The sequence below is a fragment of the Streptomyces sp. NPDC006691 genome, from assembly GCF_042869955.1.
In the GTDB taxonomy this organism is placed as follows: domain Bacteria; phylum Actinomycetota; class Actinomycetes; order Streptomycetales; family Streptomycetaceae; genus Streptomyces.
In genome coordinates this window covers 113613-170158 of sequence record NZ_JBIAGW010000014.1, presented here as the reverse complement: position 1 = coordinate 170158, position 56546 = coordinate 113613, and the positions used below count along the sequence as shown (strand labels likewise).

At 71.4% G+C, this 56546-nt stretch carries 50 protein-coding genes, 1 pseudogene and 1 riboswitch (1 of these 52 only partly in view); of the genes and pseudogenes, 15 read left to right on the top strand and 36 right to left on the bottom strand.

Translation table 11 applies throughout. The features are described from left to right. Positions 1-70: 70 nt before the first annotated feature. Both ACFYNP_RS27540 and ACFYNP_RS27535 read left to right on the top strand, forming a co-directional pair. Entirely contained in the window at positions 71-1084 is a 1014-nt protein-coding gene (locus ACFYNP_RS27540) for an aldo/keto reductase (protein WP_388412019.1), read from the top strand. Between the two features lie 140 nt (positions 1085-1224). Continuing rightward, complete coding sequence (locus ACFYNP_RS27535; RefSeq protein WP_388789038.1) at positions 1225-2382, top strand: PQQ-dependent sugar dehydrogenase; 1158 nt, start codon at positions 1225-1227, stop codon at positions 2380-2382. Between the two features lie 90 nt (positions 2383-2472). On the opposite strand, the gene ACFYNP_RS27530 is transcribed toward ACFYNP_RS27535, so the two are convergent. The 9 genes from ACFYNP_RS27530 to gatC form a co-directional block, all read right to left on the bottom strand. Then, a complete protein-coding gene (locus ACFYNP_RS27530) occupies positions 2473-5535 on the bottom strand; it encodes an AAA family ATPase (RefSeq protein ID WP_388789073.1) in 3063 nt (1020 codons plus the stop codon). A gap of 148 nt (positions 5536-5683) precedes the next feature. After that, positions 5684-5872, bottom strand: coding sequence for a hypothetical protein (locus ACFYNP_RS27525; protein WP_388412015.1), 189 nt, complete (start codon positions 5870-5872; stop codon positions 5684-5686). A 211-nt stretch (positions 5873-6083) separates the two neighbouring features. After that, positions 6084-6713 carry a hypothetical protein gene (locus ACFYNP_RS27520; protein ID WP_388789036.1) on the bottom strand — a complete coding sequence of 210 codons (630 nt, stop codon included), beginning with the start codon at positions 6711-6713 and terminating at the stop codon, positions 6084-6086. Between the two features lie 77 nt (positions 6714-6790). Continuing rightward, a complete protein-coding gene (locus tag ACFYNP_RS27515; protein WP_388789033.1) occupies positions 6791-7351 on the bottom strand; it encodes a GNAT family N-acetyltransferase in 561 nt (186 codons plus the stop codon). Positions 7352-7490: 139 nt separating this feature from the next. Further along, positions 7491-9587, bottom strand: coding sequence for a phosphocholine-specific phospholipase C (locus tag ACFYNP_RS27510; protein WP_388789071.1), 2097 nt, complete (start codon positions 9585-9587; stop codon positions 7491-7493). A gap of 696 nt (positions 9588-10283) precedes the next feature. Continuing rightward, entirely contained in the window at positions 10284-11792 is a 1509-nt protein-coding gene (gene gatB, locus ACFYNP_RS27505; RefSeq protein WP_388412010.1) for an Asp-tRNA(Asn)/Glu-tRNA(Gln) amidotransferase subunit GatB, read from the bottom strand. Positions 11793-11809: 17 nt separating this feature from the next. Further along, positions 11810-12049 (bottom strand): hypothetical protein, encoded by a 240-nt coding sequence (locus tag ACFYNP_RS27500; protein WP_100577574.1) that lies wholly within the window; start codon positions 12047-12049, stop codon positions 11810-11812. Continuing rightward, a complete protein-coding gene (gene gatA / locus ACFYNP_RS27495; RefSeq protein WP_388412009.1) occupies positions 12046-13539 on the bottom strand; it encodes an Asp-tRNA(Asn)/Glu-tRNA(Gln) amidotransferase subunit GatA in 1494 nt (497 codons plus the stop codon). Before gatA ends, ACFYNP_RS27500 begins: the two co-directional genes overlap by 4 nt. Positions 13540-13544: 5 nt before the next feature. Beyond that, positions 13545-13841 (bottom strand): Asp-tRNA(Asn)/Glu-tRNA(Gln) amidotransferase subunit GatC, encoded by a 297-nt coding sequence (gene gatC, locus ACFYNP_RS27490; protein WP_003966094.1) that lies wholly within the window; start codon positions 13839-13841, stop codon positions 13545-13547. Between the two features lie 271 nt (positions 13842-14112). Between gatC and ACFYNP_RS27485 the strand changes: the two genes are divergently transcribed. Both ACFYNP_RS27485 and ACFYNP_RS27480 read left to right on the top strand, forming a co-directional pair. Further along, on the top strand, positions 14113-15510 hold the full coding sequence (locus ACFYNP_RS27485) for an endonuclease/exonuclease/phosphatase family protein (protein WP_388789030.1): 1398 nt from the start codon (positions 14113-14115) through the stop codon (positions 15508-15510). 89 nt (positions 15511-15599) lie between these two features. Further along, positions 15600-17549, top strand: a complete 1950-nt coding sequence (locus ACFYNP_RS27480; protein ID WP_388789028.1) for a phosphocholine-specific phospholipase C — start codon at positions 15600-15602, stop codon at positions 17547-17549. Positions 17550-17689: 140 nt separating this feature from the next. On the opposite strand, the gene ACFYNP_RS27475 is transcribed toward ACFYNP_RS27480, so the two are convergent. The 5 genes from ACFYNP_RS27475 to ACFYNP_RS27455 all read right to left on the bottom strand — a co-directional run bounded on the left by ACFYNP_RS27475 (position 17690) and on the right by ACFYNP_RS27455 (position 24633). Beyond that, positions 17690-19807, bottom strand: a complete 2118-nt coding sequence (locus ACFYNP_RS27475; protein WP_388412004.1) for a putative bifunctional diguanylate cyclase/phosphodiesterase — start codon at positions 19805-19807, stop codon at positions 17690-17692. A gap of 275 nt (positions 19808-20082) precedes the next feature. Beyond that, positions 20083-22284 (bottom strand): NAD-dependent DNA ligase LigA, encoded by a 2202-nt coding sequence (ligA, locus tag ACFYNP_RS27470; protein ID WP_388789026.1) that lies wholly within the window; start codon positions 22282-22284, stop codon positions 20083-20085. Positions 22285-22309: 25 nt separating this feature from the next. Next, positions 22310-23335 (bottom strand): methionine synthase, encoded by a 1026-nt coding sequence (locus ACFYNP_RS27465; protein WP_388412000.1) that lies wholly within the window; start codon positions 23333-23335, stop codon positions 22310-22312. 40 nt (positions 23336-23375) lie between these two features. Continuing rightward, on the bottom strand, positions 23376-24065 hold the full coding sequence (locus ACFYNP_RS27460; protein ID WP_100577568.1) for an SDR family oxidoreductase: 690 nt from the start codon (positions 24063-24065) through the stop codon (positions 23376-23378). A 28-nt stretch (positions 24066-24093) separates the two neighbouring features. Beyond that, complete coding sequence (locus tag ACFYNP_RS27455; protein ID WP_388789023.1) at positions 24094-24633, bottom strand: TIGR00730 family Rossman fold protein; 540 nt, start codon at positions 24631-24633, stop codon at positions 24094-24096. 52 nt (positions 24634-24685) lie between these two features. Here ACFYNP_RS27455 and ACFYNP_RS27450 point away from each other — a divergent pair, with 52 nt between their 5' ends. Then, positions 24686-25015: a DUF427 domain-containing protein gene (locus ACFYNP_RS27450; RefSeq protein ID WP_388411996.1), complete on the top strand. Its 330-nt coding sequence runs from the start codon at positions 24686-24688 to the stop codon at positions 25013-25015. On the opposite strand, the gene ACFYNP_RS27445 is transcribed toward ACFYNP_RS27450, so the two are convergent. After that, positions 24988-26016 carry a GlxA family transcriptional regulator gene (locus ACFYNP_RS27445; RefSeq protein WP_388411994.1) on the bottom strand — a complete coding sequence of 343 codons (1029 nt, stop codon included), beginning with the start codon at positions 26014-26016 and terminating at the stop codon, positions 24988-24990. The genes ACFYNP_RS27450 and ACFYNP_RS27445 overlap by 28 nt on opposite strands. A 115-nt stretch (positions 26017-26131) precedes the next feature. Between ACFYNP_RS27445 and ACFYNP_RS27440 the strand changes: the two genes are divergently transcribed. After that, positions 26132-27082: an NADP-dependent oxidoreductase gene (locus ACFYNP_RS27440; protein ID WP_388789020.1), complete on the top strand. Its 951-nt coding sequence runs from the start codon at positions 26132-26134 to the stop codon at positions 27080-27082. A 17-nt stretch (positions 27083-27099) separates the two neighbouring features. On the opposite strand, the gene mnmA is transcribed toward ACFYNP_RS27440, so the two are convergent. Next, complete coding sequence (mnmA, locus tag ACFYNP_RS27435) at positions 27100-28245, bottom strand: tRNA 2-thiouridine(34) synthase MnmA (RefSeq protein ID WP_388411989.1); 1146 nt, start codon at positions 28243-28245, stop codon at positions 27100-27102. Between the two features lie 161 nt (positions 28246-28406). Here mnmA and ACFYNP_RS27430 point away from each other — a divergent pair, with 161 nt between their 5' ends. After that, entirely contained in the window at positions 28407-29030 is a 624-nt protein-coding gene (locus ACFYNP_RS27430) for an N-acetylmuramoyl-L-alanine amidase (protein ID WP_388411987.1), read from the top strand. 91 nt (positions 29031-29121) lie between these two features. Here ACFYNP_RS27430 and ACFYNP_RS27425 read toward each other — a convergent pair whose 3' ends face one another. The 3 genes from ACFYNP_RS27425 to ACFYNP_RS27415 all read right to left on the bottom strand — a co-directional run bounded on the left by ACFYNP_RS27425 (position 29122) and on the right by ACFYNP_RS27415 (position 30788). Then, positions 29122-30291 carry a cysteine desulfurase family protein gene (locus ACFYNP_RS27425; protein WP_388789017.1) on the bottom strand — a complete coding sequence of 390 codons (1170 nt, stop codon included), beginning with the start codon at positions 30289-30291 and terminating at the stop codon, positions 29122-29124. A gap of 69 nt (positions 30292-30360) precedes the next feature. After that, positions 30361-30630 (bottom strand): DUF4190 domain-containing protein, encoded by a 270-nt coding sequence (locus ACFYNP_RS27420; protein ID WP_388411983.1) that lies wholly within the window; start codon positions 30628-30630, stop codon positions 30361-30363. Positions 30631-30632: 2 nt separating this feature from the next. After that, positions 30633-30788: a hypothetical protein gene (locus tag ACFYNP_RS27415; protein WP_162952519.1), complete on the bottom strand. Its 156-nt coding sequence runs from the start codon at positions 30786-30788 to the stop codon at positions 30633-30635. 151 nt (positions 30789-30939) lie between these two features. Between ACFYNP_RS27415 and ACFYNP_RS27410 the strand changes: the two genes are divergently transcribed. Next, positions 30940-31557, top strand: coding sequence for a TetR family transcriptional regulator (locus ACFYNP_RS27410; protein ID WP_388411980.1), 618 nt, complete (start codon positions 30940-30942; stop codon positions 31555-31557). A 314-nt stretch (positions 31558-31871) separates the two neighbouring features. On the opposite strand, the gene ACFYNP_RS27405 is transcribed toward ACFYNP_RS27410, so the two are convergent. The 11 genes from ACFYNP_RS27405 to ACFYNP_RS27355 all read right to left on the bottom strand — a co-directional run bounded on the left by ACFYNP_RS27405 (position 31872) and on the right by ACFYNP_RS27355 (position 44442). After that, entirely contained in the window at positions 31872-32741 is an 870-nt protein-coding gene (locus ACFYNP_RS27405; RefSeq protein WP_388411978.1) for a thioesterase family protein, read from the bottom strand. Positions 32742-32811: 70 nt separating this feature from the next. Further along, the gene (locus ACFYNP_RS27400; protein WP_388411976.1) at positions 32812-33471 is read right to left on the bottom strand and encodes a trimeric intracellular cation channel family protein; all 660 of its coding nucleotides are present in this window, start codon (positions 33469-33471) and stop codon (positions 32812-32814) included. Between the two features lie 46 nt (positions 33472-33517). Next, the gene (locus tag ACFYNP_RS27395) at positions 33518-34921 is read right to left on the bottom strand and encodes a M1 family metallopeptidase (protein WP_388411974.1); all 1404 of its coding nucleotides are present in this window, start codon (positions 34919-34921) and stop codon (positions 33518-33520) included. Positions 34922-35018: 97 nt separating this feature from the next. Continuing rightward, positions 35019-36431: an ABC transporter ATP-binding protein gene (locus ACFYNP_RS27390; protein WP_388789069.1), complete on the bottom strand. Its 1413-nt coding sequence runs from the start codon at positions 36429-36431 to the stop codon at positions 35019-35021. Between the two features lie 29 nt (positions 36432-36460). Further along, positions 36461-37558 carry an ABC transporter ATP-binding protein gene (locus ACFYNP_RS27385; RefSeq protein ID WP_388411972.1) on the bottom strand — a complete coding sequence of 366 codons (1098 nt, stop codon included), beginning with the start codon at positions 37556-37558 and terminating at the stop codon, positions 36461-36463. Further along, positions 37555-38553, bottom strand: a complete 999-nt coding sequence (locus ACFYNP_RS27380; RefSeq protein WP_388411970.1) for an ABC transporter permease — start codon at positions 38551-38553, stop codon at positions 37555-37557. The genes ACFYNP_RS27385 and ACFYNP_RS27380 overlap by 4 nt, the downstream gene beginning before the upstream one ends. A gap of 123 nt (positions 38554-38676) precedes the next feature. Further along, entirely contained in the window at positions 38677-40452 is a 1776-nt protein-coding gene (locus ACFYNP_RS27375; RefSeq protein WP_388411968.1) for an ABC transporter substrate-binding protein, read from the bottom strand. Between the two features lie 80 nt (positions 40453-40532). After that, positions 40533-41537: an ABC transporter permease gene (locus ACFYNP_RS27370; protein ID WP_388411966.1), complete on the bottom strand. Its 1005-nt coding sequence runs from the start codon at positions 41535-41537 to the stop codon at positions 40533-40535. A gap of 400 nt (positions 41538-41937) precedes the next feature. Continuing rightward, positions 41938-42735 carry an enhanced serine sensitivity protein SseB C-terminal domain-containing protein gene (locus ACFYNP_RS27365; RefSeq protein WP_388789014.1) on the bottom strand — a complete coding sequence of 266 codons (798 nt, stop codon included), beginning with the start codon at positions 42733-42735 and terminating at the stop codon, positions 41938-41940. A gap of 167 nt (positions 42736-42902) precedes the next feature. Continuing rightward, a complete protein-coding gene (locus tag ACFYNP_RS27360) occupies positions 42903-43676 on the bottom strand; it encodes an enhanced serine sensitivity protein SseB (RefSeq protein WP_388789011.1) in 774 nt (257 codons plus the stop codon). Between the two features lie 106 nt (positions 43677-43782). Next, positions 43783-44442, bottom strand: coding sequence for an AAA family ATPase (locus ACFYNP_RS27355; protein ID WP_388411961.1), 660 nt, complete (start codon positions 44440-44442; stop codon positions 43783-43785). Between the two features lie 129 nt (positions 44443-44571). Continuing rightward, a riboswitch (glycine riboswitch) is annotated at positions 44572-44669 on the top strand. A gap of 152 nt (positions 44670-44821) precedes the next feature. On the opposite strand from ACFYNP_RS27355, the gene gcvT reads away from it, so the two are divergent. The 4 genes from gcvT (at position 44822) to ACFYNP_RS27335 (ending at position 49243) form a co-directional block, all read left to right on the top strand. Next, a complete protein-coding gene (gcvT, locus tag ACFYNP_RS27350; protein ID WP_388789008.1) occupies positions 44822-45937 on the top strand; it encodes a glycine cleavage system aminomethyltransferase GcvT in 1116 nt (371 codons plus the stop codon). Between the two features lie 100 nt (positions 45938-46037). Beyond that, on the top strand, positions 46038-46412 hold the full coding sequence (gene gcvH / locus ACFYNP_RS27345) for a glycine cleavage system protein GcvH (RefSeq protein WP_388789005.1): 375 nt from the start codon (positions 46038-46040) through the stop codon (positions 46410-46412). A 31-nt stretch (positions 46413-46443) separates the two neighbouring features. Further along, on the top strand, positions 46444-47703 hold the full coding sequence (gene glyA, locus ACFYNP_RS27340; protein WP_388789002.1) for a serine hydroxymethyltransferase: 1260 nt from the start codon (positions 46444-46446) through the stop codon (positions 47701-47703). Between the two features lie 157 nt (positions 47704-47860). Beyond that, complete coding sequence (locus tag ACFYNP_RS27335) at positions 47861-49243, top strand: L-serine ammonia-lyase (protein ID WP_388411953.1); 1383 nt, start codon at positions 47861-47863, stop codon at positions 49241-49243. A 19-nt stretch (positions 49244-49262) separates the two neighbouring features. Here ACFYNP_RS27335 and ACFYNP_RS27330 read toward each other — a convergent pair whose 3' ends face one another. Continuing rightward, on the bottom strand, positions 49263-49985 hold the full coding sequence (locus ACFYNP_RS27330) for an NADPH-dependent F420 reductase (protein ID WP_388789066.1): 723 nt from the start codon (positions 49983-49985) through the stop codon (positions 49263-49265). 61 nt (positions 49986-50046) lie between these two features. After that, a complete protein-coding gene (locus ACFYNP_RS27325) occupies positions 50047-50259 on the bottom strand; it encodes an EF-hand domain-containing protein (protein WP_161251968.1) in 213 nt (70 codons plus the stop codon). A 132-nt stretch (positions 50260-50391) separates the two neighbouring features. On the opposite strand from ACFYNP_RS27325, the pseudogene ACFYNP_RS27320 reads away from it, so the two are divergent. The 3 genes and pseudogenes from ACFYNP_RS27320 to ACFYNP_RS27310 all read left to right on the top strand — a co-directional run. Further along, a pseudogene (locus tag ACFYNP_RS27320) lies at positions 50392-50598 on the top strand (GNAT family N-acetyltransferase); the annotation flags it as partial. Between the two features lie 201 nt (positions 50599-50799). After that, positions 50800-51495 carry a tRNA-dependent cyclodipeptide synthase gene (locus tag ACFYNP_RS27315; RefSeq protein WP_388789000.1) on the top strand — a complete coding sequence of 232 codons (696 nt, stop codon included), beginning with the start codon at positions 50800-50802 and terminating at the stop codon, positions 51493-51495. Next, entirely contained in the window at positions 51492-52682 is a 1191-nt protein-coding gene (locus ACFYNP_RS27310; protein ID WP_388788997.1) for a cytochrome P450, read from the top strand. The genes ACFYNP_RS27315 and ACFYNP_RS27310 overlap by 4 nt, the downstream gene beginning before the upstream one ends. A gap of 109 nt (positions 52683-52791) precedes the next feature. Here ACFYNP_RS27310 and ACFYNP_RS27305 read toward each other — a convergent pair whose 3' ends face one another. The 4 genes from ACFYNP_RS27305 to ACFYNP_RS27290 all read right to left on the bottom strand — a co-directional run. Further along, positions 52792-53973 (bottom strand): YncE family protein, encoded by a 1182-nt coding sequence (locus ACFYNP_RS27305; protein ID WP_388411947.1) that lies wholly within the window; start codon positions 53971-53973, stop codon positions 52792-52794. Continuing rightward, a complete protein-coding gene (locus ACFYNP_RS27300) occupies positions 53973-54785 on the bottom strand; it encodes a polysaccharide deacetylase family protein (RefSeq protein ID WP_388412379.1) in 813 nt (270 codons plus the stop codon). Before ACFYNP_RS27300 ends, ACFYNP_RS27305 begins: the two co-directional genes overlap by 1 nt. A gap of 435 nt (positions 54786-55220) precedes the next feature. Continuing rightward, entirely contained in the window at positions 55221-55724 is a 504-nt protein-coding gene (locus tag ACFYNP_RS27295; protein ID WP_388411945.1) for an ATP-binding protein, read from the bottom strand. A 286-nt stretch (positions 55725-56010) separates the two neighbouring features. Further along, positions 56011-56546 carry the 3' portion of an enoyl-CoA hydratase/isomerase family protein gene (locus tag ACFYNP_RS27290; RefSeq protein ID WP_100577536.1) on the bottom strand. The gene runs 232 nt beyond the window's last position, so only the last 536 of its 768 coding nucleotides appear in the window; its start codon lies off the right edge, out of view; it ends in the stop codon at positions 56011-56013.

The window sequence follows — 56546 nt, the reverse complement described above, 5'->3', positions numbered from 1 at the left end:
AGGAGGCTATGCGAAGGCCTGCGGAGGCCAGAGGTTAGTTTGGGGAGCGACGAGGGAGGGATCCGGCCAGGTGGAGCGCAGGACAATCGGGGCGGGGGCCCTGCGGGCGGGTGCGATCGGACTCGGCTGCATGCCGATGAGCTGGGGCTACAGCCGCTCGCAGCAGGACCTGGAGCGCTCGCTGCGCGCCGTGCACGCCGCCTTGGACACCGGCTCGAACCTGCTCGACACCGCCGACATGTACGGCCCGTTCACCAACGAGCTGCTGATCGGCCGGGTGCTGCGCGAGCGCCGCGAGGAGGCCTTCGTCGCCACCAAGTGCGGACTGCTCGTCGGCGTCGACCAGCACGTGGTCGCCAACGGCCGCCCCGGGTACGTGCGCCGGGCCTGCGACGCCTCGCTGCGCCGGCTCGGTACCGAGGTCATCGACCTGTATCTGCTGCACCGCGCCGACCCCGAGGTCCCGGTCGAGGAGACCTGGGGGGCGATGGCGGAGCTGGTGACGGCCGGCAAGGTGCGGGCCCTCGGGCTCAGCGCGATGGGCGCGCGGGCGGTGCGCCGGACCGCGCCGGTGGCCGGGGTGCACGGGCTGCACGTGGGCCGGTACGAGGAGACGGTGCGGCTGCTCGACCGCGTCCAGCAGGTGTTCCCGGTCGCCGCGGTGCAGGCCGAGCTGTCCCTCTGGTCGCGCGAGGCGCTGCGCACGCTGCTGCCGTGGTGCACGGTCCGGGGTGTGAGCCTGCTGGCCGCGATGCCGCTGGGCAACGGTTTCCTGACCGGCACGCTCACCCCCGGGCAGGGCTTCGAACCGGACGACATCCGGGCCCGCCACCCCCGCTTCACCGCGGAGATGATGGCCGCGAACCAGCCGGTGGTGGCGGGTCTGCGCCGGGTCGCCGAGCGGCACGCGGCGACCCCGGCACAGGTGGCCCTCGCCTGGCTGCTGCGGCTCGGGCAGCAGGTGGTCCCGGTGCCGGGGGCCAAGCGGGAGGAGTGGGTGCGCGAGAACGCCCTGGCGGCGGGCCTCTGCCTGAGCCCCCTCGACCTGGCGGAACTGGCCGCGCTGCCGCCCGCCCGGGACTGAGCGGGACGCCCGCAGATTCGCCGGGGCGGGCGGGCGGCGCGCAGGAACCGCGCCCGGCACGGCAGTTGGAACGGCCGGGCGCCGGGGTGAGACCCCAGAATGGGCCCAGCGCATCGACCCCGGCGAAGGGAACCCCAACCGTGCGACGTACCAGCGTGGCAACCGCCCTGGCCGCAGCCGTGCTCGTGCTCGCGGCCGGCTGCTCCTCGGGGCCCGCGCAGCCGCGGGGACAGGGCGCCACCTCCGCCGGCCAGGCGCCCTCGACCACCTCGACAGCCTCTCCGAAGGCCCAACTCCCGCCCGCCAAGGGGTCGGTGAGGGTGGCCAGGACCGTCACCGACAGGCTGAAGTCGCCCTGGGGCGTCGCGGCACTCCCCGAGGGCGCGCTCCTCGTCGGCTCGCGCGACGACGGCTCGGTCGTGCGCGTCGACACCGCGACCGGCAGGAAGACCTCCGTGGGCAGCGTGCCCGGCATCGCCCACCAGGGCGAGGGGGGCCTGCTCGGGCTGGCCCTGTCGCCCACGTACGCCTCGGACCATCTCCTGTACGCGTACTTCACCACCGAGTCCGACAACCGCATCGCCCGGATGATCTACGACCCGCAGCGGCCCGAGGGCCAGCAGCTGGGGGCGCCGGACACGATCCTGCGGTCGATCCCCAAGGGCAGCGTCCACAACGGCGGGCGCATCGCGTTCGGTCCCGACCGGATGCTGTACGCCGGGACCGGCGAGACCGGTGAGCGGGGGCTCGCGCAGGACAAGAAGTCCCTGGCCGGCAAGATCCTGCGGATGACGCCGGACGGGCAGCCCGCGTACGGCAATCCCGAGGCCGACTCGCTCGTCTACTCCTACGGGCACCGCAATGTGCAGGGCCTGGCCTGGGACGGCGAGAACCGGCTGTGGGCCGCGGAGTTCGGGCAGGACACCTGGGACGAGCTCAACCTGATCGAGCCCGGCAAGAACTACGGCTGGCCCGTCGTGGAGGGCAGGGCCGGCAAGGCGGGGTACGTCGATCCCGTCGCCCAGTGGAAGACGTCCGAGGCCTCCCCCAGCGGGATCGCGATCCAGGACGGCTCGGTGTGGATCGCCGCGCTGCGGGGCGAGCGCCTGTGGCGCGTCCCGCTGGACGGCACCAAGGCGCTCGCCGGTCCCGAGGCGTTCCTGGGCGGCCGGTACGGCAGGCTCCGTACCGTCCTGGCGGCCGGGGGCGGCAAGCTCTGGCTGCTCACCAACAACACCGACTCGCGCGGCACCCCCCGGCCCGGCGACGACCGTGTCCTGGAGCTGGACGTCACCTGAGACGACCGCGTGGCTGAACCAGCCGCGTGGCTGAACCGACCGCGTGGCTGAACCGGCCGCGCACCCGAACCGGCCTGTACCCGGGCGGCGTCAGCCCCGCGTCGCCGGCTGTTCGGCGAACAGGTTGAGGCGGTGGGCCAGGGCCGCCGCCTCGCCCCGGCCCGAAACCCCCAGCTTGGCAAGGATGTTGGAGACGTGGACGCTCGCCGTCTTCGGCGAGATGTAGAGCTCCTCGGCGATCTGCCGGTTGCTGTGGCCCGCCGCGACCAGCCGCAGGACGTCCCGCTCCCGGCTGGTGAGCCCGAGGGCCTCCGCCGGGTCGGCCGGGTCCTCGGCCCCGGCCGGATCCGGGGCGGTCAGCGAGACGCGGGCCCGGCGGGCGAGCAGCTCCAGCTGTTCGCGCAACGGCCGGGCGCCGACGCGCTCGGCCTCGGCGTGGGCCTGGCGCAGCAGCGTGGCCACGGTCTCGCGGTCGCCGCCCTCGGCCAGCAGGGCGTGGGCCCATCGATGGCGGGCCAGGGCCAGTTCGTAGGGGCGCTCCGAGGACGTGAGGTCCCGGACGGCCGCCTCCCAGCGGGCCGCGGTGTCGCGGCCCTCGGCGCGGCCCAGTTCGGCGGCCACGACGCGGGCGAGCGCCTCGCACAGGGAGGAGCCGGTCGCCAGCCTCTTCGCCGCGGTACGGATCAGTTCGACGGCGATGCCCCGGCCCTGCTCGGCCGAGGGGAGCCCGCGCACATCGGCCTCCACGGCGGCGGCCGCGACGAGCAGCGGCCAGCCGTAGCGCTGGGTGCCGGGCGGGAAGCCGCGCTCCACCGCGCGGGCCAGCTCCGCGCGGGCCTCGTCGATACGACCCCGGGCGGCCGCGATGCCGAGCCCGACCCGGGCGAGCGGGATGGCGTGCTGAGCCAGCGGGTCGTACTTGCCGAAGGCCGCGCGGGCATCGCCGATGGACATCCCGGCCTGTTCCAACTCGCCTCGCAGAAGGGCGAGTTCGGCCCGGCGCAGCAGGGCGAGCCCCAGCGGCTTGGTGCTCACCGCGGTGCGCTGGACCCGCTCGATGGAGTCGGCGGCCTCCTCCCAGCGACCGAGGCCGAACAGGGATTCGGCCCGGTTGGCCTGCACCCAGGCCTCGTTGTCGAGCAGCCCGTACTTCTGGGCGAGGCGCACCCCGTCGTCGGCGACGCGTACGGCCGCGGCCGAGCGGCCGACTGCCTCAAGACCGGAGCTCAGGTTCACATGGCCGCGCATCGCCTCACCGACCAGACCGAGTTCCAGGGAGCGGTCGATCACCGCGCGCATCGTGGCGATGCCCTCCTCGGTCGCCCCCGAGTCGACCATGAGGCTGCCCAGAGTGAGCCTGACGTTGAGCTCGATCTCCTCGGTCTGCACCAACCGGGCGTATTCCACGGCCTGTTCGGCCGCCGCGAGGGACTCGGGACCGGGTTTGTGGAGCATGCCCCAGCTGGCCGCCGCCGCCAGGACCTCGGCGTGCACGGCGGACGGGGCGAGGCCGCGCACCAGGTCCTGGGCGGTGGCTATCTCCGCCCAGCCGTCCCCGCGCCCCGCGTGCTGCACCATGCGGGAGCGCTGGATCCAGAACCAGGCGGCGCGCAGCGGGTCGTTCCCGGAGCTCAGGTCGCTCTCGGCCTCGATGAGTCGCAGCGCCTGCTTGGCGAGTTTCAGGGCACCTTCGCGGTCGCCGCAGAGCCGGGCCGCCTCCACGGACTCCGCCAGCAGATCGAGATAGCGCAGCGAAGCGGCCTGTTCGGGTGCGCAGCCGCACGGCGGGTAGGAGCCCGCGTGGTCCAGGGGCCTCAGCCCCTTGCGCAGCTCGGCGGGGACGCTGTCCCACAGCTCCATCGCCCGCGACAGCAGCCGCAGTTGCTCCGCGTAGGCGTACCGCCGGCGGGCCTCCACCGCGGCGCGCAGGACCACGGGCAGCGCCTTGGCCGCGTCGTGCGCGTGGTACCAGTACGTGGCGAGCCGGGTGGTCCGCTCATCCGCCCTGACCAGCGACGGGTCGGCCTCCAGGGCTTCGGCGTAACGCCGGTTGAGGCGTGAGCACTCGCCGGGCAGCAGGTCGTCGCTGACCGCCTCGCGCACCAGGGAGTGGCGGAAGCGGTAGCCGTCGCCGTCCGCCGCGGGCAGCAGGACGTTGGCGCCCACGGCGGCCCGCAGCGCCTCGATGAGCTTGTCCTCGGGGAGCCGGGCGACGGCGGCGAGCAGCGGGTACTCCACGGTGGAGCCGCCCTCGGCGGCGATCCGCACCACCCGCTGGGCGTCCTCGGGCAGGCTCTCGACGCGGACGAGCAGGAGGTCGCGCAGCGAGTCGCTCAGGTCCGGGCAGGTGCCGTCGGGGTCGCGGCCCACCACGAGTTCCTCGACGAAGAAGGCGTTGCCGTCCGAGCGCTCGAATATCTCGTCGGCCAGGCGCTGTTCCGGTTCGGCGGCGAGGATGCCGGTCAGCTGGTGGTGGACCTCGGCCCGGTTGAAGCGGGGCAGTTCGATGCGCCGCACGCTGCGCAGCCGGTCCAGCTCGGCGAGCAGGGGGCGCAGCGGGTGACGGCGGTGGATGTCGTCGGCGCGGTAGGTGGCCACGACGACGAGACGGCCGCGCCGCAGGGTGCGGAAGACGTAGGCGAGCAGGTGGCGGGTGGAGGCGTCCGCCCAGTGCAGGTCTTCGAGGACGAGGACGACGGTCCGCTCGGCGGCGATCCGCTCCAGCATCCTCACGGTGAGCTCGAAGAGGCGCGCCGTGCCGTCCTCGCGGGCGGTGGGCGGGCCGGTCCTGGCCAGCTCGGGCAGGAGCAGGGCCAGCTCCTCCTCCTGGCCGTCGGCCGCCGCGGCCAGCTCGTCGGGCAGGTGGCGGCGCAGCGCGCGGAACGCGGCCGAGAACGGGGCGAAGGGCAGCCCGTCGGCGCCGACTTCGACACAGCCGCCGATGGCGATCACGGCGCCGTTCGCGCGGGCCGCGTCGGTGAACTCCTCGATGAGCCGGCTCTTGCCGACGCCGGCCTCGCCGCCGACGAGGAGCGCCTGCGGCTCGCTCTGGGGGCCCGCGGCGCGCGCGAGCGCTTCGTTCAATGTCCGCAGCTCGCCGGCGCGGCCGACGAACACGGGGCTGACTGACCTGGTCTCCACGCCGCCGAGCATCGCACAGGCCGGTGACGACGGGGAGGCGGACGGTCCGTCCCCGGCTGGGGAGGCGGCCCCCGAGGAGGTGGGGGCCGCGGCCGGGGACGGCGTCCGGGCGGGGTTGGCGGGGCGGATCGGGGTGGTCGCCATCGCGGTCGGCCGGGCGTCAGGCGGCCCGTGCGAACCGGTTCCGCGGTGAACTCACCCGCCCCTCCGGCCCGTTGCCGCCACTGCGGCGGCCGAAGCGGAGCCCGAAGCGGCGGCCGGCCCGGCGGACCTGGACCGCGAGGCGCTCCTGCTCGGCCTGGCGCAGCAGCTCGGCATGGCGGTTCTGGTAGATCTCGTAGTCGTACATCTCGGTGCTCCTGGGTGTGAGTGGCTAAGGCTTTCCGCTCGGACCCGGTATTCCGGGTTCCTTGCGATGCCTCAACTCTCGTCTCCCAGGGGCCCCTCGCGCATGGGACGAGTGCCGCATCTGTACGGGGGTGCCGCCTTAGACGGTCCGTATGGCGGACCGGATCCGCCTAAGGCGGGGGGCGGATGCCTTAGACACCCCGCCCGGAGGCTCAGCCCTTGGCGCTGGGCAGGGCCGCGAACAGGTCGAGGTACATGCCCGCCGAGATCAGCAGGCCGACCACGCCGAGGACGACGCCGGCGAGGGCGACGGCCTTGACCCACACCGGCTGCTCGGCGCGGCCGGGCGTGCCGAAGGCGGGCCGGGCCAGCACGATCGCGCCGACGATCAGGGCGAGCACCGCGAAGACGCCGTTGACCAGGGCGGTGGTGTGCCAGGAGTTTCCGTAGATCTGCTGGATCTGCTGGGCCGCGGTACCGCCCTGGGAGGTCTTGATCTGGCCGATCAGGGTGGCCCGCTCGGAGAGCGTCCTGCCCATCCAGGTGCCGCTGAGCGACACCGCGCCGAGCGCGCCCGCGACCACGGCCGCGGCGCCCGCGCCGAACCCCGCGCGGGGCGGGGCGGCCTCGGCGTCGAGTTCGCCTTCGCGTGGTCCGTCGTCGGGTTCGGGGCGGTCTTCGGTGTCCGAGGCGTCCGCAGTGCCGGTGGCAACGGGGGCCTTCTCCGCGGGCGCTCCCCCAGGGGTGGACGTGGCCTCGGCGGTGGCGGCGGTCTCCGTTTCGGCGTCCGTCCTGGGCTCGGTCTCGGCGTCGGTCTTCGTCGTGGCGGGGGTGGCGTTCATGCCCGGCACGCTAGGGGCCGTTTCTGAGAGCCCGCTGAGAGCTTCCTTAACGCCCGGCGCGGGACGCGGCGCCTCCGTCAGCGCCCGGCGCGGGCCGCGCGCCAGTCGTCGGCGAGCACCGCCCACACCTCACTGTCGTGGCGCACCCCGCGGTAGAGGTAGTTCTCGCGGAGCACCCCGTCCCTGGTCATGCCGAGCCGCTTGGCCACGTTGATGCTCGGGGTGTTCTCGGTGGCCGCCACCCATTCGACGCGGTGCATGCCGCGGACGTCCACGGCCCAGTCGATCAGGAGGGTGATCGCCCGGATGATCAGGCCCCGCCCGACGGCGGCGGGCTCCAGCCAGCAGCCGACCTCGCAGGTGCCCTGTGCCGCGTCGAAGATCCGGAACAGGACGCCGCCCACCAGAGTGCCGTCGAGCCGGATGCCGTACAGCCGCCCGGCGTCCGCGGCCGCCTTGTCCGCGTAGCTCTGGAGGTAGGCGCGGGCGGAGGCCCGGTCGGTCACGAAGTCGGGCAGCGCGACGTGGGTGCCGATGAACGCGCGGCCCCGGTCCATGTGGGTGAGGAACTCCTCGGCCTGCCACGGCTCCAAGGGGCACAGTTCGGCCCCGTCGGCACCCAGCGGTACTGCGAACATCCCCGCGCTCCTCCACCCGCGTACACCCGGCCGGTCGCGGCACGGGCGGCGCGGCCCGCTCGGCCGCCCGGGAATCTTCGCACGGCGGGGTACGGGCCGGGCCCGGCGCCCGAGGGCCCGGCCCGGCCTCGTGCCGGGGTCAGCCGGAGACGCTGGGCCGTCCGTTCTCGATGTGGCCCATCAGCCGGCGGCGGAACGCGGTCCCGTCGTCCGTGGTCACTTCGAGGTCGTACCAGCCGTGCGCGTCGGCGGCGGAGTGCACCACGGTGCGGCTGCGCCCCGGCTTGACCGTCACGGTCCGCTTCCAGTCCCGCAGATCGGCCTCGTCGGCGTAGCCCAACGGCCGCACGACGAAGGTGACGGCCCGGTGGCCGCGGTTGCGGAGGGTCAGGTGGACATCGCGGTCGTCGTGGTCCAGGTACGTGGTCAGCTCGGCGGCATCGGTGGCCGCCGCCCCCTCGAACTCGCGCCGGAAGCCGTTCGGCCCGGTCACCGTGAACCGGTAGGCGCCGTCCGCCCCCTGGGCCGGCGGCACGCTCCACTGCGCCTTGCCCCGGACGTCCTTGTGCTGCGGCGCGGGGAATTCCTTGGCGTACGGGTAGAGCGCGAAGTGGACACTGGACCGGCCGTTGTTGCTGAGCTGCACCTGGAGCGCGCCGCCCGCGACCTTGGCGTACGCGTCCGGCTGGTACGGCAGCGGCCGGGCGGGCCGGGTGCCCTCCTCCTGCACGGGCATGTGCTGCTGGGCGGGCGGCCTGGGGCTCCAGCGTCCGCTCAGTGGCGGGATCGGGCCCGGGTGGGTCACCGCGGGCTGCGGCCTGCCGCGCTTGAAGTCGAACGCGGAGGTCAGATCACCGGTGACGGTGCGGCGCCACTTGCTGATGTTGGGCTCGCGCACACCCGTCCAGTGCTCCAGGAAGCGGATCACGGAGGTGTGGTCGAAGACCTCCGAGCAGACGTAGCCGCCGACGCTCCAGGGCGAGACGACCAGCATCGGCACCCGCGCGCCGAGCCCGGTCGGATGCCCCTGCCACTGCTCGTCGGACACCTCGGGCGGGGCGACGGGCGGCGGGACGTGGTCGAAGAAGCCGTCGTTCTCGTCGTAGTTGATGAGGACGACGGTGTGCCGCCAGACGTCGGGGTGCTTGCCGAGCGCGTCGAGCACCTTGTAGACGATGGTGGCGCTGTGCACGGGCGAGGAGACGCTCGGGTGCTCGGAGTCCAGCGCGGAGGGCACCAGGTAGGAGACCTCGGGCAGGGTGCCGGCGGCGACGTCCTTGCCGAAGGCGTCGGCGAGCGTTCCGGTCGGCACCCGCCTCAACCCTCGCTCGAACAGGCTGCGTTCGGCCTTGGTGAGGGTGGCGACACCCTGGTCGAGCAGCCCGAGGAGCCGCTGCCGCTCGGTGTCGTCCGGGGCGTCGCGCACGACACCGTAGAAGGACTCCATGAACGTGTGCCCGCCGGTCTTGGCCAGCGCCTTGCGGGCGATCGCCTTGAAGGTGGTGAAGAACTCGATCTGGTTGTCGGTGAAGTTCTCCCACTCGGTGTACGTCTTCCAGCTGCGCCCGGCCCTTTCGAGCCGCTCGGCGTAGGTGCCCCAGTCGTACCCGGCGTGGGTGCCCTCGTCGTAGGCGTCGTTGCCGACCGCCCGCTGACCGTTGGCCTCGAACCCGGTCTTCCCGCTCCACAGGTGGTTGCGGTTGGGGCTGGTGGAGCTGTGGATGGAGGAGTGGTAGGCGTCGCAGACGGTGAAGGTGTCGGCGAGCTCGTAGTGCAGCGGGATGTCCTGGCGGTCGTAGTAGGCCATGGTCGCCGAGGTCTTGGCGGAGACCCAGTTGTCCATCCAGCCGCCGTTCCAGGCCTTGGCGCCGCCGCTCCAGGAGTGGTCGAGGGCGCCTATGTACTGGAGGTCCTTGTGCTGGGTGGCCGCGGCGCCGCGCACGGGGAAGGGCAGGACGGTGCTGCCGAGCGGGCCCGGCTGCTCGAACACGGGCTTGCCGCCCGGGAGTTGAAGGGCGTTGCGGTCACCGAAGCCGCGTACGCCGCGCAGGGTGCCGAAGTAGTGGTCGAAGGACCGGTTCTCCTGCATGAGGATCACGACGTGCTTGACCGCGCTCAGCCCGCCGGGGGGTGGCCCGGCGGCCATCGCCGCCTGCAACGAGGGCGGCAGCAGCGAGCCGGCGGCGGCCGCGCCGAGGGCGCCGCCGCTCAGGGCGAGCAGTCGGCGCCGTGAGATGCCGGGTGCGGCGGCGTTGTCCGTGGTCAAGTGGTCCTCCCGAGCGGTGTGGTGTGTACGGGGGGAACGGTAGTGACCCGGGGTGTCCCCCAGAAGGCCCCACCCCGGCCCCCGGATGAACGTCCAAGCCCTCCTCCCGGAAGTCCAACCCGGGGTTTCCCCTGCGGGGGGGGCCGGGGGCGGGGGGTGGGTTGGCCCTGCGGGCCGGCGGGGCGGAGGAGTGCGGGTTGGCCCTGCGGGCCGGGGGCGGTGGGGGTGGGTTCGATCCCCGCGGATCGTGCGTGGCTGGTCGCGCAGTTCCCCGCGCCCCTAACCCGCTTTCGACCTCGGACCGTGCGTGGTTGCTCGCGCAGTTCCCGGCGCCCCTGTAGGTGGACCGGAGCCCCTCGGTCGCGCCCACCACGGCGCAGCCGCGCAACGTCACAGCCCCGCGCCCGCCCTATCCGTATCGGTGCGGGCCGGCGCAGGCATCTTCAGCCCGTCGTGGGGGTCCCCCCTGGCCCTTAAGGCCTTGGGGGAGTTTGAGGACGAGCGCCCTCAAGGCGCGAACGGGGTCTGGGGCGGAGCCCCAGGGGCCGGAACCGACCAACCCCGAGTCACGGGCGGGAGGGTGGGCGAACCCCCCGGGAGGGGGAAAGGGGCGCCCCCGCCGGGCCAACTTGCCGGTGGGGGGCGCCCCTTCGCAGGGTCGGAGGGCTAGCCCTCCACACCCAGCCTCTCCAGGATGAGCTGCTTGACGCGGCCCGCGTCGGCCTGACCACGCGTGGTCTTCATGACCGCACCCACCAGCGCCCCCACCGCCGCGACCTTCCCGCCCCGGATCTTGTCGGCGATCGCCGCGTTGGAGGCGATCGCCTCGTCCACGGCCGCCCCCAGCGCACCCTCGTCCGAGACGACCTTCAGGCCGCGCTTCTCGACGACCGTGTCCGGGTCGCCCTCGCCCGCGAGGACGCCCTCGATGACCTGGCGGGCCAGCTTGTCGTTGAGGTCACCGGCCGCGACGAGCGCCACGACCCGGGCGACCTGCGCCGGGGTCACGGGCAGCTCGTCGAGCGCGACGCCCCGCTCGTTGGCGTTGCGGGCGAGCTCGCCCATCCACCACTTGCGGGCACCGGCCGCATCCGCCCCGGCCGCGATCGTCGCGACGATCGGGTCGACCGCACCGGCGTTGAGCATCGACTGCATGTCGTGCTCGCTGACGCCCCACTCCTCGCGGAGCCGGTTGCGCCGCACCCGCGGCATCTCCGGGAGGGCGGCCCGCAGCTCCTCGACCCACGCGCGCGCGGGGGCCACCGGCACCAGGTCCGGCTCGGGGAAGTAGCGGTAGTCCTCGGCGTTGTCCTTGATGCGGCCCGAGGTGGTGGACCCGTCCTCCTCGTGGAAGTGCCGGGTCTCCTGCACGATCGTGCCGCCCGAGGACAGCACGGCCGCGTGCCGCTGGATCTCGAAGCGGGCGGCCCGCTCCACCGAACGCAGCGAGTTGACGTTCTTGGTCTCCGAACGCGTGCCGAACTTCTCGGTGCCGTGCGGGCGCAGCGAAAGGTTCACGTCGCAGCGCATCTGGCCCTTGTCCATCCGGGCCTCGGAGACGTCCAGCGCCTTGATGACCTCGCGCAGCTCGGCCACGTACGCCTTGGCGACCTCGGGGGCGCGCTCGCCCGCCCCCTCGATCGGCTTGGTGACGATCTCGATGAGCGGGATGCCCGCGCGGTTGTAGTCCAGGAGCGAGTGCGAGGCGCCGTGGATGCGGCCCGTCGCGCCACCGACGTGCGTGGACTTGCCGGTGTCCTCCTCCATGTGGGCGCGCTCGATCTCCACGCGGAAGATCTCGCCGTCCTCCAGCTGGACGTCCAGATAGCCGTTGAAGGCGATCGGCTCGTCGTACTGGGAGGTCTGGAAGTTCTTCGGCATGTCCGGGTAGAAGTAGTTCTTCCGGGCGAAGCGGCACCACTCGGCGATCTCGCAGTTGAGCGCGAGACCGATCTTGACGGCCGACTCGACGCCGATCGCGTTGACGACCGGGAGCGAGCCGGGCAGACCGAGGCAGGTGGGGCAGGTCTGCGAGTTGGGCTCGGCGCCCAGCTCGGTGGAACAGCCGCAGAACATCTTGGTTTTGGTGCCGAGTTCGACATGGACCTCAAGGCCCATGACGGGGTCGTACGACGCGAGGGCGTCCTCGTACGAGACCAGATCAATGACGGTCACGGTGAAAAACTTCCCTCTCAGCCCAACAGGACGTCGTCGTCACCGATGCGCTTGAGCTCGCGCAGCAGGAGGGCGACACCGGTGGCGATGGCGGCGGCGGAGACGATGGCGTCCAGGAGCTTCAGCGTGTCGTTGTCGGTGCGGGCCTTCTTGGCCTGCTTCGCGACGCTGATGGCACCGAAGGCGGTGGTGCCGATGGACAGGTACGTACCGGCCTTGGACTTCTTGAAGCCTTTGGCCTTGGTCAGTGCACTCACAGCGACGGAGCCTCCTCAAGCAGCGGGTGTCCCCACTTTTCCACGAAGGCGGCCTCGACGGCGGCACCCACCTTGTACAGGCGGTCGTCCTTCAGGGCGGGGGCGATGATCTGGAGCCCGACCGGCAGGCCGTCCTCCGGCGCGAGGCCGCAGGGCAGCGACATGGCGGCGTTGCCCGCCATGTTGGTCGGGATGGTGCACAGGTCCGCGAGGTACATCGCCATCGGGTCGTCGGCGCGCTCGCCGATCGGGAAGGCGGTGGTGGGCGTGGTCGGCGAGACGATCACGTCGACCTGCTCGAAGGCCTTCTCGAAGTCGCGCGTGATGAGCGTGCGGACCTTCTGGGCGGAGCCGTAGTACGCGTCGTAGTAGCCGGAGCTCAGCGCGTACGTACCGAGGATGATGCGGCGCTTGACCTCGTCGCCGAAGCCGGCCTCGCGGGTCAGCGCGGTGACGTCCTCGGCGGACCTCGTGCCGTCGTCGCCGACCCGCAGGCCGTAGCGCATGGCGTCGAAGCGGGCCAGGTTGGAGGAGCACTCCGACGGCGCGATCAGGTAGTACGCGGAGAGCGCCAGGTCGAAGGACGGGCAGTCCAGCTCGACGATCTCGGCGCCGAGCGACGTGAGCAGTTCCACCGACTCGTTGAAGCGCTGGACGACACCGGCCTGGTAGCCCTCGCCCGAGAACTGCTTGACGACGCCGACGCGCATCCCGGCCACCGAGCCGTTGCGGGCGGCCTCGACGACCGGCGGGACCGGCGCGTCGATGGACGTCGAGTCGAGCGGGTCGTGCCCGGCGATGACCTCGTGGAGCAGCGCCGCGTCCAGGACCGTACGGGCGCAGGGCCCGCCCTGGTCGAGGGAGGACGAGAAGGCGACCATGCCGTAGCGGGAGACCGCGCCGTAGGTCGGCTTGACGCCGACGGTGCCGGTGACGGCGGCGGGCTGGCGGATGGAGCCGCCGGTGTCCGTGCCGATGGCGAGCGGCGCCTCGTAGGAGGCGAGGGCCGCGGAGGAACCGCCGCCGGAGCCGCCCGGGATCCGGGTCAGGTCCCACGGGTTGCCGGTCGGCCCGTACGCGCTGTTCTCCGTCGAGGACCCCATGGCGAACTCGTCCATGTTGGTCTTGCCGAGGATGACGACGTCGGCGGCCTTGAGCCGCTTGGTGAGCGTCGCGTCGTACGGCGGGATCCAGCCTTCGAGGATCTTCGAGCCGACGGTGGTCGGGATGCCCTCGGTGGTGAAGATGTCCTTCAGCGCCAGGGGCACGCCGGCCAGCGGGCCGAGCTTCTCGCCGGCCGCGCGCTTGGCGTCGACGGCACGGGCCTGCGCGAGCGCACCCTCGCGGTCGACGTGCAGGAAGGCGTGGACCTTCTCGTCGACGGCCTCGATGCGCGCGAGGTGGGCCTCGGTGACCTCGACGGCGGTGAGTTCGCCGGCCGCGATCTTCGCGGCGATCTCGGCCGCGGTGAGCTTGATGATGTCCGTCATGGTGATTAGTCCTCCCCCAGGATCTGCGGCACCTTGAAACGCTGCTGCTCCTGGGCCGGGGCGCCGGAGAGCGCCTGCGCGGGGGTGAGCGACGGACGGACCTCGTCCGCGCGCATGACGTTGGTCAGCGGCAGCGGGTGGGAGGTCGGGGGTACGTCTTGGTCGGCGACCTCGGAGACGCGGGCGACCGCGCCGATGATGTCGTCGAGCTGTCCGGCGAAGTGGTCGAGCTCTTCGCCCTTCAGCTCCAGACGCGCCAGCCGGGCGAGGTGGGCGACCTCCTCGCGCGTAATGCCAGGCATGCAGCGATCCTCAGGGGTGAGTGAGTGTGGTTTGGGCCCAATCCTATGGGGCGCACCGCCCTCACCACGAAACGGATTACCCGCTCACCCTCGGTCACCGGCCCCGGCGCCCGCGGCCGGCCGCCTTCCCGGCGCCTCCCCGCGCGTCCGTGGATCTCCCACATCTGGTCATCCTCCGTTCACATCGCGTGTGCGGACGCCTGGCTCACTGGGCGAAGTTGTTCAGCCAACTCGCCCCACCACGGCGTCCATCGAGAGGACCAGGCTCCCCGTGTCCCCCCTCAGTACGGTCCGGCTCGTCACGCCGGGCAGCCCCCGCGAGGGCGACAGGCTCGCCTTCCACTGGACCACCGACGCGCCCGACCCGAAGAACTGGATCGGCGTCTACGACGGCGACCGCGCCCCCGGCACCGGCTCCTCGCTCGCCTGGTCGTACGTGACGACCGCGGCCGGTGACATCACGCTCGACACCTCCGGCCTCGGCGAAGGCACCTACACCGCCTACCTGCTGGCCAAGGACGGCTACGGAATCCTGGCGCGGACCGCTCCGATCACGATCGCCGCGCGCCCGCCGGTGCTCGCGCCGCACGCCGCCGTGGACTCCTTCACGACCGGCGAGTACGCGGCCGGGTCGCCGGTGTCGGTTCCGCTGGCCCCGCTGTGGGTGCGCCCGCCGGGCAATCCGGCCGGCACCCCGTCCTTCCGGCGGCTGTCCGGCGACTCGTGGCTGTCCGTCGGCGCCGACGGCACGGTCACCGGGACCGCGCCCGGGCGGCCGGGCCCGCACCCCGGTCGGATCGTCGTCGCGGTCAAGGAGAGCGCGGGCGCGAGCGATGTCGTCACCGTCCAGGTGCCGGTGCGCGCCGCCGGGTCCCGGCCGCGCCTGACGATCGCCTCCCTGAACCTGTGGGACGCCGGAACGCACGTCGACGGCCCGGCGGAGAAGCTGGCGCGCCTCGTGCTCGGGCAGGGTCTCGACGTCCTGGCCCTCCAGGAGACCGGCGGCACCTCCGCGAAGCCGCTCGCCGACGCCCTGGGCTGGCACGCCTACGACACCCCGGCCGGGGTCGGCATCGTCAGCCGCTTCCCGCTCACGGACGCGGCGGCCCCGGTCGCGGACGTGCCCGCGGTCGCGGCCACGCTCCAACTGCCGGGCGGGCGACGGCTCCGGCTGTGGGCCGCCCAGCTGGACGAGGCCGCGTACGGGCCCTACGCGGTACGGGACGGGCGCACCCCCGCCGAGGTCGAGGCCGCCGAACGCGCGAGCCTGCGCCACCGGCAGGCGACGGCGCTGCTCGCCGCGATGAAGGGCGATCTCGCGGCGCGGAGCACGCCGGTGGTGCTCGCGGCCGGGCTCGCCTCCCCCTCGCACCTCGACCGCGCCACCAGGGTGCGCTGGCCGGTGACGGTGGCGCTCGCCTCGGCCGGCCTGCACGACGCGTTCCGCGAGGCGCACCCGAGCGCCTCGCGCGAGCCCGGCACCACCTGGTCGCCGGTGCGCCCGGACGAGCCGCGGGACCGCATCGACCAGGTCCAGTACACGGGCCCGCTGCGCGTCGAGGCGGCGTACGCACTGTGCACGGGCTGGCCGAAGCCGGTGCCGGACACCGCCGCCAACGGCTGGCCGTCCGATCACGCGGCGCCCGCGGTCTCCTTCACGGTCCGCTGAGCGCTCGGCCCGACCCGCCGCTGCGGCGATCCGCCGCCGAGCCCGCCCCGGCCCCTCCCCCGACCCGAAGACCCGAAGGACTCTCCGTCATGACTCCCCTGAGCCGCCGCGCCTTCGTGGGCGCGTCCGCAGCGACCGCGGCCGCCGCCGCCGTCGGCCTGCCCGACCCCGCCACCGCCGCCCCGCGCCCGAAGGGCAGCATCGAGGACGTCAGGCACGTCGTCGTCCTGATGCAGGAGAACCGCAGCTTCGACCACTACTTCGGCACCCTGTCCGGCGTCCGCGGCTTCGACGACCGCCAGGCGCTGACGTTCCCCGACGGCGACTCCGTCTTCCGCCAGCCGGACGCGGGCCGCGCCGACGGCTTCATGCTGCCGTTCCGGATGGACACCACGAAGTACAACGCCCAGAACGCGGGCGGCCTCCCGCACGACTGGGGCACCGGGCACACCGCGATCAACGGCGGCGCGATGAACAAGTGGGTGGCCGCCAAGGGCGAGCGCACCATGGGCTACTTCACCCGCGAGGACATCCCCTACCAGTACGCCCTGGCCGACGCGTTCACGCTGTGCGACGGCTACTTCTGCTCCCAGGCGGGCCCCACCGACCCCAACCGCCTCTACCTGTGGACGGGCACCTGCGGCCCCGGCAAGGACGGCACGACCGGGCCCTGGACGGACAACACCCCGGTGACCGACAACCCGGTCGCGGACTGGACGACGTACGCCGAGCGCCTGGAGGCGGCGAAGGTCAGCTGGCGGGTCTACCACAACCCGTCGAAGGACGACCGGTACGGCGACTACGACGACAACGCGCTCTCGTACTTCAAGCAGTTCCACGCCTTCGCGAAGGACGACCCGCGTCACGTCAACGCGATGACCAAGTTCGACCCGGCCGCCTTCGACAAGGACTGCAAGGACGGCACACTCCCGACGGTGTCCTGGCTGGTGGCGCCCTACCTCTTCAGCGAGCACCCCTCGGCGGGCCCCGACTACGGCGCGCACTGGGTCGACCAGGCCCTCCAGTCGCTCTTCTCCAACCCGGAGGTGTGGAAGCACACCGTCTTCCTCGTCATGTACGACGAGAACGACGGCTACTTCGACCACGTGCTGCCGCCGTTCCCCGAGCCGGGCACTGCGGACGAGTTCGCGGCGGGCCGGCCGATCGGCCTGGGCAACCGGGTCCCGCTCTGGGCGATCTCCCCGTGGTCGCGCGGCGGCTACGTCAACTCCCAGGTTTTCGACCACACTTCGGTCCTCCGCTTCCTGGAGCTGGTGACAGGAGTCCAGGAGCCGAACATCTCGGACTGGCGCCGCTCGGTGTGCGGCGACCTGACGAGCTGCTTCGACTTCACGAAGCCGGACTACTCGATCCCGAAGCTCCCCGACACCGTGGCCCTGATGGCCAAGGCGGACGCCGGCAACGCGCTGCCCGCGGTCAAGCTGCCCGCCAACGGCGCCCAGTCGATGCCCACCCAGGAGCCGGGCACCCGGCCGCACCGGCAGCTGCCGTACCGCCCGTGGGCGGATGTGACGGTGGACCGCACGACCGGCCGGGTCACCTGCACCCTGGCCAACCACGGATCCGCCACCTTCCACTTCACGGTGCTCCCCAACACCCTGAAGCCGTTCGCCGGTACGCCGTTCACGGTGGCGCCCGGCACGGCGAAGAGCTACGTCTGGGAGACGGCGGAAACGGACGGCCGCTACGACTTCACGGTCCACGGAGCGGACGGCTTCCTGCGCCGCTTCTCCGGCACGGTGACGCGAGCGACGCCCCCGGGCCCGGCCCCCGTCCCCTCGGTGACCGCCACCCCGCGCGGGCGCCGCATCCTGGAACTCCACCTCCGCAACGAGGGCGCGGCCGAGCTGTCCTTCACCGTGTCCGACGACCGGGGCTCACGGGTGGTGTGGGTCCCGCCGAGCGGCCGCACATCGGTGAACTGGCCGCTGAAGGACGGGAGTTACGACCTCACGGTGACGGCGGCGAGCGGGGGCCGTTTCGTGTGGAGGTACGCGGGGACGGTCCACGCGGGTTAGCGGGTCAGGACGAACCCGGGCGCGGGGTCGGTGCACGGGGTCGGTGCACGGCTGCGAACCGTGCGTGGCCGGTCGCGCGGTTCCCCGCGCCCCTGTAGGTGTAAGGCGCGATCGGGGTCCGGGGCGGAGCCCCGGTGGGGTCACTGGACGGGCTGGCCCGAGGACCGGGACGCCTCCGCCTCGGCCCGCGCGGCCTCCGCCGCGATCTCGGCGGGCCGATGCCACCCCGAGTCCCCCCGCGCGAGCAGCCAAGCCGTGGCCTCGGCCGGCGGCATCGCCGCAGCCACCAGCCACCCCTGCACCGCGTCGCACCCCAGGTCCCGCAACCGCTCCCACGTCTCGTCGTCCTCGACGCCCTCCGCGACCACCAACAGGCCCAGCGAATGGGCGAGATCGACGGTGCAGCGAACGATCTCCGCGTCCTCGTTGTCGATGGCGAGCCGGGCCACGAACGACCGGTCGATCTTCAGCTCACTGACCGGCAGCCGCCGCAGGTGCACCAGCGAGGAGTACCCCGTACCGAAGTCGTCGAGGGACATCTTGACGCCGTGCCCGGTGAGCCCGGCCAGCGTGTCGGCGGCCCGTTGCGGGTCCTCCAGGAGGACGTGTTCCGTTATCTCCAGTTGCAGCGCGCCGGCCGGCACCCCGTGCCGGGCGAGCCGGGCCGCGACGGACCCCGCGAAGCCAGGCGTGTGCACGTCGCGCGGCGACACGTTGACGGCGACCGGGACGTTGAGGCCCTGCGCACGCCACCGGGCCACCTGCGCGAGCGCGGTGTCCAGGACGTACTCGGTGAGGTGCGGCATGAGCCCGCTGGACTCGGCGATGGCGATGAACTCGTCCGGCGCCACCCGCCCGCGCTCGGGATGCACCCAGCGCACCAGCGCCTCAAGTCCCGCCACCTGACCGTCGAACTGAACCTTCGGCTGGTAGTGCAGCTCCACGTCCCCGGCGTCGAGCGCCCGCCGCAGATCGCCCAACAGGCCGAGCCGGTCAGGGGTGTTGGAGTCCCGCTTGGACTCGTACACCTCCACGCCCGTACGGTCCCGCTTGGCCTGGTACATCGCGACGTCGGCCCGTCGCAGCAGCCCTTCGGCGTCCAGCGCGTGGTCGGGGAAGAGCGCCACACCCGCACTGGCCTCCAGGACCAGGGTCAGCCCGTCCAGGTCGAGCGGTGAGGACAGCTCCGCGACCAGACCGCGGGCGGTGCGCATGGCGCTGGTCGCGGATTCGCAGACCGGCAGCAGCACGGCGAACTCGTCCCCGCCGAGCCGGGCGACCTCGGCGCCACGCGGCAGAGCGGTCCTCAGGCGTTCGGCTATCTGGAGGAGCAGGCGGTCTCCGGCGAGGTGCCCGAGGGTGTCGTTCACCGACCGGAAGCGATCGAGGTCGATCAGGACGAGGGCGGTGCGGGAGCCGCTGTTCTCCGCCTCCTCCAGGGCCGACCAGGTGCGTTCCAGGAGCCACTGACGGTTGGGGAGCCCGGTCAGCGGGTCGCGCAGCTGCTCCTCGGCACGGGCCCGGGCGATCCAGAGCGTCGAGTCGAGGGCGACGAGCGGCACCGCGAACAGCGGGAGCAATACGGGCACCGACATGGCGACGACGCAGATCAGCGGTGCGATGCCGAGCAGTGCGACGGCCACCAGGCCCTGCCGCAGCAGAGCCGTACGGGCGACGGTGGGCAGGCCGTTGCGCGGGGCGAGGGCGTACCAGAGCAGCGTCCGGGTGATCAGCAGATACGTGCCCGCGGCGAGCACGATCTCAGGGGCGGTGGCGAGGCTCCACTGGGTGGGCCACCACGGCTGGGCGACGCTCGGGACGATGTCGAGCGCGGCCAGCACCAGGCCCGCGGCTCCTATCCCGAGGACGTCCACGGCGCCGTGCAGCACGCCCTGGCGCCAGCGGTTCCGCCGCGCGGCGCCGACCAGGACCACCACGGCCAGGCTGACGAGCGCGGCCGGCAGCCAGCCGTACAGGAGCAGGACCGCGATCGTGAGGGCGGCGCCGGAGCCGGTGCCGCCCCACCAGCGCTCCCGGCCGAGCGCGACGAGGTGGCCCACGATGATGCCGCTGAGGACGGCCAGCGACCAGCCCGTGGTCCCGCCCGGAAACAGGGCGTCGCCGGCTTGGACGGCCCGGTAGCAGCCGGTGGCGAGGACCACGCCCGCCAGGCCGGTGACGACGGCCGTCAACCCGGACGAAAGGCCCGTGAACCCGCGCAGCCTCACGGCCGGGGCGGTGCTCTCGGTCGGTTTCATTCCCGTCCCTCTCACAGCCGGCGGTGCCCGTGCACGCGATGGCCCCGATGTCATGCCACCACGACTGGTGTTGCTCCCCAACCGCTCCACGAGCAGGGGCCATCAGCCGTGCACGACCGGCGCACATCTCAACAGTAGGCCGCGGAAGGCTCTGTCGGGCAGCGGTCTACAGCTCTTGCCCGAATGCGACCCAGCCACCCGCATCGGTCTGCTATGCGCCGAACGGGTGACTCCGCGCAGCCTCCAGGCCCCCTGTTACTACCCTTCTTTGACTCTCATTCCCCCTCCGGGGCGGTGGGCATCGCGGCTTCCCTCGCCGCGTCGGGCCCTTGTTCCAGCAGAATCGCGAAGCCGTCCTCGTCCAGAACCGGAACCTTCAGCTGCATCGCCTTGTCGTATTTGGAACCGGGGCTGTCGCCGACCACGACGAACGACGTCTTCTTCGAAACGGAACCGGTGACCTTCGCTCCGCGGCTCTGCAACGCCTCTTTCGCGCCATCTCTGGTGTGCCGCTCAAGCGTTCCGGTCACGACGACGGTGAGGCCCTCCAGCGGGCGCGGGCCCTCGTCCTCGCCGGTGCTCTCGTCCTCCATGCGGACGCCGGCGGCCTTCCACTTGCGCAGGATCTCCTGGTGCCACTCCTCGGCGAACCACTGCTTGAGGGAGGCCGCGATGATGCCGCCCACGCCCTCGACGGCCGCGAGTTCCTCCTCTCCGGCCTGCTCGATGCGCTCGATGGACCGGAATTCGCGGGCCAGCGCCTCGGCGGCGACCGGGCCGACGTGGCGGATGGAGAGACCGGTGAGGATGCGCGCCAGCGGACGCTCCTTGGCGGCCGCGATGTTCTCCAGCATCGAGACGGCGTTCTTGCGCGGCTCGCCGTTCATGTTGGCGAAGACGAGCGCCGTCTTCTCCTCGCCGGTCTTCGGGTCGCGCTTGGGCAGTCCGCTGTCCTGATCGAGTACGTACGCCCTGATCGGCAGGAGCTGATCCATGGTGAGGTCGAAGAGCCCGCCCTCGTCGAGCAGGGGCGGCTCGGCGGGCTCCAGCGGCTTGGTGAGGGCGGCGGCCGCAACGTATCCGAAGTTCTCGATGTCGAGGCTCTTGCGGCCCGCCAGGTAGAACAGCCGCTCCCTCAATTGGGCGGGGCAGGATTGCGCGTTGGGGCAGCGGAGGTCGATGTCGCCCTCCTTCATCGGACGCAGCGCGGTGCCGCACTCCGGGCACTCGGCGGGCATCTCGAAGGGGTACTCGCTGCCGTCCCGCAGGTCGGCGACGGGGCCGAGGATCTCCGGGATGACGTCCCCGGCCTTGCGCAGCACCACGGTGTCGCCGATGAGGACGCCCTTGGCCTTGACCACGTCCTGGTTGTGGAGGGTGGCGAACTCGACCTCGGAGCCGGCCACGGTGACGGGCTCGACCTGTGCGTAGGGAGTGACGCGGCCCGTACGGCCCACGCCCACGCGGATGTTGACGAGCTTGGTGTTGACCTCTTCGGGCGCGTACTTCCAGGCGATGGCCCAGCGCGGGGCGCGCGCGGTGGAGCCGAGGCGGCCCTGGAGGGGGATCTCGTCGAGCTTGACGACGACGCCGTCGATCTCGTGCTCCACCACCGAGTGCCGGTTCTCGCCCATGTAGGTGATGAACTGCCGCACTTCTTCGAGGGACTTGACGACCTTGTTGTGCTGAGCGGTGGGCAGACCCCATGCGCGCAGCAGCTCGTACGCCTGGGAGAGGCGGTCGATGTCGAAGCCCTCGCGGGCGCCGATGCCGTGCACCACCATGTGCAGCGGCCGGGTCGCGGTGACCTTGGGGTCCTTCTGGCGCAGTGAACCGGCGGCCGCGTTGCGGGGGTTGGCGAACGGCTTCTCGCCCGCTTCGACCAGACGCGCGTTGAGGCCCTCGAAGGCCTCCATCGGGAAGTAGACCTCGCCCCGGATCTCCACGAGGGCGGGGATGCGGTCGCCCTTGAGACGGGACGGGATGTCGGCGATCGTGCGCACGTTGGGCGTGATGTCCTCGCCGGTGCGGCCGTCGCCCCGGGTGGCGGCGCGGGTCAGCCTGCCGTGCTCGTACGTCAGGTTCACGGCGAGGCCGTCGACCTTCAGCTCGCACAGGTAGTGGTAGGCGCCGGTACCGACGTCCTTGGCGATGCGCTCGGCCCAGGCGGCCAGTTCCTCGTCGTCGAAGGCGTTGTCCAGGGACAGCATCCGCTCGCGGTGCTCGACCGAGGCGAAGTCCGTCTCGTAGGCGCCCGCGACCTTCTGGGTCGGCGAGTCGGGCGTGCGCAGCTCGGGGTGCTCGTCCTCCAGGGCTTCCAGGGAGCGGAGCAGCTTGTCGAAGTCGCCGTCGCTGATGACCGGTTGGTCCCGTACGTAGTACCGGAAGCGGTGCTCCTCGATCTGCTCGGCGAGGAGCGCGTGCTGCTCCCGGGCCTCCGCGGGCACCGCCGCGTTCTGTTCGCCAGCCACCGTCATGTCCTCCCGTTTCCCGTTGTCCCCGTCACTCAGGGTTGTCCGCGAGCGATCTCGCCGCCCGGACACAGTGCGCGAGCGCGGCCCGCGCGTGGGCCGGGGACGCGCCCGCCATGCCGCAGCTGGGAGTGATCACCACGGACTCGCCCAGAGTCCCCGGATTCAGCCCCAGCCTGCGCCACAGCGTCCTGACACCCATGACGCTACCGGCAGGGTCTGACAATGGGCCGTCGGTGGCGGGCACCACTCCGGCGAAGAGCTTCACCCCGCTCTCGGCGGCCTCACCGATCTGCTCGTCGTCACGCTCGGTGAGGAGTGAGAAATCGAACGACACTCCGGCGGCTCCGGCCCGCCGCAGCAGCGCGAACGGGACGTCGGGGGCGCAGGAGTGGACGACGACGGGGCCGTCGTGCACGGCCATGACCTCGCGCAGCGCGCCCTCCACGACCTGCCGGTCGACGGCCCGGTGGGTGCGGTACCCGCTGGCGGTACGGATCTGTCCGCGCAGCACCGAGGTGAGCGAGGGCTCGTCGAGCTGGAGCACGAGCCGGGCTCCGGGGACGCGGCGGCGCACGTCGGCGAGGTGGTCGCGCAGGCCCTCGGCGAGTGATCCCGCGAGGTCGCGGCAGGCCCCGGGGTCGCCGAGCGAGAGCTCGCCGTTCCTGAGCTCCAGGGCGGCGGCCAGCGTCCACGGGCCGACGGCCTGCACCTTGAGCGGACCGGTGTACTCCTGGGTGAACTCCTCCAGGGCGTCGAGGTCCTCGCCGAGCCAGGACCTGGCCCGCCGGGTGTCCCGGCCGGGCCGGTCCCCGACGCGCCAGCCGCTGGGCTCCACGTGCCCGTACATCTCGACGAGGAGCCCGATGGTCCGCCCGATCATGTCGGCGCCGGGCCCGCGCGCGGGCAGTTCCGCGAGGTACGGGAAGTCGCCGCTCGCCCCTTCGGCCCCGATCAGCGAGCCGGTGACGGTCTTGGCGGTCTCCCGCGCGTCGCCGCCCGGCATCGAGCCGACGCCGGTGGCGGGCCCCCAGGGAAATTTGCTCTGTTCGCTCACCCCGGAAGCCTACGCAACCGGGCGCACGGCCCGGTCCCGGCTACTTGCCGGGGCGCACGGTGAGGTCGTTGACCTCGGCGTCGGCCGGCAGGTCGATGGCCATGACGATGGTGGTGGCCACCGACTCGGGGTCGATGAACTTCGCGGGGTCGTACTCCTTGCCCTCCTGCGAGTGCACCTTGGCCTGCATGGGGCTCGCGGTGCGGCCGGGGTAGACCGAGGTGACCCGGACGCCGTTCGCGTGCTCCTCGTGGCGCAGCGAGTCGGCGAGCGCCTTGAGTCCGTGCTTGGAGGCGGCGTACGCGCCCCATTCGGCGTGCGCGGCAAGCCCGGCACCGGAGTTCACGAAGACCACGTGGCCGCGCGAGGCGCGCAGTTGGGGCAGCAGGTGGCGGGTGATCTCGGCCGGGGCGATCAGGTTGACGTTGAGCTGCTGGTGCCAGGTCTTGGGGCGCAGTTCGCCGACCGGCCCGAGGTCGACGATGCCCGCGATGTGCAGCAGCGAGTCGAGTTGCTCGGGCATCGGCTGCTTGTCGAAGGCCCAGGAGAGGCGGTCGGGGTCCGCGAGGTCGCCGACGAGGGTCCGCGCGCCCGGGTAGCGGGCGGCGAACTCCTTGGCGCGTCCGGCGTCGCGGGCGAGCAGGATGAGCTCGTCGCCGCGCTCGTGCAGTCGGCGGGCGACGGCCGCGCCGATGCCGGAACCGGCGCCGGTGATCAGATGAGTAGCCATACCCGCCATGCTCGCACTGGTCGGGGGCTCACTGGATACCGAGGGACTCTTCCAGGTAGGCGAGGGCCGCGACGCCGTCCTCGGCGAAGAAGACCAGCTCGGTCAGCGGGACGGGCAGGAAGCCCTCCTCCTCCATGCGCCGGAACTGCTCCTTGAGGCCGTCGTAGAAGCCCGCGGTGTTGAGCAGGACGACCGGTTTGGTGGTCTTCCCGTGCTTCTTCAGCTCCAGGATCTCGGTGGCCTCGTCCAGGGTGCCGGTCCCGCCCACCATGATCACGACGGCGTCCGCCCTGGCGAGCAGCAGCGCCTTGCGCTCGGCGAGGTCCTTGGCGATGACCATCTCGTCGGCGTTCTCGCGCGCCTTGGCCGCCAGGAAGTCGACCGAGACGCCGACCAGCCGGCCGCCGGCCTGCTGCACGCCGTCGGCGACGACCTTCATGAGGCCGCTCTCGGACCCGCCCCACACCAGGGTGTGGCCGCCCTTGCCGAGCAGTTCGGCGAATTCACGGGCGGGGCGCGTGTAGCGCTCGTCGAGGTCGGCCGCGGAGAGGAAGACGCATATGTTCATGGGGCAACGATACGAGGGGAAGAAGCGGGCCTCCCAGAGCGCTGCACCTTTTATGACGACAGGACATCGCATCACCGTGGAGCGGGGCACCGAGCATGTGCGGGTCGTGCGCGACGGGCAGGTGCTGGCCGAGAGCCGGCGCCCGCTGCTGCTGCGCGAGACCGGCCTTCCGGTCCGCTACTACCTTCCGCCCGAGGACGTCCGCACCGACCTCTTGACACCGTCGGACACGCACACCTATTGCCCGTTCAAGGGAACGGCCTCCTATTGGTCGCTGCCGGACGCGCCGGACCTGGTCTGGTACTACCCGGACCCGAAGGAGGACGTGGCCGAGATCAAGGACCACCTCTGCTTCTACGAGGTGGAGACCGTCACCGGCTGACCGATGCCGGACGCCCCCACCCGGTCGGCGACCTTGAAGGTGCGCCGGTAGGTCACGGGCGAGACGCCGAGCACCGAACGCATCTGCTGGCGCAGTGAGTTGGCCGTGCCGAAGCCGGCCCGGTGGGCGACCAGGTCCACCGGAAGGTCGCTGGACTCCAGGAGCTGGCGGGCGACTTCGAGACGCTGGGCGGTGAGCCACTGGCCCGGCGTCATGCCCGCCTCCTCCCGGAAGCGGCGGGTGAACGTGCGCAGGCTCATCTTCGCGTGGGCGGCCAGCTCGCCGAGCGAGAGCGGCTCCTGGAGCCGGTCCAGGGCCCAGGCGCGGGTGGCGGCGGTACTGGCGAGCGTCGGCTCGGGGACCGGGCGCTCGATGTACTGGGCCTGCCCGCCGTCGCGGTGCGGCGGCACCACGCAGTGGCGGGCGGCCCGGTTGGCGACGGCGCTGCCGTGGTCGCGGCGCACGATGTGCAGGCACAGGTCGATCCCGGCGGCGGCGCCCGCCGAGGTCAGCACGTCGCCGTCGTCGACGAACAGGACGCCCGGGTCCAGCCGCACGCGCGGGAAGGTGCGCTGGAAGGCGTCGGCGTCGCACCAGTGAGTGGTGGCGGGGCGTCCGTCGAGCAGCCCGGCGGCGGCCAGGACGTAGGAGGCCGTGCAGATGGAGACCATGCGCGTGCCCGGCCGGATCCGTTCGAAGGCGCGGGCCAGCGGCTCGGGCAGCGGGCCGCCGGAGGCGATGACGCCGAGGTCGTGGGTCGGCGGGACCACGACGGTGTCGGCGGCGGCGAGTGCCTCGGGTCCGTGTTCGACGGCCACCGAGAACCCGGCCTCGGTGCGCACGGGCTTTCCGTCGACCGTGCAGACGAGCACCTCGTAGAGGCACTCGCCGTCGGGCCCCTTGGCGCTGTCGAAGATCCGGGACGGGATGCCCAGCTCGAAGGAGACCACTCCGTCGAGGGCGAGCACCGCGACGCGGTGGACTTTCGGTCGTACGGCCATGGCCAGATTCTGTCACATCATGGCCAAACGGTCAGCACCACGCGGGTGGACCGCGGTGCAGGCTGGTCTCCGTCGGTGGCTCCCACCGGCCAGGAAACCCCACAAAGGATTAGCCATGTCGCAGACCATGCGTGCCATCAGCTCCCCCCGGCTCGGCGGCCCCGAGGTACTCGCCGAGATCCAGACCGAGCGCCCCGAGCCGGGCCCGACCGAGGTCCTGGTGCGTGTGCACGCCGCCGGCGTCAACCCGGCCGACTGGAAGATCCGCGAGCACGGCCCCTTCGGCTGGGAGACCACGCCGCCGATCCTCGGCTTCGACGTGTCCGGCACCGTGGAGGCGGTGGGCCTCGGCGTCACCCTGTACGAGGCCGGCGACGAGGTCTTCGGCATGCCGCTCTTCCCGCACCAGGCGGGCGCGTACGCCGAGTACGTCGCCGCCCCCGCCCGGCACTTCGTCCGCAAGCCCGCCGGGATCGACCACATCCAGGCCGCGGCGCTGCCCCTGGCCTCGCTCACCGCGCACCAGGCGCTCATCGAGACGGCCCGGCTGACCGCCGGGCAGCGGGTGCTGATCCACGCCGCGGCGGGCGGCGTCGGCCACCTCGCGGTGCAGATCGCGAAGGCGCACGGTGCGTACGTCATCGGCACGGCCAGCGCCGGCAAGCACGACTTCCTGCGCGGGCTCGGCGTGGACGAGCTGGTCGACTACACGGCGGTGGACTTCACCGAGGCGGTGCGGGACGTGGACGTGGTCCTCGACCCCATCGGCGGCGAGTACGGCAGCCGCTCCCTGAAGGTGCTGCGCCAGGGCGGCATCCTGGTCTCGATCTCGTCCCCGGACGAGGACGCGCTGCGCCCGGAGGCGGCCGCCCTGGGCGTCAAGGCGGGCTTCACTCTGGTCGAGCCGGACCAGGCCGGTATGCGGGCGGTCGCGGCGCTGGTCGAGGACGGCCGGCTGCGCGCCGAGATCGACTCGGTCTTCGACCTGTCCGACGCCGCGAAGGCGCACGCGTACGGCGAGCGCGGGCGCACCCGGGGCAAGATCGTGCTCCGGGTCGCCGAGTAACCGCCCGGTCGGCGGGGTCAGACGCGGGCGGTCGCCCGCTCGGTCGTCGCGATCGTGGCGGAGCCCACCACGCGCGTGCCGTCGTACAGGACGATCGCCTGCCCGGGGGCCACACCGCGGACCGGCTCGGCGAACGTCACGTTCAGGACGCCGTCGACCAGTTCCGCGGTCACCTCGGTCTCGCCGCCGTGCGCGCGCAGCTGGGCGGTGTACGTGCCCGGTCCGGCCGGGGCGTTGCCGCACCAGCGGGGCTTGATCGCACCGAGGGCGGTGACGTCGAGAGCCTCGACGGGCCCGACGGTGACCGTGTTGTTCACCGGCGAGATGTCCAGGACGTAGCGGGGCTTGCCGTCGGCGGCGGGGTGGCCGATGCGCAGGCCCTTGCGCTGGCCGATGGTGAAGCCGAACGCGCCCTCGTGGCTGCCGATCTTCGTGCCGGACTCGTCGACGATGTCGCCCTCGGCCCTGCCGAGGCGGTCCGCGAGGAAGCCCTGGGTGTCGCCGTCGGCGATGAAGCAGATGTCGTGGCTGTCGGGCTTCTTGGCGACCGCCAGGCCCCGGCGCTCGGCCTCGGCGCGAATCTCGTCCTTGGTGGTGAGGGTGTCGCCGAGCGGGAACATCGCGTGGGCGAGCTGACGCTCGTCGAGCACGCCGAGGACGTACGACTGGTCCTTGGCCATGTCGGAGGCGCGGTGCAGCTCACGGCTGCCGTCCTCGGTCAGGACGACGGTCGCGTAGTGGCCGGTGCACACGGCGTCGAAGCCGAGCGCGAGCGCCTTGTCGAGCAGCGCCGCGAACTTGATCTTCTCGTTGCAGCGCAGGCACGGGTTGGGGGTGCGGCCCGCCTCGTACTCGGCGACGAAGTCCTCGACCACGTCCTCGCGGAAGCGCTCCGCCAGGTCCCAGACGTAGAAGGGGATGCCGATGACGTCCGCGGCGCGGCGGGCGTCCCGGGAGTCCTCGATGGTGCAGCAGCCGCGGGCCCCGGTGCGGAAGGACTGCGGGTTCGCGGAGAGCGCCAGGTGCACCCCGGTGACGTCGTGGCCCGCCTCGGCGGCGCGGGCGGCGGCCACCGCGGAGTCCACCCCGCCGGACATGGCGGCGAGGACGCGCAGGGGACGCGGGGAGGTCATCGGCGAGGGCTGCGGCGAAGTCTGAGTCATAGCACTCGTAAGGGTACGTGGGATCGGGAACCCGGGGCGCGGGAGTATCCGTTGTGGATCTCAGAGGGGTCGGATCCGGGAGTCGCCGGCCGAGGTGCGGTGGTGGCGCGGTGGCGATGACCCCACGGGGAGCGGTACGGGGAGGGACGGGGGCGGGGAGCATGGCGACCAGCCGCAGGGGGCTGCTGATCGGGGGCGCGGTGGTGGCGCTCGGCACGATCGGATACCTGAACAAGCCGCAGGCGAGGCCGCACCGGCCACGCAAGGCCGGCGAGCTGGACTTCGCGGGGGCGCAGTGGGTGGCGGCGGCCCCGCCGAACTGGCGGATGGCGGACCGGCCGGACGACTACGCGGTGGACCGGGTGGTGATCCATGTCGTCCAGGGCAGTTTCGACAGCGCCCTCAGAACGTTCCAGGACCCGGGGAACAAGGCCGCGGCGCACTATGTGGTGCGCAAGGACGGCCACATAGCGCAGACGGTACGGGAGCTGGACGTGGCCTTCCACGCGGGCAACCGGGAGTACAACGAGCGCAGTGTCGGCATAGAGCACGAGGGCTTCGTGGACGAGGCCTCGTCGTTCACCGACGCCATGTACGCATCGTCGGCCCGCCTCACGGCGGCGATCTGTGCCCGCTATCGAATAACCGTGGACCGGACGCACATCATCGGGCACGTGGAGGTGCCCGGCACCGATCACACCGACCCCGGCCCGCACTGGGACTGGCCGCGCTACATCGAGCTGGTCGGGGCGGCCGGCCGGGCCGGAGCCGAGCCCCGGACCTGAGCGGTACCAGGGGCCTGACCCGTGCCAGGGGCCTGACCCGTGCCACGGGCGGGGACCTCGGCGCGGGCGGGGACCTCGGCGCGGGCCCGGCTCAGACGAGGCCTGCCGTACGGGCCCGCTCCACGGCCGGCCCGATGGCCTCGGCGACCGCTTCGACGTCGGCCGCGGTGGAGGTGTGGCCGAGCGAGAAGCGCAGGGTGCCGCGGGCCAGGTCGGGATCGGTGCCGGTGGCGAGCAGGACGTGGCTGGGCTGGGCGACGCCCGCGGTGCAGGCGGAGCCGGTGGAGCACTCGATGCCCTGCGCGTCGAGCAGCAGCAGCAGGGAGTCGCCCTCGCAGCCGGGGAAGGTGAAGTGGGCGTTGGCAGGCAGCCGGCCGGCCGGGTCGGGGTCGCCGCCGAGGATCGCGTCGGGCACGGCCTTGTGGACGGCCTCCACAAGACGGTCGCGCAGTCCGCCGGTCTCCCGGGCGAAGGCGCCGCGCCGTTCCGCTGCGAGCCGCCCGGCCACCGCGAACGCGGCGATGGCGGGGACATCGAGGGTGCCGGAGCGTACGTGCCGCTCCTGGCCGCCGCCGTGCAGCACGGGAACGGGGGTGTACTCGCGGCCGAGCAGCAGGGCCCCGATGCCGTACGGTCCGCCGATCTTGTGGCCCGAGACGGTCATGGCGGCGAGTCCCGACGCGGCGAAGTCCACGTCGAGCTGGCCGAAGGCCTGCACCGCGTCGGCGTGCAGGGGGATCTCGAACTCCCTTGCCACGGCGGCGAGTTCGGACACCGGCATGATGGTGCCGATCTCGTTGTTGGCCCACATGACGGTGGCCAGGGCGACGTCGTCGGGGTCGCGCTCGATCGCGGCGCGCAGCACCTCGGGGTGCACCCGGCCGTGCGCGTCGACGGGCAGGTACTCGACGGTGGCGCCCTCGTGCTCGGCGAGCCAGTGCACCGCGTCGAGCACGGCGTGGTGCTCGACGGGGCTCGCGAGGACGCGCACGCGGCGCGGGTCGGCGTCCCGGCGGGCCCAGTACAGGCCCTTGACGGCGAGGTTGTCGGCCTCGGTGCCGCCGGCCGTGAAGACGACCTCGCTGGGGCGCGCGCCGAGCGATGCGGCGAGGTCCTCGCGTGCCTCCTCGGCGGTGCGGCGGGCCCGCCGCCCGGCGGCGTGCAACGAGGACGCGTTGCCGGTGGCGGTCAGCTGGGCGGTCATCGCCTGGACCGCCTCCGGGAGCATCGGAGTGGTCGCGGCGTGGTCGAGGTAAGCCATGGTGGGCCCGATTCTACGAGCCGCACGGGGCGGGCCGTGCCGCAGTTCCGGCCAGGACCGTGGCGGGGCTCAGCCGTTGAGCCCCCAGGACACGGTGTGGTCGGCCATCATCAGGCCGGCCAGGACCGCGAGGTCGGCCACGCCCAGGGCGAGACCGAGCAGCGCGCGGCCCCGGCGCTCGGTGCCGTACAGCAGGGAGAGCGACGACAGGACGATGGCGACGGGGCCGAGGACGATGTTCATGACGAGCAGCCCGACCAGTCCGAGGACGAAGGCCGCGACGGCCATCCCGTCCCTGTCACGGTTGCGGGTGCGGCGGCGGATCGCTGCGAGTTCCATCGTCAGCCCTTCCGGTGCGAGAGGCGTTCACGGGCGGCGAAGACGAGCAGCCAGACGCCGATGACACCGGCGACGGCCAGGGTGACCGGGAGCGGGAGGTGCGCCGCTGAGCCCAGCACGACCCCCAGCAGAAGGAGGGCTGCGACGAGGAAAAGCATGAGAACCCTTTCTGTGCACGGCTTCCGGGCGGTCCGGGAGGAGGGCGCCCACGGTCGGACGGCTTCCTCGACATGCCTTGAGAGTACGACTGTTCACTGACTACTGAGTCTAGTGTTCCCAACTTCCGCGAACACATGTTTACTGAGTGGTATGAGCCACACTCTCGGGATCCGGCAGGCCCAGAAGCAGAAGACCCGGCAGGCCCTCATGGACTCGGCGCTCCAGCTCCTGGAGCACCAGAGCCTCAGCAGCCTGGGGCTTCGCGAGGTCACCCGGGCGGTCGGGATGGCTCCGGCCGCGTTCTACCGGCACTTCACGGGGACGGCCGACCTGGGAGTGGCGCTGGTCGAGCAGGCGCTGGGTTCGCTCCACGACACGATCAGGGCGGCGATCGTCACGACGGGGTCGAGCGAGCAGCGGATCGAACGGGCGGTGGCGCTGATCGGTGCGCACGTGCGGGCGCACCCGGCACATGTCCGCTTCATCGCCCGCGAGCGGCACGGCGGAGTCGCGCCGGTGCGGGAGGCGATCGGGGTGCAGCTGCGCCGCTTCGCGGACGAGGTGGCCGAGGCGCTCGGGGCCGACCCCGAGTCGGCCGGCTGGACCCCGGCGGATCTGCGGATGCTGGCCGGGGTGTACGTCGACCACATGGTGATGACGGCGTCGGCGCTCCTGGAGGGCGACGAGGGCTCCGAGGAATCGGTCCTGGCCACGGCCCGGGCCCAGCTGCGCCTGGTGACCCTGGGCCGCCACCACTGGCTGGACTAGCCCCCGGAGCTCCACCGGGGCTCCCCCGGAGCTCCGCTGGGGGCTCCGCCCCCAACCCCGCTCTCACCCGCAGCCCGTGCGTGGCTGGTCGCGCAGTTCCCCGCGCCCCTGACAGGACCGGTGCGGACCAGCACGGGCATCCTCAGCCCGTCATGGGGGTCCCCCTGGCCCTTGCGACCTTGGGGAAGTTTGGGGACGAGCGCCCTCAAGGCGTCCTCAAGGTGCGAACGGGGTTCGGGGCGGAGCCCCAGGGGCCTGGAACCAACCAACCCCGGGCAAACGGGCGGGATGGAGGGCGAAAGCCCCCGCCCGCCTCAGCCCCGCGGCGCGCGCGCCAGTTGGCGGGACTGGGCGACCAGCCGGTCCGCCGAGTCCCAGACCTCCGCGTCCTCCTCCAGAAAACCCCCCGCCAGGTTCCGCGTGGTGATGGACACCCGCAGGGGCCCGGGCGCCGGCCGGCACCGAACGTGCGTGGTCAGCTCGACCGTGGGCGTCCAGCCCTTGAGGCCCAGCTCGAAGGAGGTCGGCGGCAGCGCGTCCACCGTGAGCAGCAGCGAGAGCGGATCCGCGTCACGCCCGTCCGCGAGCCCGAACCAGGCCCGCATCTCGCCCTTTCCGGACGGCGCCCCCACGGCCCAGCCCAGCGTCGTCGGGTCGAGCTTGAGCATCAGACGGTCGGTGATGGCGGAGCTGCCGGGGATCGGCGGACGGCTGCCGTCGGGAGCGTCCGCAGCGCCGATGCAGTGCGAGAGCGGCGGCATCGCGGGCGGCTTGGCCGTGGTGCGCACGTCGTCGCTGAGCGCGTCGAGGTCCCCGTACGAGGCGAGCACCCGGATGCGCTCGACCTCCGCGCCGCTCTCGTCGTACTGGAAGAGCGAGGCCTGCCCCGTGGAGAGGGTGCGGCCGGTGCGGACCACCTGGGTGCGAATGACCGCCGGCCCCGGGACGGACGGCGTGAGGTAGTGCGCGGAGACGGTGAAGGGGTCCGGGTGCGGCAGCGCGTCGCCGAGCGCACGGCCCAGCAAGGCGAGCAGATAGCCGCCGTTGACGGCGTGGATGATGGTCCAGCCCGCCGAGAGCTCCGCGTCGTAGACCCCCGCTTCCCGCAGGGAGACCGCGGTGTCGCGGTCGAACTCGCTGTCCCCGATCGCGGCGGGGAGTACCGGTGACGATGCCTGTGCCATGGGCAGCACCGTACACCGATACATTACTGAGCGGTAGCTTTTTTCGTGACCCCACGCTCCCCCGGAACCCTCACGCCTCCTCCAGCGTCGAGCTGCGCCGGTTCCAGGCCCGCGGCGCCCGCCAGTGGTACTTCAGCGCGGCGATGCGCAGCAGGAACGCGGTGACCACCGCGAGCCCGCTGGTCCCCGCGGTCAGCATGTCGAAGCGGATGAAGAGCACGATCATCGTGGAGCCGACGATCGCGGGCACCGCGTACAGGTCGCGGTCCCAGCGCAGCAGCGAGGGAACCTCGTTGGCGAGGACGTCGCGCAGCACACCGCCGCCCACCGCAGTCGCGAGGCCGAGCGCCGCCGACGAGGTGAGCCCGAGCCCGTAGTCGTACGCCTTGGTGGTGCCGCTGACGCAGAACAGGCCGAGCCCCGCCGCGTCGAAGACGTTGACCGCGGTCTGGGTGCGCTCGACCTCGGGGTGCAGGAAGAAGACGAGGACCGCGGCGAGCAGCGGGGTCACGAAGTACCCCAGGTCCGTGAACGCGGCCGGCGGTACGGCCCCGATGATGAGATCGCGGAACAGCCCCCCGCCCAGCGCGGTGACCTCGGCGAGCACCGCGATGCCGAACACGTCGAAGTTCTTGCGCACGGCGAGCAGCGCGCCGGAGATCGCGAAGACGAAGATCCCGACGAGGTCCAGCGCGTGCTGGACGGAGGGACTGAACAGTGAGTGAAGCACCCCGCATTTTTACTCATGGCGGGGCGCCGCCCGGCACACCCCGGGCTCAGAGCGCGGGCTTGCCCGTGTCGTGGACCCACTTCTGGAAGAGGCTGTCGAGGGGCTTGCCCGAGACCTTCTCGGCCAGCTTGATGAAGTCCTCGGTATCGGCGTTGTGGTAGCGGTGGGCCTTGGTCCAGGCCGGGAGCAGTTTGAAGAAGGCCTGGTCACCGATGTTCTCGCGGAGTTCCTGGAGCATCATCGCGCCGCGCTCGTAGACCGCGTCCGAGAACATCGTGTCGCGCTGGGGGTCGGCGACCTCGATCTTCCAGAAGTCGTCGGCCGCCGGGATCGAGTTGTAGGCGGCGAGGAAGGAGTCGTGCGCGCTCCTCGTGCCGCGGTGCTCCGCCCACAGCCACTGCGCGTACGTCGCGAAGCCCTCGTTGAGCCAGATGTCGTCCCAGTGGGCGACCGACACGGAGTCGCCGAACCACTGGTGGGCCAGCTCGTGCACGATGGTCGACTCGCTGCGCACCGCCGAGTAGCTCGGCTTGGACTGGGTCTCCAGGGAGAAGCCGGCCTGCGGCATGTCGTCGACGACCGCGCCGGTCACCTCGAAGGGGTAGGGGCCGAAGAGCTTGGACCAGTAGTCGGTGGCCTCGGCCGTCACCGCGTACACATCGACCTTGTTCTGGTTGGCGAGGACCGGGTCGATGGCGACGTAGATGGGGGTGCCGCCGGGCGTGCGGCCGGTCTTCACGTCGAACTTGCCTATGGATGCGGTGGCCAGGTAGGTCGCCATCGGCTTGGACTCGCGCCAGTGGTAGTACGAGCGGTTGCCCCGGTCGTGGGACTCCACCAGACGGCCGTTGGAGACGCCGGTGAGGCCCTTGGGGGCGTCGATGCGGATGTCGTACGTGGCCTTGTCGGAGGGGTGGTCGCTGGAGGGGAACCAGGTGGAGGCGGCGTTGGGCTCGCAGGCCACGAAGACGCCGTCCTTGGTCTTCATCCAGCCGTAGTCGGAGCCGAAGACGATGGGGCCGTTCAGCGGTTTCGGCACCCCGCCGTAGACGACGGTGACCTCGAACTCCTCGCCCTTGCTCAGGCGGTGGCGCGGGGTGATGACGATCTCGTCGCCGCTCCTGTTGAAGTCGGCCGGCTTGCCGTTCACCCGGATCGAGTCGACCGTGAGCTTCTGGAGGTCGAGGTCGAAGCGGGAGAGGTTCTGGGTGGCGCGCGCGGTCACGGTGGTGCGCCCGTCCAGGCGCCCCGAATCGGGGTTGTAGCTGACACCGAGGTCGTAATGGAGGGCGTCGAAACCGCCGTTGCCCATCTCGGGGAAGTAGGGGTCTCCGATGCCGGGGGCGCCGGGTGAGGCGGCGGGCGCGGCGGCGATGGTGAACCCGGCGGCCACCGCGGTGGCGAGGGAGAGCCAGCGGGAGGTGCGACGTGCCGAACGGGAGAGTGCCATGTGAGTCTGCCCTTCGAACGCATGCCGTTGTTACGGACACGCAGACTCTGCACTCTCCCGCTTCGGCATGGACATGACTTTGCCGAACTGTCATGGCCTACTTGTCGGTTGACTCCTGTGACTCCTCGGAGGCGCCGTCCCGGCCGGTTCCGCCCTTGCCGTCCGCAGCCGCGGCAGGCTCGGCCGTCACGGCAGGCTCGGCCGCCGCCGCGGTCGGTACGGTCTTGGCCTCGGCAGGCGTGGCGGCCGGCTCGGCCGTCGCCGCATCGGGGGTCACCGTCTCCTGGGCGGCCGCAGCCCCGGCCGTCGCGGGCTCGACCGTCGCGGGCTCGACCGTCGCGGGCTCGACCGGAGCAACCGGCTCCACCGGCTCCACGCCCTCGCCGATCGTCACGACCTCGATCGACTCACGGGCCTCCGGCAGGATCGCCTCGCCCGGCGCCTGGTCCGGCGCGTTCTCCGGGTGGTGGCAGGCGACGCGCTGGCCCGGCTTGAGCTCCACGAGCACCGGCTCCCGCGTCGTGCAGACCTCGGTCGCCTTCCAGCACCGGGTGTGGAACCGGCAGCCGCTCGGCGGCGAGATCGGCGAGGGAACATCGCCCTTGAGCAGGATCCGCTCGCTCTTCACCCCGCGCCGCTTCGGGTCCGGCACCGGCACCGCGGACATCAGGGCCTTGGTGTACGGGTGCATCGGCGCCGAGTACAGCGACTTGCGGTCGGCCAACTCCACGATCTTGCCGAGGTACATGACCGCGATCCGGTCCGACACGTGCCGGATGACCGACAGGTCGTGCGCGATGATCACGTACGTCAGGCCGAGCTCCTGCTGGAGGTCGTCGAGCAGGTTGACCACCTGCGCCTGGATCGACACGTCGAGCGCCGACACCGGCTCGTCCGCGACGACCAGCTTCGGGTTCAGGGCGAGCGCGCGGGCGATGCCGATGCGCTGGCGCTGGCCGCCGGAGAACTCGTGCGGATAGCGGTTGTAGTGCTCGGGGTTGAGACCCACCACCTCCAGGAGGCGCTGGACCTCCTTCCTGATCCCGCCCTCGGGTTTGACGCCTTGCAGCTTGAAGGGGGCGGAGATGATGCCGCCCACCGTGTGCCGCGGGTTCAGCGAGGAGTACGGGTCCTGGAAGATCATCTGCACATCGCGGCGCATCGGCCGCATGCCGCGCACCCCGAGGTGGGTGATGTCCCGGCCCTCGAACTCGACGCTGCCGCCGGTCGGTTCGAGCAGCCGGGTGATGAGCCGGCCCATCGTCGACTTGCCGCAGCCGGACTCGCCGACCACGCCGAGCGTCTCGCCGGAGCGCACGTCGAAGTCGATGCCGTCGACGGCCTTGACCGAGCCGGTCTGCCGCTTGAGCAGTCCGCTGCGGATCGGGAAGTGCTTCTGCAGACCGCTGACCTTGAGCAGCACCTCGCCGGGAGCGGCTTCCTTGTTGAGCACGCTCCCGCCGGCCGCACCCTGGCCGGCCGCGCCCTTGCCCTGGGCGGGAATCGTCACGTCGTTGTCCGTCACGCCTTTGTCCTCGCTCACAGCTTGGGCGCAATCTCTTCGGTCCAGATGCGCTCCCGCTCGTCCGGCGTCATGTGGCAGGCGGCCCAGTGGCCGCTCCCGCCGTCGCTCAGCTCGGGGCGTACGGTCCTGGTGATGTTGTCCTTGGGCACATCGGCGTACGGGCAGCGCGGGTTGAAGGCGCAGCCGGACGGGATGTTGATCAGGGACGGCGGGGAGCCCTTCACCGGGATGAGACGCTCGGTCTCCTCCCGGTCGATGCGCGGCATCGAGCCGAGCAGGCCCCAGGTGTAGGGGTGGCGGGGCTCGTAGAAGACCTTCTCGGCGGGGCCGCGCTCCACACAGCGGCCGCCGTACATCACCAGGATGTCGTCGGCGAGCTCGGCGACGACGCCCAGGTCGTGGGTGATGATGATGACCGCGGAGCCGAACTCCTTCTGCAGGTCCCGGATCAGGTCGAGGATCTGCGCCTGGACGGTGACGTCCAGGGCGGTCGTCGGCTCGTCCGCGATCAGCAGGTCGGGGTTGTTCACCAGCGACATCGCGATCATCGCGCGCTGGCGCATGCCACCGGAGAACTCGTGCGGGTAGGAGTCCACGCGCTTGTCGGGCTGCGGGATGCCGACCCGGTCGAGCATCTCGATCGCCCGGACGCGGGCGGCCTTCTTGTCGACGTCGTGGTGGACCCGGTACGCCTCGACGATCTGCTTGCCGATGGTGAAGTACGGGTGCAGCGCGGACAGCGGGTCCTGGAAGATCATGGCCATGTCGCGGCCGCGCAGCTTGCGCACGTCGTCCGGGTCGGCGGAGAGCAACTCCGTGCCGTTGAGCCAGATTTCGCCGGATATCTGTGCCTTGCGCTTGCCGTACTGGCCGGCCGTGTGCAGGCCCATGATGCCCAGCGAGGTGACGGACTTCCCGGAGCCGGACTCGCCCACGATGCCGAGGGTCTTGCCCTTCTCCAGGGAGAAGCTCAGCCCGTCGACGGACTTGACCAGGCCGTCGTCGGTCGGGAAGTGCACCTTCAGGTCGCGTACGTCGAGGAACGCGTCCGAGGGCCGCTCACCCGCGACCGGCTCGCCGACCGCGGCGCCGGTCTTGTTCAGGTCGGTCATACGAGCCTCACTCGGGGGTCGATCACGGCGTACAGGAGGTCCACGACGAGGTTCGCGAAGATCACCGCCGCCGAGGTGATCAGCGTGACACCGAGGATCACCGGAAGGTCGCGCTCGTCGATGGCCCTGAGCACGGCCTGGCCGAGACCGGGGATGCTGAACGCGGTCTCGGTGAGGATCGCGCCGCCGATCAGGGCGCCGATGTCCATGCCGAGCACCGTCAGGATCGGCGCCATGGTGGACCGCATGGCGTGCTTGCCGATGACGACGGATTCCTTGAGGCCCTTGGCGCGGGCGGTTCTGACGTAGTCCTCGCCCATCACTTCGAGCATCGTCGCCCGGGTGAGCCGGGCGTACATCGCCGCCTGGAGGAGGGCGAGCGTGATCCAGGGCAGGACCAGTCCGCTGAACCACCCGCCCGGTGAATCACTGAAGGGGACGTACTGGCCGTCGGTCCAGTGCAGTCCGTAGGTGAAGATCGCCAGCGACAGCAGACCGGTGAAGTAGATGGGCAGCGAGACGCCCGCCAGGGCCACGGTCATGGAGGCCCGGTCCCACAGCGAGCCGCGCTTGAGGGCGGAGACCACGCCGGTGAGCACACCGAAGATGACCCACAGGATGGCCGCGCCGATGACCAGCGACAGCGTGACCGGGAAGCGGTCCTTGAGGACCGGCCAGATGGCCTGCTCGTTCTTGAACGAGTAGCCGAAGCACGGGGCGCCGCAGTGGATCGTGGAGCCGCCGCCGGTGTAGTCGCGACCGACCAGGATGCCCTTCACGAAGTCGAAGAGCTGCACGAAGATCGGGTCGCCGAGACCCAGCTTGGAGCGGATCGCTTCGAGCGCCGCCGCGTCGGACTGCTTGCCGACGTACATCGTGGCCGGGTCGACACCCGTCCACTTGGGAACCAGGAAGAAGATGCCGAACGTCACGAGCATGACGATCAGCAGCATCACGATGGCGGCGAAAAACCGCCTGATGAGATATGCGAGCACTGCTCTCGGCCCGGCGGCGGGCCGGGGGCACCGGATTGCGGTACCCCCGACCCGTCACGCGACGGCCTTCACCTGCCCTTCGTGCCTAGCGGCGGGTGCGCCGGCGGAGCGATTGGACGACGGTCACTTCTCGACGCCGAGCGAGGCGTAGTCGTAGAAACCGTTGTTGTTGGTCGTCGTGTAGACGTTCGTGAGCCGGGAGCTGCGCCACTTGACGTTCTTCTCGAAGACGAACGGCAGGTACACGGCGTGCTCGGAGACCTTCTGGTTGATCTGCTTGTAGAGCCCGGCTGCCTCTTCGGGGGTATTGGCCGCGATGGCCTGGTCGAAGAGCGTGTCGATCGACGGGTCCTTCAGCATCGAGTAGTTGTTGTTGCCGTTGGGCAGGATGAACTTGGAGTCGACCAGCGGGAGCAGGAAGCCCTGGCCGGACGCGAAGTCCGGGCCCCAGCCCATGATGATGATTCCGTAGTTCTTCTTCTTGACGACCTCGGGGTTGCCGATGATGCCGGTCGTCTGCGAACCGTCGTACTGGTCGATGTCGACCTTGATGTTGACCTTGGCGAGCGCGGCCTGCATCGACTGCGCCGTGGCGACCTCGACCGGCTTGTTGTTGCGCACCGCGATGGTGGTCGAGAAGCCGCCGGGCTTGCCGCAGGCAGCCAGCTCTTCCTTCGCCTTGGCGATGTTCGGCGCACCGTTGTTCTGGGTCACGCCGTACGGGTCGTACGCCGGGTCCGAACCGCTGATGATCGGCGGCAGCATGTTGGTGGCGATGTCACCGCCGGCCTGCGGGCCGCCGCGGGCGGTCTGGAGCGACTTGTGGTCGGCCGCGTAGATGACGGCCTTGCGGCAGTGCTCGTTGTCGAACGGGGCCACCGTCTGCGGGAAGGCCGCGTAACGGATGTAGCCGGTGTCCGGGTTGTCGACGTTGCCCTTGTGCTGCTGGAGGGCCTTGGTGCGGCCGGCGGCGCCGAGGCCGGTGCCGTTCAGGTCGACGTCGTAGTCACCGTTGATCAGACGGTTGTCCATGTCGTCGGCGCTGCTCAGCAGGGTGAGGCTGATCTTGTCCGGCAGGGCCTTGCGGACGTCGTCCGTCTTCGGGTCCCACTGGTCGTTGCGGACCAGGATCATGGACTTGTTGGGCGAGTAGGACTCCCACTTGTACGGGCCGAGCGAGAACGGCTTCAGGCCGTACTTCGACTGGGTGTCCTTGTCCTGGCGGACCGGGGAGCCCGAGGGCATGGCCAGCATCTGCTGGAAGTCGACGTTGGGCGCCGGGAGCTTGAAGACGATGGTCTTGTCGTCCGGCGTCTCGATCGCCTTCAGACCCAGCTTGTCGGCGGAGGTGTCCTTGTAGGGACCCTTGTACTCACCGGTGGGGTCGAGGGCTTGCTTCAGGTAGACGGGGCCGCCGGAGATGACGTCCTGCGCCCAGATGCGCTCGATGCCGTACTTGACGTCCTTGGAGGTGACGGGCTTGCCGTCCTCCCACTTGACGCCGTCCTTCAGGTGGTACGTGTACGTCTTCTTGTCCGCCGAGACGTCCGCGAGACCGGTCGCGATGTCCGGGACCAGCGTCTCGCTGTCCTTGCCCGGGGCGGGCTTGTAGGTGATCAGCGTGCGCGTGTAGTAGCGCGCGTAGTCCCACATGAAGCCGTAGTAACCACGCTGCGGGTCCCAGGAGTCGGCGTCCTGGGTGCCGACGAACTTGAGCTCCCCGCCCTTCTTCGTCGACGCGTTCGCCAGCTTGCTGTTGGCGGCGTTGAACCCCGGGGCCTTGTCGCCCTTGGAGTCGTTGCTGCCGCCCCCGCCGCAGGCCGCGGTGGACAGCAGAGCCGCAACGACGATGGCGGCGCCGGCGACCGTCTTTCGCCTTGATGAACCTAGGGTTGTCACGATCTCGCTTCCTCCGTTGTGGGCGTTTTGAGTGTCGCGGCCCGTGCGGTGCGCCGGGCCGGAGTATGTGAAGTCCCGCATCAGCGGGTGCCCTTCGGGTCGAAGGCGTCGCGGACGCCGTCGCCGAAGAGGTTGAACGCCATCACGGTGATGAAGATCGCCACACCCGGGATGATCATGAACATCGGATCTGACTGGTAGATCGAGGTCGCGGACGAGAGCATCTGTCCCCAGGAGGCCGTGGGCGGCTTGACGCCCGCCCCCAGGAAGCTGAGCGCCGCCTCGGTGAGGATGTTCGTCGGGATCATCAGCGTCATGTAGACGGTGATCGGCGCGATCAGGTTGGGCAGCAGCTCCCGGAACAGGATGTAGCCGCGGCCCGCGCCGAGGCTGCGCGCCGCCTCGACGTACTCGCGCTCGCGCAGCGACAGCGTCTGACCGCGCACGATGCGTCCGACGTAGGGCCAGCCGAAGAAGCCGATCACCATGATCATCACGAGCAGCCGGACCCCGGTGCCGCTGAGCCCGAAGAGCTGGGAGGGGACCACGGAGATCAGCGCGATGATGAAGAGCAGCTGCGGGAAGGAGAGCAGCATGTCCATCACGCGGCTGATGACGGCGTCGATCCAGCCGCCGAAGTAGCCGGCGATCACGCCGAGGACGGTGCCGACCGCGACCGCGAAGACGGCCGCGAGGAAGCCCACGAGCAGCGAGATCCGTGCGCCGTAGACGATGCGGCTGAACACGTCGCGGCCGTTGACCGGCTCAACTCCCAGCAGGAAGTGCGAGTTGATGCCGCCCCAGCTGCCGATCGGGGTCGAGAGCAGCGGGTCGATCTGGTCCTCGTGGAACTCCTCCGGCGGATGGCCGAACGCGTCGACGATCAGCGGCGCGAAGATCGCGACCAGGACCAGGAACACGACAACGATGCCACCGGTGAGGGCGAGCTTGTCCTTCTTCAGCCGGTTCCAGGCGATACGGCCCAGCGAACGCCCTTCGACCGCTCTGGTCTCGCCGCTCGGCGTGACACTGATGTCCGCGGTCGGGTCCGCGTCGGCGGGTGTGTCGTGCAATGGTGCCGTCATCGTGGCAAGGACCCCTCTCAACCGGCGGTGACCGGCCCGCGCTTGCCGCTGTAGCGGCGCGTTCCCATCAGCAGTGCGAGCGGGGGGCGACACCGGGCAGCGGGTCGAGCTGCTCGCACAAGGGCCCGAACGGCCCTGCATGCCGGGAGTCTTCAATGGCGTCGCGATCACCCGCCAGACCTGACGGCGAATGTATGCGTAAACGTGATGCGGAAAGAGGGTTTCCGTTATGCGGACGCAGGTGAACCAGGGGCGGACACGCGGAAGTTGGGGCGCAAGCGACGCCCTGGACCATTGCGGCGTTCGCCCCATCAGAACGGACATTCCCCTTACGCGTGAGGGGAGTTGACCGGGTCTGTCCCGGTTGCGGCGCCGGACGGAGCGGAGCCCGGTACGCGGATCAGTACATGCGCGGGGCGGCGGGCGGATAGCCGTAGCCGGGCCCGCCGGGCGCCGGGGCGGCGTGCGCCTCGCGGTCGTAGAAGGGCCGGGTAGCGGCTTTCAGCCACATACCGACCGGGTCGTACTCGTCCGACATCGCGACGGTGGAGACCGCGAGGCCCTCCGGTACCGCGGGGATGGACTGCTGCATCATCGCCCGTACCGCGTCCACCGACTGCGGGCTGGTGTCGTAGAGGTCGAGCCCGATCGCCAGGTACGGCGTGCCGAGCGCGGGCTGAACCCAGGCGCGGCGCAGCGAGCGCACGGCCGGGGTGCGGTGCGCGTGCTGCGCGAGCAGGGCGTAGAACTGCGGGATCTCCACGGCCGGTTCGGACAGCCGCAGGGGGCCGGCCGGCATCCGGTCGAGGCCGGTGGCGATCCGGCGCAGATCCGTCCAGGGGATGCCGACGCCGCCGCCCGGGGCGTGTGGATTGAGCCAGATCCCGTAGTGATCGGGGTAGAGCGTGCGGGCGACGTCCAGGGCGCCGGTCACTTCGTGCGCCCGGTTCCAGCCGCTGGCGGAGAGCTCCTGCGCGGAGGTCACACAGGGCGCGTAGGAGACGCCGTCGACCTCCATGTTTCCGTACTGCGCGTCCGGGGAGCCCGGCCTGCCGTGCCACAGCAGCATCAGGATCCGGCCGGAGGCGGGCTCCGCGAGGGCGTGGAGCAGCGCCTCGTAGACGTCGTAGCGCCCGGGGGTCACCTGGCGCAGCATGTGCTCGACCTGCCCGGCCGCCGCGGTGCCTGACGCGCTCACCCTGGGTCCCGCCCCTCTTCGATCCACCGTGCCGACGTCTGCGCCGCCCCGCAGCCCCGGGCACACGCGTGCGGCCGCGGGGGTGCAAGGGTCATGAAACCAGGTTAAGCCGCCGTACAGACACCGCCATGACCCGGCGGGACCTGCCGCGACGCACCCGGTGGTTGCTACTGGGCCCGTGCGTAGAAGGGCCGCACGCGTTCGCGCATCCACGTGGCGACCGGGTCCTGGGTCACGTCCAGCAGGACGAGATTGACCGGCCAGCCGACCGGGACCCGGCCGAGCGCCCGGCCGAGCGCCTCCATGGGGGCGCCCCGGCCCGCCCCGTCCCAGGTGGCGAACTCCACGCCGATGAAGAGCGTGGGCGGCTCCCCCTCGATGGAGGCGAGCGCGCGACGGGCGCTGAGCACCACGCCGATCGCCTCGAACTCCTCGGCCGCCGCGGTCAGGAAGTCGACCGGCTCCTCCTGCCAGTCCGGCTCGAAGAGCCGTACCCGCGCGCCCGACGCGGGCCCGTCGAGCGCGGTGAGCCCGGTGCGGCACAGCTCGGCGACGGCGGGCGGGGGCAGCGGCATGCCCACCGCGCCCTCGGGGTTGACCACGATGCCGAGCCGCGGCGGCAGCCCGCGCGCGAACTCGACGGCAGGCGCGACGGCGAACGACATGTGGGAGCCGACGCAGTGCAGGAACTGCTGCTCGGAGCTGTAGACCGGGACATAGGGGGCGCCGTCGAGCTCCATGGTGGGGAGGTCGAGGTCCCTGCTGTCCTGGCCGCCGCCGTTGGGCAGCGGCACCCATACGGGATTGCGGCCGAGCACCTCTATGAGGCGGGGGCCCGCGTCGGGCTGCCCGACGGCCGCGGCGAGGACCTCTTCGAGCTCGTTGCCCGGCCAGCCTCCGCCGCCGTGCGGATGCGCGAACGTCTGCTCCGGAAAGTTCATGTGCCGTCCTTCTCCCCCGACTGCTGTCGTGCCCCTCGACCCTAACGTCGTGGGCACGACGCGGGGAAAGGGTGCCGGGAAATGGCCCGGCGCGCGCCACCGGGCGCTACTTCGTGAAGCCGATGCGGTGCAGTACCGAGGCCGACTCGCGGTCGAGCAGCACCGCGCTCGCGCAGCCGGTCGGCAGGTGTCCGGCCTCCACCCGCGCTATGAGGCGGCGGGCCGCGCCGCGGTGCCGGGCGAAGGCGTACCTGGACACCCAGCGGCCCCGGTCGGCCTGGCCCGCCAGGGCGGTGCCGGGCGGTACGTCGAGCACGACCAGGCGCAGCGCGCGCCCCCGGCGCCGGGCGCCCCGGCCCAGCCAGTGCCGCACCCAGGCCTGCGTCCCGCAGTCGTGGACGACGAGGCTGTCGCCGGAGCGCAGCGCCCACCAGGTCCTGGCGAAGTGCGCGGTGCGGGTGAGCGGGCGGTAGAGGGCGTACGGGATGCCGGGGAGCCGGCGCTGCCAGGCGAGGCGGGTGTCCTGCGAGTCGATGCGGCGGTCGGTGACGGTCCGGCGCATCAGGGTCGTCTTGCCGCTGCCCGGAAGACCCGACACCACCACGACGTCCCCCGCGTCGAAGAGCAGCTCCGGCGGCGTGCGCGCGGGCCGCCCGCGCAGATCCCGTACCGCCTCGCTCATCACCGGTCGCGACGGTGCCGCCGGGCCGGGCCCGTCCGCCGCGGGCGCCTCCCGCACCTGGCCCGTCTCGTGTCCAACCGTCATGGCACTCCCCCCTGTTCGGATCCCGGGACCCCTGCCCTGGAAGTGTAAAGAGACGGTAATAGAGCTCAAGCGATTTGCCGCTTCCGGGATGCGTGCAATGATGTGCGCGCCAACTGCATACCGGCCGTTCGAATCCGCGCGGGAGAGTCCTCAGCAGCTGTGAGCTGGGGCGCCGAAGGAGCAAGTTCCTCCCTTGAATCTCTCAGGCCCCGTACCGCGCGGGTGAGGCAGATCTGAAAAGCGGGCCGTCCCCTGCCGGGCGGTCCCACCCAAGGTGCAAGCCGTGCCGCGCGTGCGCGACGGTGAACCTCTCAGGTTCCGATGACAGATGGGGAGGATGTCCTCGACCGTCATGCCCCGGGACCTTGGAGCAACATCCATGAGCAACGCCCCCCGTCTGACCTCCCTCGATGCCCTGCATCGTGCGCTGGGCGCCACGATGACCGACTTCGCGGGCTGGGACATGCCGCTGCGGTACGGGAGCGAGCGCGACGAGCACAACGCCGTGCGCACCCGCGCCGGGCTCTTCGACCTGTCCCACATGGGCGAGATCACCGTCACCGGCCCCGAGGCGATGAAGGCCCTCAACTACGCGCTGGTGGGCAACATCGCCACCATCGGGCTCGGCCGCGCCCGGTACACGATGATCTGCCAGGAGGACGGCGGGATCGTCGACGACCTGATCGTCTACCGCCTGGGCGAGAGCGAGTACATGGTCGTCGCCAACGCGGGCAACGCGCAGATCGTGCTCGACGCGATCACCGAGCGCGCGGCCGGCTTCGACGCCGAGGTCCGCGACGACCGCGACGCCTACGCGCTGATCGCGGTGCAGGGCCCCGAGTCCCCCGGCATCCTGAAGTCCGTGACCGACGCCGACCTCGACGGCCTGAAGTACTACGCGGGCCTGCCCGGCACCGTCGCCGGTGTCCCCGCGCTGATCGCCCGCACCGGCTACACCGGTGAGGACGGCTTCGAGCTGTTCGTGGCGCCCGAGCACGCCGAGCGGCTGTGGCGGGCGCTGACCGAGGCCGGCCAGGACGCGGGCCTCGTGCCGTGCGGTCTGTCCTGCCGCGACACACTGCGCCTTGAGGCGGGCATGCCGCTGTACGGGCATGAGCTGACCACCGCGCTGACCCCGTTCGACGCGGGGCTGGGCCGGGTCGTGAAGTTCGAGAAGGACGGCGACTTCGTGGGCCGCACGGCGCTGGAGGCCGCCGCCGAGAAGGCCGAGGCCACCCCGCCGCGCAAGCTGGTCGGCCTGATCGCCGAGGGCCGCCGGGTGCCGCGCGCCGGGTTCTCGGTGGTGGCCGGCGGCGAGGTCGTCGGCGAGGTCACCTCGGGCGCCCCGTCCCCGACGCTCGGCAAGCCGATCGCGATCGCGTACGTGGACGCCGCGCACGCCGCGCCCGGCACCGCGGGGGTCGGCATCGACATCCGCGGCACGCACGAGGCGTACGAGGTCGTCGCGCTGCCCTTCTACAAGCGCCAGAAGTGACGCGCGCCTCCCTCCGGCCGCCCCCTTCCCGTCCCGCCGTCCGAGACACTCGTCAAGACCCCGTCACCAGCACTCCCCCGCGTACAGGAGAATTCAGGTCATGAGCAACCCGCAGCAGCTTCGCTACAGCAAGGAGCACGAGTGGCTGTCGGGCGCCGAGGACGGCGTCTCGACGGTCGGCATCACGGAGCACGCGGCCAACGCGCTCGGTGACGTGGTGTACGTACAGCTTCCGGAGGTGGGTGACACGGTGACCGCGGGCGAGACCTGCGGCGAGCTGGAGTCCACCAAGTCGGTCAGCGACCTGTACTCCCCGGTCACCGGCGAGGTCGTCGCGGCCAACCAGGACGTGGTGGACGACCCTTCGCTCGTCAACTCGGCCCCGTTCGAGGGCGGTTGGCTGTTCAAGGTGAAGGTCACGGACGAGCCGGGCGACCTGCTCTCCGCCGACGAGTACACCGACTTCGCCAGCTGACCTCAACCACAGGGATACAGGGATTCGTCTGATGTCGCTTCTGAACCAGCCCCTCCACGAGCTGGACCCGGACGTCGCCGCCGCCGTCGACGCCGAGCTCCTCCGTCAGCAGTCCACCCTCGAAATGATCGCCTCGGAGAACTTCGCTCCGGTCGCGGTCATGGAGGCCCAGGGCTCGGTCCTCACCAACAAGTACGCCGAGGGCTACCCGGGCCGCCGCTACTACGGCGGCTGCGAGCACGTCGACGTGGTCGAGCAGATCGCGATCGACCGCATCAAGGCGCTGTTCGGCGCCGAGGCCGCCAACGTCCAGCCGCACTCGGGCGCCCAGGCCAACGCGGCCGCGATGTTCGCGCTGCTCAAGCCGGGCGACACGATCATGGGTCTGAACCTGGCCCACGGCGGTCACCTGACCCATGGCATGAAGATCAACTTCTCCGGCAAGCTCTACAACGTGGTCCCGTACCACGTCGACGAGACCGGCGAGGTCGACATGGCCGAGGTCGAGCGCCTGGCCAAGGAGTCGAAGCCGAAGCTGATCGTGGCCGGCTGGTCCGCGTACCCGCGTCAGCTGGACTTCGCCGCCTTCCGCCGGATCGCGGACGAGGTCGGCGCCTTCCTGATGGTCGACATGGCCCACTTCGCGGGCCTGGTCGCCGCGGGTCTGCACCCCAACCCGGTGCCGCACGCCCACGTGGTGACCACCACCACGCACAAGACCCTCGGCGGTCCGCGCGGCGGTGTCATCCTGTCGACGCAGGAGCTCGCCAAGAAGATCAACTCGGCGGTCTTCCCGGGTCAGCAGGGCGGTCCCCTGGAGCACGTCATCGCGGCGAAGGCGGTGTCCTTCAAGGTCGCGGCCTCGCCCGAGTTCAAGGAGCGCCAGCAGCGCACCCTGGACGGCGCCCGGATCCTGGCCGAGCGCCTGGTCCAGGACGACGTGCGGGCCGTCGGCGTCGACGTCCTGACCGGCGGCACCGACGTGCACCTGGTCCTGGTGGACCTGCGCAACTCGGAGCTGGACGGCCAGCAGGCCGAGGACCGCCTCCACGAGGTCGGCATCACGGTCAACCGGAACGCCATCCCGAACGACCCGCGGCCGCCGATGGTGACCTCGGGCCTGCGGATCGGCACCCCGGCCCTCGCCACCCGCGGCTTCGGCGACGACGACTTCCGCGAGGTCGCCGACATCATCGCCGAGGCCCTGAAGCCGGACTTCGACCGGGCCGCCCTGGCCGCCCGGGTGTCCGCTCTGGCCGCCAAGCACCCGCTGTACCCCGGCCTGAAGTAGTTTCGTACGCTTTCGTTCTCGGTTCATTCCGTACGAAGCCCCGGGGCACCGCGCACACTGGGTAGTGAGCGCGGTGCCCCATCCCATGCTGTGCCAGCTTTGCTCTGCGATACCCCGGCAGACAACGGCGTCTTCCCACCCCCACAAGGAGTCTCCCGTGGCCATCTCGGTCTTCGACCTGTTCTCGATCGGCATCGGCCCGTCCAGCTCCCACACCGTCGGCCCGATGCGCGCGGCCCGGATGTTCGCCGCGCGGCTCAAGAACGAGGGCCTGATCGCCCACACCGCGCGGATACGGTCCGAGCTGTACGGCTCGCTCGGCGCGACCGGCCACGGCCACGGCACCCCGAAGGCGGTGCTGCTCGGCCTGGAGGGGGCGTCCCCGCGCACGGTCGACGTGGAGAACGCCGATGAGCGGGTGGAGAAGATCAAGGACTCCGGGCGGCTCAACGTCCTCGGCATGCACGAGATCGACTTCGCCTACGACGACGACCTGATCCTGCACCGCCGCAAGGCGCTGCCGTACCACGCCAACGGCATGACGGTCTTCGCCTACGACGTCGACGGCACGCTCCTCCTGGAGAAGACCTACTACTCGGTGGGCGGCGGCTTCGTGGTGGACGAGGACGCCGTGGCGGGCGAGAACCCGATCGTGCCGGACGACACCGTTCTCAAGCACCCCTTCCGCACCGGCGACGAGCTGCTCCGGCTCGCCAAGGACACCGGCCTCTCCATCTCCGCGCTGATGCTGGAGAACGAGAAGGCGTGGCGCACCGAGGACGAGATCCGCTCCGGACTCCTCGACATCTGGCGCGTCATGCAGGCCTGCGTCTCGCGCGGCATGTCCCGCGAGGGCATCCTGCCCGGCGGCCTCAAGGTCCGCCGCCGTGCCGCCAACACCGCCCGCCTGCTGCGTGCCGAGGGCAACCCCGAGGCGCACGCCATGGAGTGGGCGACGCTGTACGCGATGGCGGTCAACGAGGAGAACGCGGCAGGCGGCCGGGTCGTGACCGCGCCCACCAACGGCGCCGCGGGCATCATTCCGGCGGTCCTGCACTACTACATGAACTTCGTGCCCGGCGGCTCCCCGCAGGAGAAGGAGGACGGCATCGTCCGCTTCCTGCTCGCGGCCGGCGCGATCGGCATGCTGTTCAAGGAGAACGCCTCGATCTCCGGCGCCGAGGTCGGCTGCCAGGGCGAGGTCGGCTCCGCCTGCTCGATGGCGGCGGGCGCCCTCGCCGAGGTGCTCGGCGGCACCCCCGAGCAGGTCGAGAACGCGGCCGAGATCGGCATGGAGCACAACCTGGGCCTGACCTGCGACCCGGTCGGCGGCCTGGTCCAGATCCCGTGCATCGAGCGCAACGGCATGGCCGCGGTGAAGGCCGTCACCGCCGCCAAGATGGCGATGCGCGGTGACGGCAGCCACAAGGTGTCCCTGGACAAGGTCATCAAGACGATGAAGGAGACGGGGGCCGACATGAGCGTCAAGTACAAGGAGACGGCCCGCGGCGGCCTCGCCGTCAACATCATCGAGTGCTGAGCCGCTCCCGCGGCTCCGCTCAGGCGGAGTGCGCCGCCGGGCGCTCCCTGGGGGCCGCCGCCAGGGCCGCGGCGACCTCCTCCTTGTTGCCGCGCAGGCCGTAGACGGGGGTCGCGGGCTGCTGGCGCCAGGAGTCGTCGATGCCGCCCGTGTCCACGGTGTCGAAGCCCAGCTCGTCGACGAGTTCGCGGACCAGCCGCTTGGCGGCCGCGTCGTCGCCCGCGATGGGCACGGCGACCCGGTCCGGGGCGCCCTGGGGGCGCGGCCGGTCCAGGAGGTCCTGCGCGTACGTGCCGTTGAAGACCTTGATCACCGGGTGGCCGATGTGCTGCTCGGTCCAGCGGCTTTCGGGGAGCCCGTCCTCGATCGCGTCGATCCGGCCGTCGCGTTCCTTCGGGTAGTAGTTCCCGGTGTCGATGACGGCGAGGCCTTCGGCGGCCTTGTCGAACAGGCCCTTGGGCAGGGCGGGGACGTTCTTCAGCGGGATGGTGACCACGACGACCTGGGCGCCGTCGGCCGCCTCGGCGACGGTGACCGGCGTCGCGCCGGTCTCCTCCGCGAGCGCGGAAAGGGTCTCTGGGCCACGGGAGTTGGCGACGGACACCTGGTGGCCGAGCGCGGTGAGGCGGCGGGTCAGGTTGCCGCCGATGTTGCCCGCGCCGATGATGCCGATCTTCATGAGCTGGCCTTCCGGAGTTGGTGCGTTGGCACGCTCCGCAAACCTGCGGCCACTGCGCGTTATTCCGGCCCGGCACCGGTGGCGTTCCGCCGCGGCGATTTCACGCCACCGGCACCGTTCGGGGTCACTTGTTCAGGGACGCCCAGAACTCCTCGAAGGAGAGCTTGCCGTCGCCGTTGGCGTCCTTGGCCCTGATGATGGCCTGGGCCACGGTCTCGGTGACGTGGAAGTCGCCCAGCTGCGCCATGACCGCCTTGTACTCGCTCGCGGTGACGCGTCCGTCGCCGTCGACGTCGAGCTTCGCGAACGCCTTGCGCGCCTCTTCGATGTCCGCCACTGGGTCCACCCCTTTGTTGGTGCTACTGCTTGGTGCTTTTCTGACGCCGGTCAGATTAGCCGCCGATGCACGCGCGCCGTGCGGCGGCCAGGGCTTCGCGGGGCGCCACGGGTGGAGACTCGCCGCGTCGACGCGGGCCGCTGGGAGGCCGCCATCGAGCTCGACGAGTCCGCGCGCGGCCGGGGCCTGGGTATCCAACTCGACCTCACCGCACGGTACTTGGCGCCGGACGCGGTGCTCTGGGCCCAGCAGTCCCGGGGGAACGCGCGCAGCGTGCGCACCTTCCAGGCCGCCGGTTTCCGGCCGGTCGGCGCCGAGGCGCTGCTCCTCGCGCACTGACCGCAGTACCGCCCGTCCGGCCCCTGACCCTGACTGTTCGCCATACACGGAGGACGCTTTTCCGCCCGACAAAGAGGAGTTCACGCCAACTTCACGGCGCCACTTCCTCACGCTCCGCCACTGATGGATAACTTCATGCTGTCGCCGCCACACCGGGAGCACAGGGCACCCAGGGACTAGCGGCGCTGGGGCGTTACAGCTGTGGCCATCACAACTGAAGCATTCACCGTGCAGCCCTTCACACGAAGTTGCCACCACATATGGGACGAGGGCGACCACGTCCTCATCGGTGTGAGTCCGGGTAACAGCTACTTCAGCGCCGGGCGCATCACCGAACTCGTCCGTTGGGCTTCGGCACGGTTCTCCCGCATCGACATCGTGTACGCCGACCTCCATGTGGCCGAGCTGTTCGGCGCGCTCGGCTACGAGCGGGAACACGCGGCCCGCCGGGCCACCAAGGAGCTGAAGGCGGTGCGCCGCAGGGTCCTGCGCGGCGTCGAGGAGGCGGACCCGCAGGGCACACCGGTCGATGTGCACGGCCTCTCGGAGTTCGCCGGGAACCCCGTGTACGAGCTGCTGCACCGCCGGGTGCGGCACTTCCTCGCCACCGACCCGCACTTCCGCGCCGGCTGCGAACGCATGGCGGCGCACTTCCTCTCCAGGAAGGTCGGCGAGCCCGCCGTGAGCGCGCGGCAGCTCTCGGCGTGTCTCGACTACATCGCCGCCGAACTCCCCTTCTTCCTGGACACCCCGGGCATCCTCGGCGTCCCCTCCTCGGTGTCGTGCTACCACGCGCCGATCCCGCTGACCGAACTCCTCTACGCCAAGGGCGGCGGGCTCCGCGCCTCCCGCAACCAGGCCCATGCCGTGGTGCGCCCGGAAGGAATCGCCGCATGACCGCCGAGCCCGTACTCGACTTCCCGCTCTCGCGCCGCGGGGACGTAGTGCCCGAGGAGTGCACCTGGCTGCGCGAGAAGCAGCCCGTGGCCCGGGTGCGTACGCTCACCGGCGACCGGGCCTGGCTGGTGAGCAGTCACGCCCTGGCCAAACAGGTCCTGGAGGACGAGCGGTTCAGCCTCAAGGACACCGCCGCGCCGGGCGTCCCGCGCCAGTACGCGCTGACGATCCCGCCCGAGGTCGTCAACAACATGGGCAACATCAACAGCGCCGGGCTGCGCTCCGCCGTGATGAAGTCGCTGAGCCCGCGCGCCGACGGCCTGGCCGGGCGGCTGCGCGAGCGGGCGGGCGAGTTCGTCGACGCGCTGCTCGCCGAGGGCCCGCCCGCCGACCTCCGGGCGGGGTTCACCGACCCCTTCTCGGCGGCCCTGCACTGCCAGGTGATCGGGGTCCCCTTCACGGACTGGCGCCGGCTCATGTCGGGCCTGGACACCGCCTTCATGACGAGCACCCACACCTTCGAGGGCGCCGGGCTCAACTGGTACAAGGACCTCGGGTACATGGTGGAGCGCCTGAACGCGCCCGACGTGCCGCCGGACAGCCTGCTCGGCCGGCTCGGGGCGCTGCGCGAGGACCGCGAGTCCGCGCATCTGACGGACGAGATGCTGGCCACGGTCGCGGTCTCCATGTTCGGCGCGGGCGCGGTCTCCACCTCCGCGTTCCTGACCCTGGCGATCCTCGCCCTGCTCCAGCACCCGGAGCTGATCGGCCATCTGCGCGAGCACCCCGAGCGCATGGGCCGGGCCGTGGAGGAGCTGCTGCGCTGGAACCTGTCCATCGGCGACGGGCTGCCCCGGCTCGCCCTGGAGGACGTGCGACTGGGTGAAGTCCTCGTCAAGAAGGGCGAGTTGGTGCTCGTCCTGGTGGAGGGCGCCAACTTCGACCCGGCGGTCTTCAGCGACCCCGAGCGCCTGGATCTCGACCGGGAGCACAACCCGCATCTCTCGTTCGGGGCCGGCCGGCACTTCTGCCCGGCCACGGGCCTGGGCCGGCTGCACGCGGAGACCGCGCTCGCGGTCCTGGTGGACCGGATGCCGGGCCTGCGCCTCGCGGTCCCGGCCGAGCAGCTGGTGTGGCGCACCGGCTTCATCAAGCGCCTGCCGGAGCGGCTGCCGGTGCTGTGGTGACCCGCGGGTGCCCCGGAGCCGGCGGGCCCCGGGGCACTTGGTGGCCGTACGCACGCGGGCCGTACGCACGCGGGCCGTACGCACGCGGGCCGTACGCACGCGGGCCGGTTCAGCGGAAGATGCCGGTGTGGCCGAGCGAGTACCGGCCGGGCTGGGGGTAGACGGCGAGGCCGTGCGGGCCCGAGCCGACGGGGATGCGGGCCAGCTCCTTGCCGGTGGTGGTGTCGATGGCGTACACCTCGGCGTTGTAGCGCCCGGACAGCCAGAGCACCTTGCCGTCGGCGGAGACACCGCCCATGTCGGGGCTGCCGCCGTCCGGCAGCTCCCACTTCTTGGTGAGCTTGTCCTTGGTGAAGTCGAAGATGGAGATGGTGCCCTCGCCGCGGTTGGAGATGTACATCTCCTTGGAGTCGCGGCTGATGTAGAGCCCGTGGCAGCCCTTGCCGGTGGGCAGCAGGACCGGCTTGTCGAACTTGTCCCCGTTCAGGACCCACATGCCGTGCGCCATCATGTCGGCCACGTAGAACGTCTTGCCGTCCGGGGACATCTTCACGTCCTGCGGCATCGCCCCGTCGAACGGCAGCTTCTGCTGTCCGACGATCTGCATCTTCTCGGTGTCGACCTTGAGCAGCTCGCCGGAGAACTCGCAGGAGACGATGAAGTACCGGCCGTCCATGGAGAAGTCCGCGTGGTTGACGCCCGCGCAGGTCACCGGGACGGTCTTGACCCGGTTCATGGTGACGGGGTCGCGGAAGACCAGCTCGCGGTCCATCGAGGCCATGACGACGGCGTACTTGCCGTTGGGCGTGAAGTAGAGGTTGTACGGGTCGGAGACCTGCACGGTACGGCCGGTCTTGCCGGTCGCCGGGTCGATGGCGGTGAGCGAGTCGCCCAGGTCGTTGTTGACCCAGAGCGTCTTCATGTCCCACGACGGGACGACGTGCTGCGGCTGGTGGCCGACCGGGATGGTCTCGATGACCTTGTACGTGGCCGGGTCGATCACGGACACCGTGTTCGAGTTGGTGTTGGGCACGTACACGCGCGGCAGGAAGTTCTTCACGGCGGGCTGGAGCGCGTTCGGCCGGTCCGCCGCGTAGGCGTCCTTGGGGTCGAGGACGGGCGGCATCCCGGGCAGGCCCTGGGGCACGGGCTTCTTGACGACGGCCGGCGGGGGCGCCGCCTTGGTACTGAGCGCCTCGTCCTTGTGGTCGGCGCCCGAACCGCAGCCGGCGAGCGCCGCGAGCAGGGCGGCCGCGAGCAGCGCGGTGGTCGTCTTCGTTACGGTCGGCATCAGATCAGCAGCTCCGTGGTCGTGACCGCGCGCAGTCGGCGGCGTTCCAGTTCGGCGAGTAGAACGGGCAGCGCGGCGACCGTGTCCGCATAGCCGAAGTGCAGGCTCACCACCGATCCGTTGCGGATCTGCCCGGTGACGTTGCGGGTGACGGCCGAGGCGCCGGGCGAGGTGAAGTCGAGCGAGTCGACGTCGTACGACAGGACGTGCGGGTAACCCGCCTGCCGGGCCAGTTTCTGAACGAGCGGCGTCGCGTACTGGGCACGGGAGGGCCGGAACCACGTCCCGATGGAGCCGGTGAGCCGGCGCAGGCGGTCCGCACAGCCGGTGATCTCGGCGTACGCCTCCGACTCGTCCATGGTGGAGATGTCGATGTGGTGCTGGGTGTGGTTGCCCAGTTCGTGGCCGCCGTCCAGGATGCGGCGGGCCATCGCGGGCTGCTCGTCGAGCCAGCTGCCGACGGCGAGGACGGTGACGCGGGCACCGGCCTTCTCGGCCTCGCTGAGCAGGGTGGTGGCGATCTTCGGATCGCCCTGGCCGTGGAAGGTGAGGGCGACCTGCGGGCGGGCCCGGGGTCCGCTCTCGATCTGGACCGGCTGCCCGGGAAAGGCGCGGGGGGCCGGTGCGGGGCGGGGCTTGCCGGGGCGGGCGGCGGCCGCGGCGGAGGCGGAGGGCGGCGGTGTCGAAGACGCGGCCGGCCGCGCGCCGCCCTCGTCGTCCGAGCAGCCCGTCGTGAATGCCCCCACGATGGCCGCGCCCGCCCCGGCCCGCAGGGCGCTGCGGCGGTCTACCGCACGGGGTGATGGATTCAGCACATGGACATTTAAGTGCGCCGAGGCGTGCTTGGTAACGATTGACCCACTTCAGGACCTTTGCGGGTCGCGCCCGGCGGGGGTGCCCTACGGTCGCCAGGCTCGCTGATTCACTCAGCACCCTCGATACTTATTCACAGTTTGAAAGGTGAGTGCTCTAGCTCACCTACGATTCACAGCTAAACTGTCACGTTTCATCCCGCTATGTCCGAGTGGGGACTTTTGAGGATGGGCCGCCCATCTGTCATAGTCGGAGCCACGACCCCCATTGACCCGGGCCAGGTCGTCTTCAGTCGCCGTGGATCACACCCCCCATAGATCCACGGCGCTCCACAGAAGCCCCCGCAGGCGCCGCACCCGGCAGCCCAGGGGGCTTCTGTGATTCCGGGGACCGGAGGGATTGCGTGCTTCCCGGACCTCCGGCGCGTCGGCGCCTCAGCGGTCGGCGACCCGCATCTCGAACCAGGTGGTCTTGCCGCGCGGCAGCAGATCCACGCCCCAGCGGTCGGAGAGCTTGTCGACGAGGAAGAGGCCGCGCCCGCTCACGTCCATCTCGTGCACCGGCATCAGACACGGCAGTCCGCGCGAGGGGTCCCGGACCTCGATCCGGATCCAGCCCCGGCGCCGCAGCATCCGCAGCCCGAAGACCCGGGCCCCGGTGTGCCGGACCGCGTTGCCGACCAGCTCGGAGACGAGCAGCACCGCGTGTTCGGCGAGGGCCGGCGAGAGCGCCCACTGGCGCAGCACCACGGACTGGGTGATCCGCCGAGCCGTCGCCGCGGACTCCGGACGTGACGGCAGCCGCACTTCCTCCTCCGTCGGATTACCGAACAACTCCAGCGCCTTCAGCGCCAGTTCGTCGTCGGCGGACGGCATCCAGCGCGCCGCGGTCGCACTCACGCGCTGCGCCGGTTGTTCCACACCCTCCAGCCCCGCCATGCCTCCATCATGGCCGCCCGGAGCGGCCTCCGGGGCGGTTCCGAAGGAATAGCGCCTCCGGAAGCTGACGTTCCGGAGGCGCCTTTTGGCATATGACGGAGGCAGTCGAGGACCTTTCACGCCCCCTCCGACCTGCGATGACCTGCCGCGTTCGCTTGATCACCAAGCGTTCCGCAGAGGTTTTCCTTAAGGTGCCCTTAAGGCTGCGCTAATCCCCCCACAGGGTGTACACATCGTCATCACATGTACAGCCCTCGTTGACGGGGCGCCCTCAACTCCCTTGCGATCAGAGGAACTTGGCCTTGCCCGGCCCCTCCTCCACGAAGCTGCGCATGCCGCGCTCGCGGTCCTCGGTGGCGAACAGGCCGGCGAACCAGTTCCGTTCGACGGCGAGGCCGGTGTCGATGTCCGCCTCCAGACCGGTGTCGATGGACTCCTTGGCGGCGCGCAGCGCGATCGCGGGGCCCTGCGCGAGCCGAGCGGCCCAGGCGTGGGCCCGCTCGTACACCTCGGCGGCCGGGACGACCTGGTCGACCAGGCCCATGGCGAGCGCCTCGTCCGCCTTCACCTGGCGGCCGGTGAAGATGAGGTCCTTCGCCTTGGACGGGCCCACCAGGCGGGCCAGGCGCTGGGTGCCGCCCGCGCCGGGGATCAGGCCCAGCAGGATCTCGGGCTGGCCGAGCTTCGCGTTGTCGCCGGCGATCCGGAAGTCGGCGCAGAGCGCCAACTCGCAGCCGCCGCCGAGTGCGTAGCCGGTGACGGCCGCCACGACGGGCTTGGGGATCCTGGCGACGGCGGTGAAGGACTCCTGCAACGCCCGGC

What these genes read in the sequence shown, in the direction of transcription:
- ACFYNP_RS27530 (WP_388789073.1), bottom strand. Translation starts at nt 5,535, where the DNA reads ATGCTCGGCGGCGTGGAGACCAGGTCAGTCAGCCCCGTGTTCGTCGGC.
- ACFYNP_RS27525 (WP_388412015.1), bottom strand. Translation starts at nt 5,872, where the DNA reads ATGTACGACTACGAGATCTACCAGAACCGCCATGCCGAGCTGCTGCGC.
- ACFYNP_RS27520 (WP_388789036.1), bottom strand. Translation starts at nt 6,713, where the DNA reads ATGAACGCCACCCCCGCCACGACGAAGACCGACGCCGAGACCGAGCCC.
- ACFYNP_RS27515 (WP_388789033.1), bottom strand. Translation starts at nt 7,351, where the DNA reads ATGTTCGCAGTACCGCTGGGTGCCGACGGGGCCGAACTGTGCCCCTTG.
- gatA (WP_388412009.1), bottom strand. Translation starts at nt 13,539, where the DNA reads ATGACGGACATCATCAAGCTCACCGCGGCCGAGATCGCCGCGAAGATC.
- gatC (WP_003966094.1), bottom strand. Translation starts at nt 13,841, where the DNA reads ATGCCTGGCATTACGCGCGAGGAGGTCGCCCACCTCGCCCGGCTGGCG.
- ACFYNP_RS27480 (WP_388789028.1), top strand. Translation starts at nt 15,600, where the DNA reads ATGACTCCCCTGAGCCGCCGCGCCTTCGTGGGCGCGTCCGCAGCGACC.
- ACFYNP_RS27475 (WP_388412004.1), bottom strand. Translation starts at nt 19,807, where the DNA reads ATGAAACCGACCGAGAGCACCGCCCCGGCCGTGAGGCTGCGCGGGTTC.
- ligA (WP_388789026.1), bottom strand. Translation starts at nt 22,284, where the DNA reads ATGACGGTGGCTGGCGAACAGAACGCGGCGGTGCCCGCGGAGGCCCGG.
- ACFYNP_RS27460 (WP_100577568.1), bottom strand. Translation starts at nt 24,065, where the DNA reads ATGGCTACTCATCTGATCACCGGCGCCGGTTCCGGCATCGGCGCGGCC.
- ACFYNP_RS27455 (WP_388789023.1), bottom strand. Translation starts at nt 24,633, where the DNA reads ATGAACATATGCGTCTTCCTCTCCGCGGCCGACCTCGACGAGCGCTAC.
- ACFYNP_RS27450 (WP_388411996.1), top strand. Translation starts at nt 24,686, where the DNA reads ATGACGACAGGACATCGCATCACCGTGGAGCGGGGCACCGAGCATGTG.
- ACFYNP_RS27445 (WP_388411994.1), bottom strand. Translation starts at nt 26,016, where the DNA reads ATGGCCGTACGACCGAAAGTCCACCGCGTCGCGGTGCTCGCCCTCGAC.
- ACFYNP_RS27440 (WP_388789020.1), top strand. Translation starts at nt 26,132, where the DNA reads ATGTCGCAGACCATGCGTGCCATCAGCTCCCCCCGGCTCGGCGGCCCC.
- mnmA (WP_388411989.1), bottom strand. Translation starts at nt 28,245, where the DNA reads ATGACTCAGACTTCGCCGCAGCCCTCGCCGATGACCTCCCCGCGTCCC.
- ACFYNP_RS27430 (WP_388411987.1), top strand. Translation starts at nt 28,407, where the DNA reads ATGGCGACCAGCCGCAGGGGGCTGCTGATCGGGGGCGCGGTGGTGGCG.
- ACFYNP_RS27425 (WP_388789017.1), bottom strand. Translation starts at nt 30,291, where the DNA reads ATGGCTTACCTCGACCACGCCGCGACCACTCCGATGCTCCCGGAGGCG.
- ACFYNP_RS27420 (WP_388411983.1), bottom strand. Translation starts at nt 30,630, where the DNA reads ATGGAACTCGCAGCGATCCGCCGCCGCACCCGCAACCGTGACAGGGAC.
- ACFYNP_RS27415 (WP_162952519.1), bottom strand. Translation starts at nt 30,788, where the DNA reads ATGCTTTTCCTCGTCGCAGCCCTCCTTCTGCTGGGGGTCGTGCTGGGC.
- ACFYNP_RS27410 (WP_388411980.1), top strand. Translation starts at nt 30,940, where the DNA reads ATGAGCCACACTCTCGGGATCCGGCAGGCCCAGAAGCAGAAGACCCGG.
- ACFYNP_RS27405 (WP_388411978.1), bottom strand. Translation starts at nt 32,741, where the DNA reads ATGGCACAGGCATCGTCACCGGTACTCCCCGCCGCGATCGGGGACAGC.
- ACFYNP_RS27395 (WP_388411974.1), bottom strand. Translation starts at nt 34,921, where the DNA reads ATGGCACTCTCCCGTTCGGCACGTCGCACCTCCCGCTGGCTCTCCCTC.
- ACFYNP_RS27385 (WP_388411972.1), bottom strand. Translation starts at nt 37,558, where the DNA reads ATGACCGACCTGAACAAGACCGGCGCCGCGGTCGGCGAGCCGGTCGCG.
- ACFYNP_RS27370 (WP_388411966.1), bottom strand. Translation starts at nt 41,537, where the DNA reads ATGACGGCACCATTGCACGACACACCCGCCGACGCGGACCCGACCGCG.
- ACFYNP_RS27360 (WP_388789011.1), bottom strand. Translation starts at nt 43,676, where the DNA reads ATGAACTTTCCGGAGCAGACGTTCGCGCATCCGCACGGCGGCGGAGGC.
- ACFYNP_RS27355 (WP_388411961.1), bottom strand. Translation starts at nt 44,442, where the DNA reads ATGACGGTTGGACACGAGACGGGCCAGGTGCGGGAGGCGCCCGCGGCG.
- gcvT (WP_388789008.1), top strand. Translation starts at nt 44,822, where the DNA reads ATGAGCAACGCCCCCCGTCTGACCTCCCTCGATGCCCTGCATCGTGCG.
- gcvH (WP_388789005.1), top strand. Translation starts at nt 46,038, where the DNA reads ATGAGCAACCCGCAGCAGCTTCGCTACAGCAAGGAGCACGAGTGGCTG.
- glyA (WP_388789002.1), top strand. Translation starts at nt 46,444, where the DNA reads ATGTCGCTTCTGAACCAGCCCCTCCACGAGCTGGACCCGGACGTCGCC.
- ACFYNP_RS27310 (WP_388788997.1), top strand. Translation starts at nt 51,492, where the DNA reads ATGACCGCCGAGCCCGTACTCGACTTCCCGCTCTCGCGCCGCGGGGAC.
- ACFYNP_RS27305 (WP_388411947.1), bottom strand. Translation starts at nt 53,973, where the DNA reads ATGCCGACCGTAACGAAGACGACCACCGCGCTGCTCGCGGCCGCCCTG.
- ACFYNP_RS27295 (WP_388411945.1), bottom strand. Translation starts at nt 55,724, where the DNA reads ATGGCGGGGCTGGAGGGTGTGGAACAACCGGCGCAGCGCGTGAGTGCG.